This is a genomic window from Cryobacterium ruanii (assembly GCF_004404055.1).
Taxonomy (GTDB): Bacteria; Actinomycetota; Actinomycetes; order Actinomycetales; family Microbacteriaceae; genus Cryobacterium; species Cryobacterium ruanii.
In genome coordinates, this window is the sequence record NZ_SOHK01000023.1 from 57,672 (window position 1) to 113,933 (window position 56,262).

The 56,262-nt window shown below is 65.7% G+C and carries 53 protein-coding genes (2 of these 53 running past the window's edge); 22 read left to right on the top strand and 31 right to left on the bottom strand.

Features of this window, described 5'->3' with window-relative positions; translation table 11 throughout:
* A protein-coding gene (gene thyX, locus E3T47_RS14455; protein WP_241982295.1) for an FAD-dependent thymidylate synthase crosses the window boundary here: on the bottom strand, positions 1-324 show its start. Its footprint begins 387 nt before the window's first position; only the first 324 of its 711 coding nucleotides appear in the window; it begins with the start codon at positions 322-324; the stop codon falls past the left edge of the window.
* 128 nt (positions 325-452) lie between these two features.
* Here thyX and E3T47_RS14460 point away from each other — a divergent pair, with 128 nt between their 5' ends.
* The 4 genes from E3T47_RS14460 to E3T47_RS14475 all read left to right on the top strand — a co-directional run bounded on the left by E3T47_RS14460 (position 453) and on the right by E3T47_RS14475 (position 2,881).
* Positions 453-923, top strand: coding sequence for a TlpA family protein disulfide reductase (locus tag E3T47_RS14460; protein ID WP_134556753.1), 471 nt, complete (start codon positions 453-455; stop codon positions 921-923).
* A gap of 13 nt (positions 924-936) precedes the next feature.
* A complete protein-coding gene (locus E3T47_RS14465) occupies positions 937-1,395 on the top strand; it encodes a DUF4395 domain-containing protein (protein ID WP_241982289.1) in 459 nt (152 codons plus the stop codon).
* Between the two features lie 154 nt (positions 1,396-1,549).
* Positions 1,550-1,981 (top strand): OsmC family peroxiredoxin, encoded by a 432-nt coding sequence (locus tag E3T47_RS14470; RefSeq protein ID WP_134556755.1) that lies wholly within the window; start codon positions 1,550-1,552, stop codon positions 1,979-1,981.
* 9 nt (positions 1,982-1,990) lie between these two features.
* Positions 1,991-2,881 (top strand): TIGR01777 family oxidoreductase, encoded by an 891-nt coding sequence (locus E3T47_RS14475; RefSeq protein WP_134556756.1) that lies wholly within the window; start codon positions 1,991-1,993, stop codon positions 2,879-2,881.
* Positions 2,882-2,893: 12 nt separating this feature from the next.
* Here E3T47_RS14475 and E3T47_RS14480 read toward each other — a convergent pair whose 3' ends face one another.
* From E3T47_RS14480 to E3T47_RS14495, 4 genes are all read right to left on the bottom strand, one after another.
* A complete protein-coding gene (locus E3T47_RS14480; protein ID WP_134556757.1) occupies positions 2,894-3,337 on the bottom strand; it encodes a hypothetical protein in 444 nt (147 codons plus the stop codon).
* A complete protein-coding gene (dapB, locus tag E3T47_RS14485; RefSeq protein WP_134556758.1) occupies positions 3,334-4,101 on the bottom strand; it encodes a 4-hydroxy-tetrahydrodipicolinate reductase in 768 nt (255 codons plus the stop codon). Before dapB ends, E3T47_RS14480 begins: the two co-directional genes overlap by 4 nt.
* Before the next feature lie 65 nt (positions 4,102-4,166).
* Positions 4,167-4,769, bottom strand: a complete 603-nt coding sequence (locus E3T47_RS14490) for a histidine phosphatase family protein (protein WP_134556832.1) — start codon at positions 4,767-4,769, stop codon at positions 4,167-4,169.
* A gap of 65 nt (positions 4,770-4,834) precedes the next feature.
* Entirely contained in the window at positions 4,835-6,178 is a 1,344-nt protein-coding gene (locus E3T47_RS14495; protein WP_134556759.1) for a M16 family metallopeptidase, read from the bottom strand.
* A 211-nt stretch (positions 6,179-6,389) separates the two neighbouring features.
* Here E3T47_RS14495 and E3T47_RS14500 point away from each other — a divergent pair, with 211 nt between their 5' ends.
* Positions 6,390-6,980, top strand: a complete 591-nt coding sequence (locus tag E3T47_RS14500; RefSeq protein ID WP_134556760.1) for a TetR/AcrR family transcriptional regulator — start codon at positions 6,390-6,392, stop codon at positions 6,978-6,980.
* A gap of 21 nt (positions 6,981-7,001) precedes the next feature.
* On the opposite strand, the gene E3T47_RS14505 is transcribed toward E3T47_RS14500, so the two are convergent.
* Entirely contained in the window at positions 7,002-8,021 is a 1,020-nt protein-coding gene (locus E3T47_RS14505; protein WP_134556761.1) for an aldo/keto reductase, read from the bottom strand.
* Positions 8,022-8,341: 320 nt separating this feature from the next.
* On the opposite strand from E3T47_RS14505, the gene E3T47_RS14510 reads away from it, so the two are divergent.
* Positions 8,342-9,955 (top strand): peptide chain release factor 3, encoded by a 1,614-nt coding sequence (locus E3T47_RS14510; protein ID WP_134556762.1) that lies wholly within the window; start codon positions 8,342-8,344, stop codon positions 9,953-9,955.
* Between the two features lie 70 nt (positions 9,956-10,025).
* Here the strand turns inward: E3T47_RS14510 and E3T47_RS14515 are convergent, their stop codons facing one another.
* A complete protein-coding gene (locus tag E3T47_RS14515; RefSeq protein WP_134503157.1) occupies positions 10,026-11,711 on the bottom strand; it encodes a ribonuclease J in 1,686 nt (561 codons plus the stop codon).
* Between the two features lie 291 nt (positions 11,712-12,002).
* Positions 12,003-12,227 (bottom strand): hypothetical protein, encoded by a 225-nt coding sequence (locus E3T47_RS14520; protein WP_134556763.1) that lies wholly within the window; start codon positions 12,225-12,227, stop codon positions 12,003-12,005.
* 368 nt (positions 12,228-12,595) lie between these two features.
* On the opposite strand from E3T47_RS14520, the gene E3T47_RS14525 reads away from it, so the two are divergent.
* Positions 12,596-13,099 carry a glutathione peroxidase gene (locus E3T47_RS14525; RefSeq protein WP_134556764.1) on the top strand — a complete coding sequence of 168 codons (504 nt, stop codon included), beginning with the start codon at positions 12,596-12,598 and terminating at the stop codon, positions 13,097-13,099.
* A gap of 34 nt (positions 13,100-13,133) precedes the next feature.
* Here the strand turns inward: E3T47_RS14525 and E3T47_RS14530 are convergent, their stop codons facing one another.
* The 5 genes from E3T47_RS14530 to E3T47_RS14550 form a co-directional block, all read right to left on the bottom strand.
* Positions 13,134-13,916, bottom strand: coding sequence for an HpcH/HpaI aldolase/citrate lyase family protein (locus E3T47_RS14530; RefSeq protein WP_134556833.1), 783 nt, complete (start codon positions 13,914-13,916; stop codon positions 13,134-13,136).
* A 137-nt stretch (positions 13,917-14,053) separates the two neighbouring features.
* Complete coding sequence (locus E3T47_RS14535) at positions 14,054-14,563, bottom strand: MaoC family dehydratase (protein WP_134556765.1); 510 nt, start codon at positions 14,561-14,563, stop codon at positions 14,054-14,056.
* 32 nt (positions 14,564-14,595) lie between these two features.
* Positions 14,596-15,762, bottom strand: a complete 1,167-nt coding sequence (locus tag E3T47_RS14540) for an acyl-CoA dehydrogenase family protein (RefSeq protein ID WP_134556766.1) — start codon at positions 15,760-15,762, stop codon at positions 14,596-14,598.
* A complete protein-coding gene (locus E3T47_RS14545; RefSeq protein ID WP_134556767.1) occupies positions 15,762-17,852 on the bottom strand; it encodes an acetyl/propionyl/methylcrotonyl-CoA carboxylase subunit alpha in 2,091 nt (696 codons plus the stop codon). Before E3T47_RS14545 ends, E3T47_RS14540 begins: the two co-directional genes overlap by 1 nt.
* A complete protein-coding gene (locus tag E3T47_RS14550) occupies positions 17,797-19,404 on the bottom strand; it encodes a carboxyl transferase domain-containing protein (protein WP_134556768.1) in 1,608 nt (535 codons plus the stop codon). The genes E3T47_RS14545 and E3T47_RS14550 overlap by 56 nt, the downstream gene beginning before the upstream one ends.
* An 80-nt stretch (positions 19,405-19,484) precedes the next feature.
* On the opposite strand from E3T47_RS14550, the gene E3T47_RS14555 reads away from it, so the two are divergent.
* Positions 19,485-20,084, top strand: coding sequence for an SACE_7040 family transcriptional regulator (locus E3T47_RS14555; RefSeq protein ID WP_134556769.1), 600 nt, complete (start codon positions 19,485-19,487; stop codon positions 20,082-20,084).
* Position 20,085: 1 nt separating this feature from the next.
* Here the strand turns inward: E3T47_RS14555 and E3T47_RS14560 are convergent, their stop codons facing one another.
* The 5 genes from E3T47_RS14560 to pdhA all read right to left on the bottom strand — a co-directional run bounded on the left by E3T47_RS14560 (position 20,086) and on the right by pdhA (position 25,338).
* Positions 20,086-20,709, bottom strand: a complete 624-nt coding sequence (locus tag E3T47_RS14560) for a LysE/ArgO family amino acid transporter (protein WP_134556770.1) — start codon at positions 20,707-20,709, stop codon at positions 20,086-20,088.
* A 31-nt stretch (positions 20,710-20,740) separates the two neighbouring features.
* A complete protein-coding gene (locus tag E3T47_RS14565) occupies positions 20,741-21,403 on the bottom strand; it encodes a VOC family protein (protein ID WP_134556771.1) in 663 nt (220 codons plus the stop codon).
* Between the two features lie 211 nt (positions 21,404-21,614).
* Positions 21,615-23,153 carry a dihydrolipoamide acetyltransferase family protein gene (locus E3T47_RS14570; protein ID WP_134556772.1) on the bottom strand — a complete coding sequence of 513 codons (1,539 nt, stop codon included), beginning with the start codon at positions 23,151-23,153 and terminating at the stop codon, positions 21,615-21,617.
* Positions 23,150-24,109 carry an alpha-ketoacid dehydrogenase subunit beta gene (locus E3T47_RS14575; protein WP_241982297.1) on the bottom strand — a complete coding sequence of 320 codons (960 nt, stop codon included), beginning with the start codon at positions 24,107-24,109 and terminating at the stop codon, positions 23,150-23,152. The genes E3T47_RS14570 and E3T47_RS14575 overlap by 4 nt, the downstream gene beginning before the upstream one ends.
* 113 nt (positions 24,110-24,222) lie before the next feature.
* Positions 24,223-25,338 (bottom strand): pyruvate dehydrogenase (acetyl-transferring) E1 component subunit alpha, encoded by a 1,116-nt coding sequence (pdhA, locus tag E3T47_RS14580; protein ID WP_134556773.1) that lies wholly within the window; start codon positions 25,336-25,338, stop codon positions 24,223-24,225.
* Between the two features lie 131 nt (positions 25,339-25,469).
* Here pdhA and E3T47_RS14585 point away from each other — a divergent pair, with 131 nt between their 5' ends.
* From E3T47_RS14585 to E3T47_RS14615, 7 genes are all read left to right on the top strand, one after another.
* Positions 25,470-25,934, top strand: coding sequence for an Lrp/AsnC family transcriptional regulator (locus tag E3T47_RS14585; protein WP_134556774.1), 465 nt, complete (start codon positions 25,470-25,472; stop codon positions 25,932-25,934).
* 182 nt (positions 25,935-26,116) lie between these two features.
* On the top strand, positions 26,117-26,602 hold the full coding sequence (locus E3T47_RS14590; RefSeq protein WP_134556775.1) for an NADH-quinone oxidoreductase subunit B family protein: 486 nt from the start codon (positions 26,117-26,119) through the stop codon (positions 26,600-26,602).
* Complete coding sequence (locus E3T47_RS14595) at positions 26,599-28,737, top strand: proton-conducting transporter transmembrane domain-containing protein (RefSeq protein WP_134556776.1); 2,139 nt, start codon at positions 26,599-26,601, stop codon at positions 28,735-28,737. The genes E3T47_RS14590 and E3T47_RS14595 overlap by 4 nt, the downstream gene beginning before the upstream one ends.
* Positions 28,734-29,687, top strand: a complete 954-nt coding sequence (locus E3T47_RS14600; protein ID WP_134556777.1) for a respiratory chain complex I subunit 1 family protein — start codon at positions 28,734-28,736, stop codon at positions 29,685-29,687. Before E3T47_RS14595 ends, E3T47_RS14600 begins: the two co-directional genes overlap by 4 nt.
* Before the next feature lie 12 nt (positions 29,688-29,699).
* Positions 29,700-30,359 (top strand): hypothetical protein, encoded by a 660-nt coding sequence (locus E3T47_RS14605; RefSeq protein ID WP_134556778.1) that lies wholly within the window; start codon positions 29,700-29,702, stop codon positions 30,357-30,359.
* On the top strand, positions 30,359-31,807 hold the full coding sequence (locus E3T47_RS14610) for a proton-conducting transporter transmembrane domain-containing protein (protein WP_134556779.1): 1,449 nt from the start codon (positions 30,359-30,361) through the stop codon (positions 31,805-31,807). The genes E3T47_RS14605 and E3T47_RS14610 overlap by 1 nt, the downstream gene beginning before the upstream one ends.
* A complete protein-coding gene (locus tag E3T47_RS14615; RefSeq protein ID WP_134556780.1) occupies positions 31,807-33,285 on the top strand; it encodes a hydrogenase large subunit in 1,479 nt (492 codons plus the stop codon). Before E3T47_RS14610 ends, E3T47_RS14615 begins: the two co-directional genes overlap by 1 nt.
* Positions 33,286-33,312: 27 nt before the next feature.
* Here E3T47_RS14615 and E3T47_RS14620 read toward each other — a convergent pair whose 3' ends face one another.
* The 3 genes from E3T47_RS14620 to E3T47_RS14630 all read right to left on the bottom strand — a co-directional run bounded on the left by E3T47_RS14620 (position 33,313) and on the right by E3T47_RS14630 (position 37,047).
* Complete coding sequence (locus tag E3T47_RS14620; RefSeq protein WP_241982290.1) at positions 33,313-33,648, bottom strand: ArsR/SmtB family transcription factor; 336 nt, start codon at positions 33,646-33,648, stop codon at positions 33,313-33,315.
* A gap of 69 nt (positions 33,649-33,717) precedes the next feature.
* Positions 33,718-34,590 carry an SGNH/GDSL hydrolase family protein gene (locus E3T47_RS14625; protein ID WP_134556781.1) on the bottom strand — a complete coding sequence of 291 codons (873 nt, stop codon included), beginning with the start codon at positions 34,588-34,590 and terminating at the stop codon, positions 33,718-33,720.
* 168 nt (positions 34,591-34,758) lie between these two features.
* The gene (locus E3T47_RS14630) at positions 34,759-37,047 is read right to left on the bottom strand and encodes a polyribonucleotide nucleotidyltransferase (RefSeq protein WP_134556782.1); all 2,289 of its coding nucleotides are present in this window, start codon (positions 37,045-37,047) and stop codon (positions 34,759-34,761) included.
* A 651-nt stretch (positions 37,048-37,698) separates the two neighbouring features.
* On the opposite strand from E3T47_RS14630, the gene E3T47_RS14635 reads away from it, so the two are divergent.
* Positions 37,699-38,241, top strand: coding sequence for an SGNH/GDSL hydrolase family protein (locus E3T47_RS14635; RefSeq protein ID WP_134556783.1), 543 nt, complete (start codon positions 37,699-37,701; stop codon positions 38,239-38,241).
* Here E3T47_RS14635 and E3T47_RS14640 read toward each other — a convergent pair.
* Complete coding sequence (locus tag E3T47_RS14640; protein ID WP_134556784.1) at positions 38,238-39,776, bottom strand: amino acid permease; 1,539 nt, start codon at positions 39,774-39,776, stop codon at positions 38,238-38,240. The genes E3T47_RS14635 and E3T47_RS14640 overlap by 4 nt on opposite strands.
* 165 nt (positions 39,777-39,941) lie before the next feature.
* Entirely contained in the window at positions 39,942-40,211 is a 270-nt protein-coding gene (gene rpsO, locus E3T47_RS14645; protein WP_092112143.1) for a 30S ribosomal protein S15, read from the bottom strand.
* A 208-nt stretch (positions 40,212-40,419) separates the two neighbouring features.
* Here rpsO and E3T47_RS14650 point away from each other — a divergent pair, with 208 nt between their 5' ends.
* On the top strand, positions 40,420-40,752 hold the full coding sequence (locus tag E3T47_RS14650; RefSeq protein WP_134556785.1) for a DUF7882 family protein: 333 nt from the start codon (positions 40,420-40,422) through the stop codon (positions 40,750-40,752).
* A gap of 30 nt (positions 40,753-40,782) precedes the next feature.
* Here the strand turns inward: E3T47_RS14650 and E3T47_RS14655 are convergent, their stop codons facing one another.
* The 3 genes from E3T47_RS14655 to E3T47_RS14665 form a co-directional block, all read right to left on the bottom strand.
* Positions 40,783-43,701 (bottom strand): aminotransferase, encoded by a 2,919-nt coding sequence (locus E3T47_RS14655; RefSeq protein WP_174844688.1) that lies wholly within the window; start codon positions 43,699-43,701, stop codon positions 40,783-40,785.
* 37 nt (positions 43,702-43,738) lie between these two features.
* On the bottom strand, positions 43,739-44,854 hold the full coding sequence (locus tag E3T47_RS14660) for an AI-2E family transporter (protein WP_134556787.1): 1,116 nt from the start codon (positions 44,852-44,854) through the stop codon (positions 43,739-43,741).
* 142 nt (positions 44,855-44,996) lie between these two features.
* Complete coding sequence (locus tag E3T47_RS14665) at positions 44,997-45,902, bottom strand: LLM class flavin-dependent oxidoreductase (protein WP_134556788.1); 906 nt, start codon at positions 45,900-45,902, stop codon at positions 44,997-44,999.
* A gap of 69 nt (positions 45,903-45,971) precedes the next feature.
* Here E3T47_RS14665 and E3T47_RS14670 point away from each other — a divergent pair, with 69 nt between their 5' ends.
* Complete coding sequence (locus tag E3T47_RS14670) at positions 45,972-47,066, top strand: M4 family metallopeptidase (protein ID WP_134556789.1); 1,095 nt, start codon at positions 45,972-45,974, stop codon at positions 47,064-47,066.
* Between the two features lie 9 nt (positions 47,067-47,075).
* Positions 47,076-47,342, top strand: a complete 267-nt coding sequence (locus E3T47_RS14675; RefSeq protein WP_134556790.1) for a protealysin inhibitor emfourin — start codon at positions 47,076-47,078, stop codon at positions 47,340-47,342.
* Positions 47,343-47,395: 53 nt separating this feature from the next.
* Here E3T47_RS14675 and E3T47_RS14680 read toward each other — a convergent pair whose 3' ends face one another.
* Positions 47,396-49,063, bottom strand: coding sequence for a BCCT family transporter (locus E3T47_RS14680; RefSeq protein ID WP_198416644.1), 1,668 nt, complete (start codon positions 49,061-49,063; stop codon positions 47,396-47,398).
* A 306-nt stretch (positions 49,064-49,369) separates the two neighbouring features.
* On the opposite strand from E3T47_RS14680, the gene E3T47_RS14685 reads away from it, so the two are divergent.
* Positions 49,370-49,813 (top strand): pyridoxamine 5'-phosphate oxidase family protein, encoded by a 444-nt coding sequence (locus E3T47_RS14685; RefSeq protein ID WP_134556791.1) that lies wholly within the window; start codon positions 49,370-49,372, stop codon positions 49,811-49,813.
* A 96-nt stretch (positions 49,814-49,909) separates the two neighbouring features.
* Here the strand turns inward: E3T47_RS14685 and E3T47_RS14690 are convergent, their stop codons facing one another.
* The 3 genes from E3T47_RS14690 to E3T47_RS14700 form a co-directional block, all read right to left on the bottom strand.
* Positions 49,910-50,281 (bottom strand): FKBP-type peptidyl-prolyl cis-trans isomerase, encoded by a 372-nt coding sequence (locus E3T47_RS14690; protein ID WP_134556792.1) that lies wholly within the window; start codon positions 50,279-50,281, stop codon positions 49,910-49,912.
* A gap of 197 nt (positions 50,282-50,478) precedes the next feature.
* Positions 50,479-51,726, bottom strand: coding sequence for a PrsW family intramembrane metalloprotease (locus E3T47_RS14695; protein ID WP_134556793.1), 1,248 nt, complete (start codon positions 51,724-51,726; stop codon positions 50,479-50,481).
* Positions 51,727-51,755: 29 nt separating this feature from the next.
* On the bottom strand, positions 51,756-53,141 hold the full coding sequence (locus tag E3T47_RS14700; protein ID WP_134556794.1) for an FAD-binding oxidoreductase: 1,386 nt from the start codon (positions 53,139-53,141) through the stop codon (positions 51,756-51,758).
* 74 nt (positions 53,142-53,215) lie between these two features.
* On the opposite strand from E3T47_RS14700, the gene E3T47_RS14705 reads away from it, so the two are divergent.
* Both E3T47_RS14705 and E3T47_RS14710 read left to right on the top strand, forming a co-directional pair.
* Positions 53,216-54,712, top strand: coding sequence for an AlkA N-terminal domain-containing protein (locus E3T47_RS14705; protein ID WP_277871850.1), 1,497 nt, complete (start codon positions 53,216-53,218; stop codon positions 54,710-54,712).
* A gap of 77 nt (positions 54,713-54,789) precedes the next feature.
* Positions 54,790-55,665 carry a fumarylacetoacetate hydrolase family protein gene (locus tag E3T47_RS14710; RefSeq protein WP_134556795.1) on the top strand — a complete coding sequence of 292 codons (876 nt, stop codon included), beginning with the start codon at positions 54,790-54,792 and terminating at the stop codon, positions 55,663-55,665.
* A 10-nt stretch (positions 55,666-55,675) separates the two neighbouring features.
* On the opposite strand, the gene E3T47_RS14715 is transcribed toward E3T47_RS14710, so the two are convergent.
* Positions 55,676-56,262 carry the 3' end of an amino acid permease gene (locus tag E3T47_RS14715; protein WP_134556796.1) on the bottom strand. Its footprint extends 958 nt past the window's final position, so the window shows 587 of its 1,545 coding nt (coding positions 959-1,545); its start codon lies beyond the right edge, outside the window — the gene reads right to left on this strand; it ends in the stop codon at positions 55,676-55,678.

Consider the following 56,262-nt stretch of genomic DNA (forward strand, 5'->3'; position numbering starts at 1 on the left):
GGCGGACGGCACGTAGAACACCGGGCCCAGTTCCCGGTACCGACCGGACTCTTCGTTGTAGGAGGCGATGCGATGCCGCATGAACTCGCGGAACACAAAGATGGGCGCGCGCACGTAGAACGTCATTGAATTGTGTTCGAACGGTGAGCCGTGCCGGTCGCGCATCAGGTAGTTGATCAGCCCGCGGTCACGCTTCTCGTCGACCTCGCTCGCGGAGCCGTCGAGCTGGCTCTGCTTCAGGGTCTGCTCCCCCAGGGTAGACACCCGGGCGGCAAACAGTACATCGGAGTCGTGGGCGCTCGAACGCACCAACTCCACGGTCATCTCAGATCGAAACTCAATTTCAGACACCGCCTCAGGCTAGCCGGTCTGTCGGCCGGCCTGCCCTTGCGCGCCCGTAATCTCTCGTCATACTCCCCCGACGTGTTCCTCGCCCGCGTAACGTCAATACCATGAATTCACTCGAAGCGATCGGACTGCTGTTCGCCCTGTTGGCTGCGACGACCGTTCTTGGCTTGGTCTGGCGGGCTCGACAGGGGCGAGTGGCCTCGGTGAGCGGCGTCACAATCACGCCAGCGGATGTCGCCTCGCCGACCGCGTTCGGTCCAGCTGCCACCCTGCTCCAATTTTCGACCGAGTTGTGCGCCCGCTGCCCGGGTACGCGCCGGCTTCTGGCCGCTGTGGCCGAGCAGCGCCCCGGGGTTGTGCACGTTGACGTGGATCTCACCCATCGTGCCGATCTCGCCAATCGGTACGCCGTTTTGCAAACCCCGACGACCTTGATTCTGGACGGGTCGGGTCGGGTGCGGGCCCGCGTGGGCGGCGCGCCGAATCGGGTCGACATCAACGCGACGCTCGATGCGGTCACGCAGAACTCCAACATCCGCACTCCCACCGAAACGCCAGGGGCCTCTTATGTCTAGGACACCGCGCCCTATGCTCGATCCGCGCGGGCCCCGCTTTGGCGCAGGCCTCACGGGCGTGCTGTTGCTCGTGGTGGTGTTTCTCGCGCTCACCGGGGCATCCGCCGCCGCACTGGCCCTTCTGGCCGTGATCACCGCGCTCTTCGCGTGGGGTGCGTTGGCCGGCGCCGGTCGGCATCCGTACGGCGTTCTCTTCAAAAAGTTCGTGCGGCCGCGCCTCGCGCCGCCGACGGAGCTCGAAGACGCTGCCCCGCCCACCTTCGCGCAGGGCGTCGGCCTGGCCGTGACCCTCGTCGGCCTCGTTCTGGGACTGGTAGGAGTGCCCGGCGCTGTTGGAATCGCTGCGGCCGCCGCGTTCGCCGCTGCCTTTCTGAACGCGGTCTTCGACTACTGCCTCGGCTGCCAGATCTACCTGCTGCTCCTGCGCTTCGGCGTGCTCAACCGGGGTGGCAGAACGGTCGAGAACGTCTGAGCCGCTTGCCCCGACCCGAACGGGACACGCCCCGTACGTCGGATCTCGCGCTACCCTAACGTGTCGGCTGGCTCTCAGGTAATTCCCAGACGGTAGGCGTTCGCGGTGCAGGTCGGACGGTTAGGGTGGAGTTCAATCACCTGGAGGTAACAACATGCCCACGACGCTCACGAGTGAAGCAACCTCAGTATGGACCGGCGATCTTCCCACCGGCACCGGCACCGTCACCCTCGATTCCTCGCACGCCGCCGAGTTCTCGGTGAACTGGAAGGCACGCGCTGAGGGCGTGTCGAACACGACCAACCCAGAGGAACTGCTCGGCGCCGCCCACGCCGCCTGCTTCGCGATGGCACTCGCTAACGCACTCGGTTCGGCCGGCCACACTCCGGAGAGCATCCAGGCCACCGCCGCCGTGACTTTTGCGGCCGGCACCGGCGTTATCGGAAGCCACCTGCTGGTCAGTGCCAAGATCCCCGGCCTGACCGAAGCCGAGTTCGAGGTGTTCGCCCAGGATGCCAAGGAAAACTGCCCGATCTCTAAAGCACTCGCGGGCATCCCCATCACCATCGAAGCAGAGCTCGCTTAGGGCACCGGCGTGCGCGTTCTGATTGCCGGCGCGTCCGGCCTCATCGGCCGGGAACTCATCCGGCAGTTGGCCGCGGCCGGCCACACTCCCGTGCGACTGGTGCGGCGGGAAGCCCTGGGCAAGATCGAGTTTCGGTGGGACCCGGCCGCACACGCCCTGGATGCGCACGTACTCGATGACGTCGACGCTGTCGTAAACCTGTCGGGGGCCTCCCTCGCGCGGCTTCCGTGGACGGAGGGTTATCGCAAAGAAATCCTGAGTTCTCGCCTGGCGGCTACCCGCACGATTACCGGTGCACTGAGCAGGGCGGCTACACCGCCGACCGTTCTGCTCAACGGCTCCGCGGTGGGGGTCTACGGTGATCGCCCCGGGGAGATCCTGAGCGAGACATCCGCTGTGGGAACCGATTTTCTCGCCGACGTCGTCGTGCAGTGGGAGGCGGCGGCTGCGCTCGCGCCTCACCCGACCCGGGTGGTGATGCTACGCACCGGCCTCGTGCTCGCCAAGGGCGGGGCGCTGAAACCGGTACTGCCGCTCGCCAAACTCGGCCTGGCCGGACCGCTCGGCAGCGGGTCCCAGCACTGGGCCTGGGTGAGCCTGCACGACGAAGCCGCAGCCATAGTGCACTTGCTGACCTCAACGTTGTCCGGACCGGTCAACCTGGTCGGGCCGACTCCGGCAACGTCCAACGACATCATCCGTGGACTCGCCACCGCACTGCACCGGCCATTCGTTCTCCCGGTCCCGAAGGCGATCCTGACACTCGTGTTGCAGGATGCCGCCCGCCAGTTGCTGCTGGCCGACCAGCAGGTCAGCGCCCAAAAGCTGCTCGACGACGGCTTCGAGTTCTTTCATCGCACGCCGGCCACCGCGATCGCCTGGATGCTGCGCCAGCCGTAGCCGACCGTCCGACTACTTCGGGGTGCGCTCGAGGGCGATCGCGGTGCGAATGGCGCCACGGGCTCGCTTGCGGTCGCCGGAAGCATCGTAGGCGAGACCGAGACGCAGCCAGGCGTGCCAGTTCTCCGGTTCGGCTTCAACCCCGGCCTGCGCCGCCGGAAACTGCTCATCGGCGGCGTCCCGGTACGGACGACCACTCGGACGTAGGGGTAAATCAGCGCCGGAAAGCCCGCCGAGGTCGTCGAGTTGGCGCACCAACCGTTCCGAGCGGATTCCGAACGCAACCTCTCGCGCGAGCGCCCAGAAACCGATCAGCGGCAGGATGAGCAGTGCGAGCCCGATAGCGATACCGACCGGCTCACCGCTTTGAATGAAGAGTACGGCGCGCACACCAACCAGCACGAGGTAGAAGACGAGCAGGGCTGCCATGACGACGACGGCGATCTTGCCCTTCATTTAGAGGCTCCCTCGCTGGAAGTGGGGGCACCGAATCCTAGGTCAACGACCTGGTCGAGGCCGACCGTCACTCCCGTGGCCGTTCGCGCGGCAGCGAGACACAGCAAAATCCCGCTCTCGTAAGCGCTCGGCGACAGCGTGTTGTGGCTGATCGTGAGCGTCTCCCCGGTACCGCCCAAAAAAACGTCCTGACGGGCCAGCAGGCCGGACAGGCGCAGGCTGTGCACGGGCACGCTCGAGACCTGCTGGCCGCGGGCACGCTGGTCGGTGTGCGGTGCCGCAACGGGGCCCAGTTCGGCGCGCGCCCGGCCGATCATTTCGGCGGTGCGCACGGCCGTGCCCGACGGTGAATCGACCTTGGAGGGCTGATGCGCTTCGACGATTTCGATGGAGTCATAGAACCGTGCGGCGAGGGCCGCGAACGCCGTTGCGAGCACCGACCCGATCGAGAAGTTCGGAATGATGACGACGCCGGTATCGTCGCGCCCGTACAGGCGGCTGCTGAGCGAGTCGATGCCGTCCTGGCTCCAGCCGGAGGTACCGACCAGCACCCGCAAACCGTTCTCCGTCGCAAAGTCGACGACACCGCGGCTCACGTCGGGCCGGGTCAGGTCGACGGCGATCTCGGCCCCGAGCATCTCGCTCAGTTCGCTGTGGGAGTCGAGTCTGGCGACGACTTCATACCCGTCGGTTCGGTCGATCAAGTCGGAGACCAGGCGGCCCATCTTGCCCGTTGCGCCAATGATGGCCACCGTCGTTGTCATGAAACCAATCTACCAATTGATCGCCCCATCACCCGCCCACGCCCGAGCGCTGAGGACATGACCGCCTAGAACATCAACGGTTCGGGCAGCCCGGTGCGCAGCTCTACCGGCAGGTGGCCGAGATCGTTGTGGGTGACGAGCGTCCATGGTCGCCCCGGCTTTTGCTGCAGCACCGTCAACCCGCAATTGGCCTGGTTGATGCCGACCCACCGCCAGTCCGGGGCCCCAAGAACCTCGCGCACGAACCAGGCGATCACGAAATTGTGGGTGATCAGCAGGTCGTGCCGTTGGCTGCGACGAGGCTGCAGAAATTCGGCAACAGCGTCTTCCATCTGCGCACGTCCCGCAGCGATCTCATCGTCGGTGACCGAGCCGAAGAATGGGTCGTAGGCCGACGGTGTCTCGGCAGCCCGGCCGGAGGGTATGCAGTCGAATAGCAGAGCCGACGGCTCGCTCTGCACCGCCGGCAGCCGTCCCCCCATGATCTCGGCGGTTTCGGCGGCGCGCTGCAGCGGCGAATGCCAGGCACCCGTGAATGGAACTCCGCTGAGGCGATCGGCGATCAGCAGAGCCTGGCGCTTGCCGCGCGGCGACAGCGGGCCGTCATGCAAGCCGTGTTCGGCATCCTGCTGCTCGCCGTGGCGTATCAGATAGACGTACTGGGGCATCATTGTCCATTTCGAAGATCGGGAGCCCGGCTGGGCCGGTTAGTGCAGAAGCAGGTGGCAGCCGGTCAGCCAGGGAAGATCGCCGCGAACGCGTCGTCCTCGAGGGCTCCGACGGCGGCGATCGACACCGGACCGCTGACGAGCTCGCCGGCGAGCGCCTGCACGTCGGCCGCAGTGACGAGCGCGAGGCGCCGCAGGGCTTCGTCGAGGTCAGCGAACTCGCCGAGGGTAATTTCGGAGCGGCCCAGCCGGGACATACGGGTGTCCGAGTCTTCGAGTGCGAGAGCGGATGCCCCACTCAACTGTCCAGACGCCCGCTTCATCTCGTCGGCGGTCACCCCGCCATCGGCAAGCCGGCGCAGTTCGCTGAGCATGAGCTCGGCAACCTGGCCGGCCTTGGCCGGAGTGCACCCGGCATACATACCAAACAGGCCGGCGTCTGAGTAGCCGGGCGCGAACGAATACACGGAGTAGGCCAGGCCGCGCTTCTCCCGCACTTCCTGAAACAGGCGACTCGACATACCCCCGCCGAAGATGGAGGTGAGTACGCTCATCGCAACGCGGCGGTCATCAGTCGCCAACAGGCCGGGCATGCCGAGCAGCAGATTCGCCTGCTCCAGCGGGCGTTTGACGATGGTCAGGGCCTGGCCCTGGTGAATCTGGGCTGGCGCACCGCCACGACGACCGACCGGAGTCTGGGCGATGCTGAGGTCCCAGCCGGCGCGTTCGAGGGCCCGGGTAACGGCGGCGAGGAGCCCATCGTGGTCGACGGCACCGGCAACAGTGACGACGAGGTCCTGAGGTCGATAGTTGGCCTGGTAGTGCTCCCACACGGCCGTGCGGGTGGCGCCCCGAATGTCGTCTGCGCTGCCGCCGATCGGGCGGCCGAGCGGATGCCTACCGAGCACGGCTTCGAAGAACCGCTCATTGGCGACGTCGGACGGGTCGTCATCGGCCATGGCGAGTTCCTCGAGAATAACGCCGCGCTCGGTTTCGAACTCATCGGCATCCAGTTTTGAGGAGGTAAGCATGTCGGTGAGCACGTCGATCGCCATGCCAAGGTCGCGGTCCTGCACCTTGGCGTAGTAACAGGTGTATTCCTTGGCGGTCATGGCGTTGTGCTCGCCGCCGACCGCGTCGAACGAGATTGCTATGTCGAGGGCCGACCGCGTTGCCGTTCCCTTGAACAGCAGGTGCTCGAGAAAGTGTGTGGAGCCGAAATGGCCCGGCTGTTCGTCACGCGACCCGACGGCGACCCAATAGCCAATGGTGACGCTGCGTGCACCCGGAACCTGCTCGCTGAGAATGCGCACGCCGCTCGGTAGAACGGTGCGACGCACGAGGGCATCGCCGGCGGCCCGAAACGAAAGTTCGGCCTGGTCTAGGGGAAAGTCGACTGCACCGTTCATATCATTCATCAGCTTACAAGACCCGATCAGGACGACCATTGCGGGCGCGCCCACCGGTGAGTTACCCCCAGTTTGGCCGGAATGGCTCGTGCAGCCGGTTACGACAGACTGGTCTGTCTAGGGTGTGTTACAGTCTGGATGACGATCGGGGAAAACCCCGGATTGGTGCTCATCTGGGGTTGATTACTCGCCCTCAACTAAGGAGTGCCGCATGACCACGCTGACAGCTGAGGCCGTTCGCCCGGCGACGCACGCGAAAGTGCGCATCCTTGCCACGGCCGACCGCCTGTTCTACACCGAGGGTGTGCACACCGTGGGTGTGGATCGCATCATCAGCGAATCCAAGGTCACCAAAGCGACCTTCTACAAGTACTACCGCTCGAAAGATGCCCTCATCGTCGTGTACCTGCAGGGCCGGGACCGGCTCGCCCGTGATTTTCTCGCGAGCCTCGACACCCGCTTCGATACTCCCGAGCAGCGCCTGCGTGCCGTCGTCACCGAGATCTCAGCCCAGGTCATTCGGGAAGGGTTTCACGGCTGCCCATTCATCAACGCGGCCGCCCAGTTCACCGACCCTGCCCACCCCGTGCGTCAGGCGGTAGCCACCCACCGTGACTGGTACGGCCGGTCGATCGAGGACATGTTCCGGGGTATGGGCCACGCTCGGCCCGGCGACGCCGCCGACGATTTCTTTCTCGCCAGGGACGGCGCCTTCGCCGGTGCCAACCTCGGCGATCCGATCGGCGCCCACACCGCCCTGCTGCGCGCTATCCAGCGTGTGCTCGACGAGTCAGGCGATTAGCGCACTCGCCCAGGTGCCGAGTCAACTGGCCGACACCCGGTCGAGGTCGAGCAGGTCGTTACGGCCGAGACGGATTGCCGCCGCCGCGACCAGGGACTGCACCTGGTCCGCCCGGCCAGCACCGGCCACCGGCGCCACCACGTCGGGCCGGGCGAGCAGCCAGGCGAGGGCAATCGATGCTGGAGCCGCCTCCTGCGCGGCGGCGATGCGGTCGACCACAGCGAGCACCCGCAGCGAGCGACGGTTGAGGTAGACCGCGGCGAGCTGCCCGCGTGCGGTGCCGGCGGCGTCCGTTTTGGTGCGAAAAGCGCCGGCCAGAAAACCGTGCGCCAACGCGAAACCGGGCATCACGGCGAGGTGTTGGGCGCGGGCCACGACGGCGACGTCTTTTTCAAGCTCGGCACGGTGCACCAGATTGTAGGGGGTTTCGACGGCGACGAACTTGGGCAGGCCGAGGGCGGAGAGCACCCGTGCCTGCATGAGCCGTTCCGCTGAGAAATTGCTGGCACCGAGGTAACGCACCTTGCCAGCGCGAACGAGGGCGTCAACAGCAACCAGGCTCTCTTCGAGGGCGACGGTTTTGTCGTCGAAGTGAAAGTAGAGCAGGTCGATGTAGTCGGTTCCCAGCCGCACGAGGCTGGCTTCGACGGCGGCCACGATGCTTCGTTGAGTCAGCCCGGGATTGTCGAGATTGCGGCCGATCTTGGTGGCAATCACAGTCTCGGTGCGTGCATCGCGCGAACGCAGCCAAGACCCGATGATCACTTCACTGCGCCCCGCGGCAAAACTGTCGGCGGTGTCGAGAAAATTGCCCCCGAGGCTGTGGTGAGCGTCGAGAATAGCGTGGGAGGCTTCACCGGTCGCGGTCCAGCCGAAGGCATTGCATCCCAAGGCCAGCGGATGCACGCGCAGGTCGGTTCCCGGAATCTGGCGACGAAGCGCACCAGCACTGATCGTTGTGTCGGCCGGCGCTGTCTCGACCGAGTCGACACGGCCGATCGACAGCGCATCGAGTGAAGACGAGACAGCCTGTCGGGTCATAGTGTGCTCCTCCCGGCGGTTCTGCCGGGCAGTCGCGTCTGCCCGGTTTTTCATTCGTGAACTGCTCTTGGCCCGACCTTAGGCGAGGCCACCGACATTTCCGGGCGGCACGCTAAACCGTTACCAAAACGTATGTCGGTTGCGGCCAAACAGGGGTGGGATGACTGGCCGAATGTCGGTACGCGCCCGATTTGTTAGACTGGCTGTTGCGCGAAAAACGGGCCGAGTGTGCAGGTGCACATCCGCCCCGGGCCGCCGGCTGCCGAATCTCCTGATCGTTGGCTAGGTATCCTGCCCGAATCAGCCGCAGGAAAGCAGCCATGACCACCGTCGCCGACGTGCCCAACCCCCAGGTTCCCCGTGAGGCTCGCCGACGCCGCACCTTCGCCGTGATCTCCCACCCCGACGCGGGCAAGTCCACCCTGACCGAAGCCCTCCTGCTGCACGCGCGCGCGATCACCACGGCCGGCGCCACACATGGTAAGGCCGGTCGCAGCGGCACCGTCTCCGACTGGATGGAGATGGAGAAGGCCCGCGGCATCTCGGTGACGAGCGCCGCAATCCAGTTCGAGTACCACGACGCCGTGATCAACCTCGTCGACACTCCCGGCCACGCCGACTTCTCCGAGGACACCTTTCGAGTGCTCTCCGCAGTGGATGCCGCGGTGATGCTCGTCGACGCCGCCAAGGGGCTCGAGCCGCAGACCATGAAGCTGTTCGCGGTCTGTAAGCAGCGCGGGCTACCTGTCATTACCGTCATCAACAAGTGGGACCGCCCCGGCGACACTCCCCTCGCCCTGATGGATGAGATCCAGACCCGTACCGGCCTGCTGCCGACCCCGCTGAACTGGCCGGTCGGTGAGGCCGGCGACCTGCGCGGTGTGCTCGATCGCCGTTCCGGCGACTTTTTGCGCTACACCCGCACAGCCGGCGGTGCGACCGTGGCCGAATCGGTGCGGCTGGCTGCGGCCGACGCGGCACGCGAGGAGGGCCCGGCGTGGGCATCCGCTGTCGAAGAATCAGAGTTGCTCGACGCGGAATCGCAAAATCATGACTCCGAATTGTTCCTCGATGGGCAGACCACCCCGGTGCTGTTCTGTGCCGCCGTGGCCAACTTCGGGGTGCAGCAGCTACTCGACACCCTGGTCGAATTCGCGCCGCCGGCCGAAGCCCGCATGGATATCGACGGCAACCCGCGCAAGGTCACCTCGCCGTTTTCCGGTTTCGTATTCAAGGTTCAGTCCGGCATGAACTCGGCGCACCGCGACCACGTGGCCTTCGTGCGCGTATGCTCGGGCGAATTCCGCCGCGGCATGATCGTCACCCACGCCGCCACGGGCCGCCCCTTCGCCACCAAGTACGCCCAACAGCTGTTCGGCAAGGAACGCACCGTCACCGACCAGGCCTGGCCCGGCGACATCGTCGGGCTGGTGAACGCGTCGGCACTGCGCGTGGGCGACTCGATCTTCGAAGACGAACGGGTTGAGTTTCCGCCGCTGCCGTTGTTCTCCCCCGAACACTTTCGGGCCATTCGCCCGGTCGACAGCAGCAAGCACAAACAATTTCGCCGCGGCATCGACCAGCTTGACCACGAAGGCGTCATCCAGGTGATGCGCTCAGAGGTGCGTGGTGAGCAGGCTCCGGTGCTCGGCGCTGTCGGCCCGATGCAGTTCGAGGTTGTTGAGGACCGCATGGTGCACGACTTTCACGCGGACATTCGCATGGAGGCGCTCCCCTACCAGGTGGCCCGCAAGACCGACAAGGAGAGCGCGCTCGTGCTCACCGGGACCCGCCAGGTCGAGGTTTTCACCCGCTCCGACGGTACGCTGCTCGCACTGTTCAGCACCCCGTGGCGGTTACAGGCGATCGCCAAGGAGAACCCGAAGCTTGTGCTGATCGACATTGCGAACGCTACTGCCGACGACTTCATGTAGCTGGTGCGATGAACGTAAAAGGCCGCATCCTCGTGGAGGATGCGGCCTTTTACGTGGCTGTCGGTGCTGGTTAAGCGTCGACGACTACGGAGGTGATGACCGGGCTGCGACGGTACTTGCGATTCATCCAGCGGCTCACGGACTGCGTGAACAGGTCTTCGAGCTCAGCGCCGTCGACGATCTTGATGCGGTTCGCGGCCTTCATAGCCTCATCGATGACCTTGGTCGCCCCCTTGACCCATTCGTCGTCGTGCACGAATCCGCGGGCAAGGAACTCCACCGGCTCGGAGAGAGTGCCGGTCTTGGCGTTGAGAATTCCGAGGATGGTGATGGTGCCATCTTCGGCGAGCTTGCGACGGTCTTCCATCGCGGCAGTGGATGCGCCACCGACGGTCATCCCATCGACGAAGATGTAATCGGCGACGACACGGCCGGTGACCTTGGCGTGGCCGTCGACGAGGTCCACGACGACGCCGTCTTCGACGACGATGACGTTCTCTTCGGGAACACCGGTCGCGATGGCGAGATCGGCGTTGGCGGTGAGGTGGCGCCATTCACCGTGGATCGGCATGACGTTGACCGGCTTGACAATGTTGTAGCAGTAGACGAGCTCGCCGGCGCTCGCGTGACCGGAGACGTGCACCTTGGCGTTGCCCTTGTGCACGACGTTCGCGCCCCAACGGATCAGGCCGTTGATGACGCGGTAGATAGAGTTCTCGTTGCCGGGGATCAGCGAGCTCGCGAGCAGCACAGTGTCGCCCTCGCCGATTTTGATGACGTGCTCACGGTTGGCCATGCGCGAGAGAGCGGCCATCGGCTCACCCTGCGAGCCGGTGCAGATGAGAACGACCTTGTCGTCCTTCATACGCTCGAGCGCCTTCATGTCGACGAGCAGGCCCTTGGGAATATTGAGATAGCCGAGCTCGCTCGCGATGCCCATGTTTCGTACCATGGAGCGGCCGACGAAGGCCACCTTGCGGTTGTGCTTGACAGCAGCGTCGATGACCTGCTGGATGCGGTGCACGTGGCTGGCGAAGCTCGACACGATGATTCGGCGCGGGGAGGTACGGAACACGGTGTCGATCGCCGGTCCGATGTCCTTCTCGGCGGTGGTGAAGCCGGGAACCTCGGCGTTGGTCGAGTCCGTCATGAACAGGTCGACGCCCTCTTCGGCCAGGCGGGCGAAGGCGCCGAGGTCGGTGAGGCGCTTGTCGAGCGGGAACTGGTCCATCTTGAAGTCACCGGTGGCGAGCACGAGGCCGGCTTCGGTGCGGATCGCGATGGCGAGGCCATCCGGGATGGAGTGGTTCACGGCGATGAACTCGAGGTCGAACTGGCCGATGGTGCGGCGCTCACCCTCCTTCACCTCGATGAAGTTCTGGCTCAGACGGTGCTCCTGCAACTTGGCGGCGAGGAAGGCGAGGGTGAGCTTGGAGCCGACCACGGGAATATCACCGCGTTCCTTGAGCAGGTACGGGACGGCGCCGATGTGGTCTTCGTGGCCGTGGGTGAGCACGATGGCCTCGATGTCCTGCAGGCGGTCGCGGATGGCGGTGAAGTCGGGCAGGATCACGTTGATGCCGGGCTGGTTGTCCTCGGGGAAGAGAACGCCGCAGTCGATGATGAGCAGCTTTCCCTTGTGCTCGAAGACGGTCATGTTGCGGCCGATCTCGCCGAGACCTCCGAGCGGGATGATGCGCATGCCGCGCGCCGGCAATGCCGGCGGAGTGCTCAGGTCGAGGTAGTGGTTATTCATGAATCTCATTTCGTTGTCTGCGGTACTGCATGTCCAGGTGTGTGGGGACCGGGCACGGGCATGTCAAGCCTGCGAGGAAAACTCAGGGGGCTTCAGCGCGCATGCGCGTACGTCGTGTCGTACTTGGCGGGCAAGCAAAATACCGGCCAGATACCTCTTCAGTGTACCGGCGCGTCGGCGACCGTCGTTTCGGTGCCGCCGGTGCGACGCGCAGAAACAGCAAAAAAGGGACTCCGCTGGGCGGAGTCCCTCTCAGGTCTGTCGATTCCGGCGCGGCCGGAACGTGCTGGCTCAGGCTGCCGCGGCCAAGTGCCTGCTGTCGGCCACCTGTGACGGCGCGACGCGACGCGAGGTCACCGAGGTCACGGTGGCACGCGACACGTACTCACCGGCGTCGAGGTGCTGCGCGGTTCCGCTGACGTAGCCGCTGCCGGTGACCGCACGCCGTGCGGTGTTGGAGATGTATTCGTTGGGCAGGTTGATGCTCTGCGTGGTGTGCGATACGTAAGAATTCATGATGCTCCTGGTGCGATCTAGTGATGACGGATGCCGACCGGGGGCCAGAGCAATGACGAGACACAGACCATCCGAATGTCTGCAGGAAGCGACGTGCACTTCATGACTGACTGGTTCGAGTGAGCTGGGGTGTTGGCCCGTTCGGCGGGAAATGCGCTGCGCCGCGCGGGAAGAGAAACCCGGATCCTCTAATGGACCACCATGATTTCTGAACTGTTCTAATGGTAGGTGAAATTGTCACCGATTTGGGGGAAACGCACCTTCTACACAGGTAGTGTGCAGCTAGACATCGTGCAGCTGGACAGGCATCGTGCAGCTGGACAGGCATCGTGCAGCCAGCTCGGAGATTCGATCGATACGTTCTTCGAATGACTGCTTCCGCGCTGTACGACATTCCCCTCACTCTTATCGATGGAACCAAAACCACTGTCGGCGCTTTTGAGGGCAAAGCGATACTCGTCGTCAACGTGGCATCGAAGTGCGGCTTCACCCCGCAGTACGCAGGACTCGAAGCGCTTTACCAGCGTTACGCCGACAAGGGGCTGGTCGTGCTGGGACTACCGAGCAACCAGTTCATGGGTCAGGAGCCCGGTACCGAAGACGACATTGCGGCATTCTGCGGGATGACTTATGGGGTGACCTTTCCAATGACAGCCAAGGTCGATGTGCGGGGTAAGCACCAGCATCCGCTCTATGCAGAGCTGACGAAGTTCAAGCAGGGACTGTTCCCCGGTTTGATCAAGTGGAACTTCGAAAAGTTTCTGGTGACACCAGCCGGTGTGATCGTGGACCGCTTCTCCTCGTCGGTGGAGCCGGAGTCGCAGGAGATCGTTGACGCGATCGAGAAGGTTCTGGCCGACGAGGCCGCCTGACCCCCTGGCGCGATCGAGAGTTCACAAGGCTGGCTTAGCGGGCTGCTCGGCGCAATACAGCCTCGGCGTGACGCAGCACGGGGCCGTCGATCATGCGGCCGTCATGTTGGAAGACGCCGCGGGCACTCGCGGCGGCCTCGAGCAGTCCGAGGGCATAGTCCACTTCGGCGGCGGACGGTTGGTATGCGGCACGAATGACGGCGACTTGGTCGGGGTGGATGCAGGCGGTGGCGGTGAAGCCGCTCGCGACGGCATCAGCGGCCTCATTGTGCAAACCTGCCGTGTCGGTGATATCTAGGTGCACGGTGTCGATGGTGGCCTTATCGTGGGCACCGGCTGCGAGCAGCACCAGTGAGCGGGCCTGGCGCGCGACGTCACGATAGCGTCCGTCGGCGAATCGGCTGGAGGTGCCGCCGAGGGACGCGACGAGGTCTTCGGCGCCCCACATGAGCGCGACGACGTTGCGTGCCGCGGCAATCTCGGTCGCCGAGATCACGCCCGCGGCGGTCTCGCACAGCGCAATCACCCGATATTCCCCGAGTCGTTCGACCTGATTGGCGCTGACGGTTTTGGCGAGCATGACGTCGCGGTACTCCGTGCGCTCGAGCGCGGCCAGGTCGTGCGCGAAATCATCGCTGTCGGCCGGATTGATGCGCACGATCGTGCGGGCCGGGTCCAGCGGATTCTCGATCAGCGCCCGCCGCGCCGCCGCCCGGTCGGCGGGCGCGACGGCGTCTTCGAGGTCGAGGATGACCCCATCGGCGCGCTCTGTTGCCTTCGCGAAACGCTCCGGCCGGTCGGCCGGGCAGAACAACAGGGCCGGACCGAGGGTAAACGGTGCCGGTGTGAACGGGCTGAGCCCGGCAGGACTGTCATCGAAGGCATCGAGGCCGGCCGGATCACCAAATTCGTCAAAGTCGCCCTGCTCAAACGGGTCACCATCGAAGGGGCCGCTCACTGGGCAGCGCCAAGGCACCAGACCAGCACCGCGCGCACGGCCGTACCGACGACGACTCCGTGCTGGTTGCGCCCGGTGTGCTCGAGCGTGACGATGCCCTGACCCGAACGACTCGTCGACAGCCGTTTGTCGGTGACGATGGTCTCGGAGTAGAGGGTGTCACCGTGGTGAAGCGGATGCGGAAACGTCACGGCAGAAAACCCCAGGTTGGCTACGATCGTGCCCTGGGTCAGCTGCGCGACCGAGCTGCCGACCATGGTCGAGAGGGTGAACATGGAATTGACCAGGCGTTCGCCGAACGGCTGGGCGGCCGACCACGCCGCATCGAGGTGCAGGGCCTGGGTATTCATGGTCATCGTCGTGAAGAAAACGTTGTCGGCCTCGGTCACGGTGCGGCCTGGCCGGTGCTGGTACAGAGCCGAGAGGTCGAATTCCTCAAAGTAAAGTCCGCGCTGTAGGGCCGGGCGTCGCTTCCCCGCTGCGGGCGTGTCTGGGGTATCGGGCATCCGCTTCTCCTCGGTCTTGTCGTGCGGCCAGGTCAGGCCGCAAAACCGAGCGTCCGGGCAATGACCATGAGCTGGACCTCGGTCGTACCCTCGCCCAGTTCGAGCACTTTGGAATCACGATAGTGCCGAGCGACCGGATTTTCATTCAGAAAGCCGTATCCTCCGAAGATCTGGGTGGCGTCGCGGGCGTTGTCCATAGCCGCTTCGCTACCGATCATCTTGGCGATCGACGCTTCCATCTTGAACGACTTGCCGTTGATCATTTTGAGGGCCGCGTCGTAGTAGGCGAGGCGCGCACTGTGCACGCGCGCCTGCATGCGGGCGAGTTTGAAAGCGATGTGCTGGTTTGATCCGATGGCGCGACCGAACACGTTGCGGCTCTTCGCGTACCGCACCGACTCGTCGAGGCAACCCTGCGCCGCCCCGGTGCAGAGCGCGGCGAAGGCGATGCGGCCCTCGTCGAGGGTCTGCACGAAGTTGGCGAAGCCGCGCCCGCGCTCACCGAGCAGGTTCCCTTCCGGTACGCGCACGTTGTCGAAGAGCAGCGGATGCGTGTCGGAGGTATGCCAGCCGACCTTGTCGTAGGCGGGCAAGACGGTGAATCCAGGAGCCGGGGTCGGCACCAGGATGGCGGTAAGTTCCTTCTTGATCGAACCGTCGGGGCGGGCCGACTGACCGGTGACCGCGGTAACGGTGACCAGACGGGTGATGTCGGTTCCGGAGTTGGTGATGAACTGCTTGCTGCCGTTGATCACCCACTCGCCGCCCGTCAGTTCTGCGGTGGTCTTGGTACCGGCAGCGTCGGAGCCGGCATCCGCTTCGGTGAGGCCGAATGCGGAGAGTGCCTTGCCACTCGCGAGCAGCGGCACCCAGTGCTGCTTCTGTTGTTCGGTTCCGCGACGGTAGACCGGCATGATGCCCAGACCCACGCCGGCTTCGAGGGTGACGGCGATGCTCTGGTCGACGCGAGCAAGTTGTTCGACGGCGAGACAGAGCGAGAAGTAGTCGCTGCCCTGGCCGCCGTATTCTTTCGGGAACGGCAGGCCGAACAGTCCCATCTCGCCCATCTGGTCGATGATGTCGTAGGGCAGGCTGCGCTTGGTGTCGTACTCGTAGGCGGCCGGCGCGACGACGGCGTCGGCGAAGTCGCGAACCTGGTCACTGAGGGCCTGCTGGATGGGGCTGAGTTCGTAGCTCATTATGGATCTCCCTGATCTCGGGTGGTTTTGGTATCGGGGGTAACGGTCGCAACGATCTGGTCTAGGCGCACGAGATCGCCCGGGCCGACGCTGATCATGACCGTTCCCGCTTGGGGCGCGACGAGTTTGTGCTCCATTTTCATGGCCTCGATGGTGGCGAGCGTTTGCCCGGCAACCACGCGGTCTCCGCACGACACCGGCACCGCGACGACGGTGCCGGGCATCGGGGAGCGAACCTCGGGCTGCAGCGTGCCGGCCACCCGATCGCGTTCGGCTAGCAACTCGGCCAGTTGTTCGGCGCGGGTCGGCAGCAGCAGATCAAAAGCGACACCGTCATGGCCGAGGTGCAGGCGGCCGTGCGCTCGCGCCACGTCGTAGACCCGCGTCACACCCGCGAACTCGACCCGCACCCGGCCGACAGCCAGAGTGGCGAGGCTGCCGAGTCTGGGCGAAAGCTCGCCGACGCAAACGGATGCTGCGCCCGGCTCCCCCCAAACGCCCACGGTGCACACGCTGCCGCCGCCCACCCCGAGTTGGTACCGGGCTGGGCGGTGCTCACCGAGGCGCCAGCCGCTCGGCCGCTGCCAGACCGAGATCGCCGCATCGAAGCGGGCATTGTGAACGAGCAGGGCTGCGGCGGCAAGCACGTGGTCGTCGGCATGCCGAAATGCGAGGTGCGGCAGGGTGCGCTCGATCAGTGCGGTGTCGAGCTGGCCAGCCCGCACAGGCGGTTCCTGCAGCAGCAGGCGAAGATATTCCAGATTGGTATGCACCCCGAGCACGAGAAAGTCGGCGAGGGCACGATCAAGGCGCGCAATGGCGGCGGTCCGGTCGGGGGCCCACGCCACGACCTTGGCGAGCATCGGGTCGTAGGCGCCCCCAATTTGCAAGCCAGGCAGAAGGGCGCTGTCGACTCGGATGCCCTCGCCCACCGGCTCACGCAGCGCGAGCACCGTGCCGGTCATCGGCAGAAAATCGCGCTCGGGATTCTCCGCGTACACCCGAGCCTCGATCGCATGCCCATTGAGGCATATGTCGCTCTGCGCGAGGCCGAGCGGCTCACCCGCGGCGATTCGCAGCTGCCAGTCGACGAGGTCTACGCCGGTGACGAGTTCGGTGACCGGGTGTTCGACCTGCAGGCGAGTGTTCATCTCCATGAAAAAGAAATCGCCGGGGGCGTCGGCGGCGACCAGGAACTCGACCGTGCCGGCTCCGCGATAGTCGACGCTGCGGGCGGCAGCGCACGCGGCCTCGCCGATGCGCACACGCGTCGCCGGGTCGAGCAGTGGCGAGGGGGCTTCCTCGATGACTTTCTGATGGCGGCGTTGCAGGGAGCACTCACGTTCGCCGAGGTGGATGACGGCACCGTAATTGTCGGCGAGCACCTGAACCTCGATGTGGCGGGGGGTGGCGACGAGCCGTTCCAGAAAGAGGGTGTCGTCGCCGAACGCGCTCGCGGCCACGCGACGTGCGGTGACCAGGGCGTCGGCGAGCTGCTCGGCGGCCTCGACGACTTCCATGCCCTTGCCGCCGCCGCCGGCGGACGGTTTGATCAGCAACGGGTAGCCCACTTCAGCGGCAGCCTCGATGAGCTGTTCGTCGCTGAGTCCGGGGCGGGCGATTCCGGGAATGATCGGCACCCCGAAACCGGCGACGTGATTCTTGGAACGGATCTTATCGCCCATCACGGCCAACGCGTTGACGCTCGGTCCGATGAAGACGATGCCGGCGTCGGCGCAGGCCTGCGCGAACGCCTGGTTCTCGCTGAGGAACCCGTAACCCGGATGGATGGCCTCGGCGTCGGTCCGTGCGGCCGCGTCGAGGATAGCGTCGATATTGAGGTAGCTGCTGGCCGGGGCGGCGGGACCGATCCGCACCGCGGCATCCGCTAGCTGTACATGTCTGGCCCCACGGTCGGCGTCACTGTACACGGCAACCGAGCGGATGCCCCGCTCGCGCAGGGTGCGCATGATGCGGCAGGCGATCTCACCGCGATTAGCGACGAGCACGGTGGTGAAGTCAGTTGTCACCGGGTCACATCCGAAACAGGCCGAAGGCGGGGTCGGGTAGGGGAACGGCAGCGCAGACATCGAGGGCGAGTCCGAGCACGGTGCGGGTATCGGCCGGGTCGATGACGCCGTCGTCCCAGAGTCGGGCGGTGGAATAGTAAGGACTGCCCTGTTGCTCGTATTGGTCGGTGATCGGTTTCTTGAAGTCGGCTTCGGCCTCGGTCGACCACTGCTCGCCGCGGCCCTCGATCTGCTCGCGTTTGACGGTCGCGAGCACCGCGGAGGCCTGCGGGCCGCCCATCACCGAGATGCGGCTGCCCGGCCACATCCAGAGAAAGCGTGGCGAGTACGCGCGACCACACATGGAGTAGTTGCCGGCACCGAAAGAGCCGCCGATGACCACGGTGAGTTTGGGTACGCGGGTGGTGGCGACGGCGGTGACCATTTTGGCACCGTGCTTGGCGATACCGCCGGTCTCGGCGTCGGTGCCGACCATGAAGCCCGAGATGTTCTGCAGAAAGATCAGCGGGATGCCGCGTTGGTCGCACAGTTCGATGAAGTGGGCGCCTTTTTGCGCCGATTCGGCGAAGAGGATGCCGTTGTTGGCGACGATGCCCACCGGGTGGCCGTGCAGGTGGGCGAATCCGGTGACGAGGGTGGGGCCATATTCCTTCTTGAATTCGTGCAATTCGCTCGCGTCGACGAGTCGGGAAATGACCTCGCGCACGTCGTAGGGCTGTTGCACGTCGACGGGTACGGCCGCATAGAGTTCGTCGGCGCTAACGGCCGGCTCGCGCACGGGCAGCACCGGCCAGGCCGACGGCGCGGGCAGCGGCAGGGTCGATACGATGTCACGAACGATCTGCAGCGCGTGCTCGTCGTTCTCGGCGAGATGGTCGGTGACGCCGGACACCCGGGAATGCAGGTCGCCGCCGCCGAGTTCTTCGGCCGAAACGATCTCGCCGATCGCGGCCTTGACGAGCGGCGGGCCGCCGAGAAAGATGGTGCCCTGGTTTCGTACGATCACGGTTTCGTCGCTCATTGCCGGAACGTAGGCACCGCCGGCCGTGCAGGAGCCGAGCACCGCGGCGATCTGCGGGATGCGGAATGCGGACATCCGTGCCTGGTTGTAGAAGATGCGGCCGAAGTGGTCGCGGTCGGGGAAGACCTCGTCCTGCCGGGGCAGGAAGGCCCCACCGGAGTCGACGAGGTAGACGCAGGGAAGACGGTTCTCGAGGGCGATTTCCTGCGCGCGCAGGTGTTTTTTGACGGTCAGCGGATAGTAGGTGCCGCCCTTGACGGTGGCGTCGTTGCAGATTATGAGCACCGGGCGGCCGTGCACGAGGCCGATTCCGGCGATGAGCCCGGCTCCGGGACTGTCGTCGTTGTAGAGACCGGCGGCGGCGAGCGGGCCGATTTCAAGAAAGGGGCTGCCCTCATCGAGCAGCCGGTCGACGCGCTCCCTGGGCAGCAGCTTTCCGCGGGCGACGTGCCGCTGCCGGGAGCTCTGCGGGCCACCGAGCGCAGCCAACGCCAGACGCGAGCGAAGATCGGCGACGAGGGCGCGCTGCCCGGAGTCATTGGCACGAAAGGTGGGGTCGGTGTGGTCGAGCTCACTGGTGAGTACGTGCATCGACCGCTGTCTCCCTCGACTGGGTGCCAATCACAGTTAATGATTGGTAACTCAAATTAGGTTAGCTAGTATTAACTGAAATGTCTAGCATTCAGAGAACGGCACGCAGCCAGGCCAAGGCCCACCGGCGTGCCGAACTACTCCGCGCGGCGGCTACCCTGTTTGCCCGCTCGGGTTTCAACGGGGTCTCGATCGAAGACCTGGGCACGGCCGTCGGGGTGAGCGGACCGGCGGTCTACCGCCATTTCAGCGGCAAGCCGGCCGTGCTCGCCGCCCTGCTCATCGACGTGAGCGAGGATCTGGTCGCCGGGGGCAACTCGGTCGTCACGGCGACAGCGGATGCCGCGTCCGCCCTGCAGGGACTCGTGCGCTTTCACGTGACCTTCGCCCTGGCCAACCCCGACGTGATTCGGGTGCAGGACCGAGACCTCGACAGTCTGGCCGAGCCAGACCGCCACCGGGTGCGCGTGCTCCAGCGCGAGTACGTGGAACTGTGGGTGCAGGTTTTGCAGCGGGTGCACCCGGCGGTCGACATGGCGCAGCTGCGCATTCGCGCCCACGCGACCTTTGGGCTGCTGAACTCGACGCCGCACAGTGCGCGCGCCTCGGCGCAGCCCGCCGTGCGGGCCCTGCTCGAGGAGATGGCACTCGCTGCCCTCGGCCTGCCCGGTCAGGTATGACCTAGTGACCGAGGGCCAGGCGCACGCCGAGGGCGATCATCACCACGGCGATCACCGCGTCAAGCACTCGCCACGACGTGGGCCTGGCGAACACCGGGCGCAGTAGTCGTGCTCCGAAGCCGAGCGCCGAGAACCAGATGAAACTGGCCGCAATGGCGCCGCCAGCCCACCACCAGCGCTGCTCCATGCCCTGCTGGTTGGCGACGGCGCCGAGGAATAGCACGGTGTCCAGGTAGACGTGCGGATTCAGCCAGGTGAGGGCGAGCACGTTCGCGACGGCGACCCGCATCCCCGTTGCACCCATGGCTCCCGACACGACGAGTGTTCCGGGGCGAATTGCCCGGCGGGCAGCGACGAGTCCGTAACCAATCAGAAAGGCGGAGCCGAGCACGCGGATCACGATGATCGCCACCGGCGCCCCGGCCACGACCAGCCCGAGGCCGAGCACCCCAGCCAGAATGAGCACGGCATCGGACAGCGCGCAGATCAGGACGACAGGAACGATGACTTTATTGTGTCCCTCGATGCCGAGTCGCAGCACGAACGCGTTTTGGGACCCGATCGCGATGATGAGAGAGAGCCCGGTGGCGAGGCCCAGAAGAGCCGGGAGAAGAGTTGTGGTCACCTGTGCAACGCTAGATCCTCCTCATCGCCGTTCAGAACGCGGTGGTACAGATGCAGAGTTCGTTGCCTTCGACATCGGCGAGCACCCACCAGTCGGGAGCATGCTCGTCGGTGAGCAGCACTCCTCCGACCTCGAGCACGGCCGCGACCCGCTCTTCGGCATCATCGTTCGGCACGTGCACGTCGAGGTGAATTCGGTTTCGGTCGGTACGGGCGATCTCCATGTGCTGAAACCAGACTTTCGGGCCAAGGCCGCCCGGGTCGACCAGTTCCACGCCGTCGTCACCGGCAACCTCGGTGTAGCCGAGGGCGACCCGCCAGAACGGGCGCACGGCGTCCTCGTCGGTGCAGTCGATCGCGATGTCGTAACGGGTCGGCCGCACAGGGCCGGCAGTCGCACCGAGGGTGTCGGCGATCTGCTGCACCCGGGCAGCGAGATCAAGATCACGCGCGGTGACTCCCCCGGCGTCGTGCGAGGTGACCACGAGCGACACCGTGCCGTAGCCGAGGCGCACGTCAGGGTGGTGGTTCAGTTTTTCAGCGACTTCGCCGATCCGATTGACGAGTTCGAGAGCGGACGCGAAGTCTTTGGTGCGAAATGTGGCGTGCAGGCATCCGTCGAGATGCACGAAAGCGGTGCCCGCCAACTGATTCTTTGTCGAAAGGGAGGTGAGGAGTGCGCCGTGAGCGTTCATGCCCCCACTGTCCTCCGCCCCCGCACCCCGGTCAACCGCCGTCATTCGGCATAACTCCAGCAATCCGCGCCCGCGAAGCGTGGATGCCCCGGAATTCCACTGATTTTCACCGGCAGGCTTTCACATTGAAGGAGTTGTGTGCACCGAGGTGGGCAAAGAATACTGGTCTTGGAATTGGTGGGAGAAATATTGGTGGCGAGAATAGAAGGAGCTAAACCATGGTCAATACCCGGGCCGGGTCGGCGAGGATGGTTCCGACATCGGCGAGAAAGCGGGAACCCTGCTCGCCGTCGACCAGGCGGTGGTCGAACGACAGGCTGAGCGTGAGCACCTTGCGCAGGGCGACCTGCCCGCGGTACTCCCACGGCTGTGAGCGGATGCTGCCCAGCGCGAGGATCGCCGCCTCCCCCGGATTAAGGATGGGGGTACCCGCATCGATACCGAAGACCCCGATATTGGTGATGGTGATCGTGCTGCCGGCCAGCGCCGCCGGCGTGGTCGTTCCGGCCCTGGCCGCCGTGGTGAGTTCGGCGAGCGCGGCGGCGAGGCCGCGCAGGTCGAGCCGTTCGGCATCCGGAATGTTCGGCACGAGCAGGCCGCGGGGGGTGGCCGCGGCGATGCCGAGGTTCACGTGGTGGAATTGCACGATTTCGCCGGCCGGCTCATCCCATCGGGTGTTCACCGCTGGAGTGCGGCCGACCGCGAGGCAGAGCGCCTTGGCCACCACGGCGAGGATGCCGATGCCCGCGTCGGCAAACTGACGGTCGCCACTCAGGGACTCGAGCAGCTCGACGACGGGTGTGACGTCGATCGTGAGGAACTCGGTCACGTGCGGCGCCGTGAAAGCGCTCTGCACCATGGCGGCGGCCGTGAGCTTGCGCAGGCTCTTGATCGGCGTGCGGGTCTCGCGCTCGAACGCTCCGGCTCCGGCTCCGGCACCGGTACCGGCACCGGGCAGCGTGCCCGAGGGGTGGGGCGTCGTTGTGTGCAGGCCTGGCTCCGGCACGGAGTGGGTGAGGTGGGCGCGCACGTCGTCGCGGGTGATCAAGCCGTCGCGCCCGGTTCCGGTGACGGTGGTCAGGTCGACCCCGAGGTCACGTGCCAGCGCGCGCACCGGCGGCGTCGAGCGCGGTCGCTCCCCAGGCAATGCTGCGGCCGGTTGGTCTACAGCTGCCGCGGCGAGCGTCAACGGGTCTAGCGCGGCATCCGCTGCCGTGCGCGGTTGCGTGAATGGCGCGACCGGTGTTTTCCGATCAGCGAGAGCAGCCTGATCGGACGCAGGCCGGTCGACCACGACCGGCAGGCCGCCGCCCTGGCGGGCCCGGCGATGGGGATGACCGCCGCGCTCCACTGCGGGACCATAGCCGACCAGGTTGGCCTCGCGCTGCTCGACGGGTGCGAGTACTGGTGCGGGTACTGGTACTGGTGCGGGTAATGGTGCGGGTGCGGGTACTGGTGCGGGTGCGGGTGCGGGTGCGGCAGCATCCGCTGTCGGAGGCGTGTCAGGTTCGCCGCCGATATCGAAGCTGACGATAGGTTCGCCGACGTGCACGACCACACCGGCCGGCTGATGCAGTACGCGCACGACCCCGGCGAAGGGGCTCGGCAGTTCGACGACCGCTTTGGCCGTTTCAACGTCGGCGATGTGCTGGTTGAGGGTGACTTCGTCGCCCGGCGCCACGAGCCAGGCCACGATCTCGCTCTCGGTAAGCCCCTCACCGAGGTCGGGCAGTTTGAAGATCTTGATCATCGGCGCCCCATGACCCGGTCGACGCCGTCGAGAATACGGTCGAGGTCGGGCAGGTGGTGGCTTTCGAGTTTGGCCGGCGGGTACGGCACGTCGAAGCCGGTCACCCGCACCGGCGCGGCTTCCAGGTAGCTGAAGCAGCGTTCAGTGACGGTCGCGATGATCTCGCCGCCGAGCCCGCCCGACTGGGCCGCCTCGTGGGTCACGACGAGACGCCCGGTCTTCTGAACGGATGCCTCCACCACCGCGTAGTCCACCGGTGACAGTGAGCGCAGGTCGATGACTTCGATCGACACGCCCTCGTCAAGAGCGGCGAGCGCCGCGTCGCGCGCCGTAGACACGAGCGCGCCGTAGGCGAGGAGCGTGACATCCGTTCCTGGGCGCACGATGACGGCCTGGTCCATCGGGGTACCCAGTTCGGGAACGACCTCACCCTTGACGTGATAACGACGTTTGGGCTCGAAGTAGAGCACCGGGTCGTCACTCGCGATGGCCTGCCGAATGAGACTGTAGGCGTCCTGGGCGTTGGAGACGGCGATCACGCGCAGGCCGGAGGTGTGCGTGAAGTAGGCCTCGGGCGACTCGGAGTGGTGTTCGGCCGCTCCGATGCCACCGCCGAACGGCACCCGGATGGTGATCGGCATGCGCACGGCGCCCTGGGTACGGTAGTGGAACTTGGCGACCTGGCTGACGATCTGGTCGAAACCGGGAAAGATGAAGCCGTCGAACTGGATCTCACAGACCGGGCGGTAGCCGCGGTAGGCGAGGCCGACCGCGGTGCCGATGATCGCGGATTCGGCGAGCGGCGTGTCGATGACCCGGCGAGCGCCGAACTGGGCGAGCAGGTCGCTCGTTACACGGAAGACGCCGCCGAGGGCTCCGATGTCTTCGCCGAGCAGCACAACCCTGGGGTCGTCGAGCATGGCCTGGCGCAGGCCCTCGTTGATAGCCTTGCCCATGGTAAGCGTCTTGGTCTCCCTCAGGGGAGTGGGGGCCGGGTCCGTGTAGGCCGGCACAGCGAGGCCGGGGACGGTCGACACGGTGGCGGGGGTCATCAGGGTGGTCATGGTCATCACGCCTTTCCGTTCTGTTCTGCACCGCTCTGTTCTGCACCGCCGAAGCTCGTGAGGTACCCGGCGTAGTCGGTGCGCTGGCGCTCGAGGGTGGCGTTTGGGGTGACGTAGACGTGGTCGAACACGCTCAGCGGTTCGGGGTCCGGCATGCCGATGCAGCCGGCCCGCAGTTCGACTGCCGCGGCGTCGGCGAGGGCCGCAGTGGCTTCCTCGACCTCGGGGGTGATCTCACCGAGACTGGTCAACAGCCGGTGCAGGCGCAGCAGGGGGTCCCGCGTCTTCCACGCGGCGAGTTCGGCCGGGTCTCGGTAGCGGGTGGGGTCATCCGCTGTGGTGTGCGGCCCCATGCGGTAGGTGACGGCTTCGACGAAGGTGGGGCCGCCGCCGGTGCGGGCCCGGTCGAGGGCGATGCGGGTGGCCGCCAGCACCGCGATCACATCATTGCCGTCGACGCGAAGGCTCGGAATGCCGAAGCCCGGCGCGCGATCGGCGATGTTGCGGTGCGCCTGCACCCCGACCGGCTCGGAGATGGCCCAGTGGTTGTTTTGGCAGAAGAAGACCACCGGGGCCTGGAAACTCGCCGCGAAGACCATGGCCTCGTTGACGTCGCCCTCGCTCGTGGCACCGTCGCCGAAGTAGGCGATGGCGACGGAGTCGACTTCGTCGCGCTGCGCGCCGAGCGCCCACCCGGTGGCGTGCAGGGTCTGCGCGCCGATGATGATCGCCGGGGTGGCCAGATTGACGGTGTAGGGATCCCAGCCGGACTGGGCGTTACCGCGCCACACCTTGACGATGTCGGTCAGTTTGACTCCGCGGCAGTAGGCGACCGCGTTCTCGCGGTAGCTCGGAAAGGCGAAGTCGTCACTGCGCAGGGCGCGGGCCGAGCCGACCTGGGCAGCTTCCTGGCCGAGCAGCGGCGGCCACAGGCCGAGTTCGCCCTGGCGTTGCAGGGCGGTCGCCTCGGTATCGAGGCGGCGCACCACGACCATGTCACGGTACAGCGCGAGCAGGGCCGCCCCGTCGAGATCTTCGACCCACGAGTCGAAGTCCGGGCGGGGCATCCGCTCGCCGTCAAGCGAGAGGAGCTGCACCGGCTGGAGGGATGAATCAATCATGGGTAGCTCCGAGCGTCATTGCTAAAGTTGACGTGAGCCTATGTCGACGTAGCAGGGAGCACAACCACTATCAAAAATAGTGAGCAGAGTGCCCTATTCAAGCGCGCCGGTCCATGTTAATGTTTTGCACTATGTACAGCCTTGACAAGACCGACACGAAGCTTCTCCAGGCGCTCTCCGCCGACCCGCGCAGCACCTTTGTTGCACTCGCCGACACGCTGGGCCTGTCCCGCAATACCGTGCAGGCCCGAATGAAACGCCTGGAAGACTCTGGCGCCTTTCTCGGCTTCGATCGTCGCATCAATCCGGCCGCGCTCGGCTATCCGCTGACCGCGTTCATCGAGGTTCACGTGCAGCAGAAACGGCTCGCCCAGATCGTGATCGACCTCGCTCAGATCCCCGAGATCGTGCAGGCGCACGGAATGAGCGGGCAGACCGACCTGCTCGTGCGGGTGGTCTGTACGGATGCCGCAGACCTGTTCCGCATTGACGGAACCATCCTCGCCTGCGACGGGGTCGAACGCACCGAGACCTCGCTCGCGATGGGCGAGGTCATCCCGTATCGTCTCACCCCGCTGCTCGACCGTCGCGGGTAACGATATCTATTTGCGAAAGTCTTCATATACTTATATAAAGAAGTAATGGACTTATACGCGCCGGTAGTCTTGCACTCAACCAGACGTATCGCAGAATCCGTCGCCTGCCCTTCACCCTTCGACTTCGCGCTTCCCACAGAAGGCACCAGCTTCGTGAACATGCATGCACACCGGGGACTCGTATGAGTTTCCTGCGATTGGCCACCCTGATCCGTCACGGCGCAAGGATCGCCGAACCGGCACCGCCCGCTCCGCCGCTTTTTGCCGGAGCCGAGGCGCTCGGCGGCAGCGTGCAGGTGCGCTTCATCAATGCCGGCGGCTGCAATGACTGTGCACTCGAAGTCTCGGCCGCCTTCGGTCCGGTCTACGACGTCGAACGCTATGGCGCGCGCCTGGTTCCCTCGCCGCGGCACGCCGACGTGCTCCTCATCGTCGGCAGCGTCACCCGCAACATGGCGGAGCCGCTGCGCCGCACCATCGAGGCCACCCCCACCCCCCGGTTTGTGATTGCGGTCGGTGACTGCGCTCTGAACGGCGGTGCCTTTCGCGACGGTTACGGCATCGTGGGGCCCGTTTCTGACTTCGTGCACGTCGATATCGAGGTTCCGGGCAGCCCGCCGGAACCGGCCGATATCGTGCGGGCCCTGCGCCGGATAACCGGCCGATGACCGCCATCGGAGCCGAACTGCTCCTGCAGACCGAGATCGGTGCGGGACTGCTCCCACAAACCGCCATCGGAGCCGAACTGCTCCTGCAGACCGAGATCGGTGCGGGACTGCTCCCACAAACCGCCATCGGAGCCGGACTGCTCCTGCAACTCGGTCTCGGTGCGCTCGCCGTGGTGAGCGGTCTCATGGCCGCACCGTCCTTACGGTCGCGGGCGGGCGGCATCCTCTGCACCCTCCTTGCCGTGACCGGCTTGGCCACCGGCCTCGGGGCGCTGCTCGGCGCCACCGGCGGCCTGCTCATTCCGATCGCCCTTCCAATGGATCCGCTAGTGCTGGCCCCCGACCGCTTGGGTGGCCTGTTCATGCTCGTCGTCTCCGGCGTCGGCATTCTCGTGTCGCTCTACTCCATGAGTTCCACTCGGGGAGCCGACGCGAGCCGCACCGCCTGGGTGGCCATGCCGGTCTTCCTCGTGGGCATGCAGCTCGTACCGGCTGCGACCGACTCTGTCTCGTTCCTGCTGGCCTGGGAGATCATGACACTCGGCTCCACCGTGCTGCTGCTCGCCGACCATGCCAGCCGCGCCACGGTCGCCTCCGCCAGCATCTGGTATTCGGCTATGTCGCAGCTGAGTTTCTTCTTCATCCTGGCCGGATTCGCGGTGCTCGCCGCTGCATCGGGCGGCACGAGCTTCACCAGCCTGCAGGCCGTCGAACCCGGCTCCTGGCCGGCGAACCTGGCTTTCGTACTCCTTTTACTCGGATTTGGCGGCAAGGCCGAACTCGTGCCGCTGCACGTCTGGGTACCCCGGGTGCTGCCCGAAGCGCCCAGTCACGTCTCGGCCGCCATGAGCGGCGCCATGGTCAAGATCGGCGTCTATGGCGGCCTGCTGGTCTGCGTTCGCCTGCTGCCCGACGGCCCGCCCTGGTGGGGCATCGCGATCATGCTCGTGGGCGGCGTATCCGCTCTCTACGGCATTCTGCAGGCCTCCGTGTCGAGCGATCTCAAGGTTCTGCTCGCCTACTCGACCACCGAGAACATGGGCCTGGTCTTTCTCGGACTCGGGGCGAGCATGCTGCTGCGCGGCTTCGACGCCACAGCGGCAGCGGATGCCGCGCTCGTCGCCGCTCTGCTGCTCACCATCAGCCACGCCGCGTTCAAATCGACCCTGTTCCTCGGCGCCGGCGCGATCATCCACGCCACCGGAGAACGCAACCTCGACCGGCTCGGCGGGCTCGGTGCCCGCATGCCGGTGACCGCCGCCGCGTTCGGCATTGCAAGCCTCGGCGCGGCCGCCATCCCGATCACGAGCGGCTTCGTCGCCGAGTGGATGCTGCTGCAGTCGCTCATCCACGGTGGTCGCCTTGACGGGGCGGTCGTCTCGGTCGCGGCATCCGTTGCCATGCCGCTGGCCGTCGCCGTGATCGCACTGACCGCCGGCCTCGCCCTGCTCACTTTCGTGAAGGCCTACGGCATCGCTTTTCTCGCGCGGCCGCGCAGCGCAGCGGCAGCGGATGCCCGTGAGGTGCCGCGGCTCATGCAGCTCGCCCTCGCCCTCGGCGCGCTGTTCGTGCTCGCCCTCGGGCTGCTCCCCGGGCCGATCGCCGCGCTCGTTGCGCACACGGTCAGCTCGAACCCGACAACCGCCGTGCAGTCGGTCGGCCTCGGCGGCGTCTCGCTGCCGGGTATCGGGGCGGTGCTCGACCCGATCATGCTCGTCGTGCTGTCGGCACTGGTCGCCATCCCGGTGATCGTCTCGATCATCGTGTCGGCCCGCCGGCATCCGCATCGCACGGTCGACCTGCCATGGGGTGGTGGCGGCTCCCGCGCCAGGCCGCGCATGCAGTACACCGCAACCTCCTACGCCGAGCCGCTCGTGCGGGTGTTCGACGACGTGCTCAAGCCGTCCCGCGACGTGCAGGTCACCCACGTCGCCGAGTCGCGTTATCTGGTGGAACGCGTGCGGGTGGAACAACGCGTCTCGGACATTTTTGAAACCCGGCTGTACCGGCCGGTGCTCAACCTGCTCCAGCGCTACGGAATCGTCGTACGCCACCTGGCCAACGGCAGCATCCACCGATACCTGTCCTATTCCTTCGTTGCTCTACTGATCGTGCTGATCGTGGTCTCGCTATGAACACCGCGCTCAGTTCCATCATCATCGCCTCCGTGCAGGTCGTGCTGTTCGTCTTCCTCGCTCCGCTGCTGATGGGCCTGATCCGTCAGGTGCGGGCCACGATCGAGGGGCGCGCCGGAGCCGGAATCTGGCAGCCCTGGCGTGACGTGCGCAAGCTACTCGCCAAGAACCCCGTGCGTGCCGAAGGCAGCAGCTGGATGCTCAGGGCCGGGCCGGTCGCCCTTATGGTGTCGAGTCTGCTGCTCTGCGTGCTGCTGCCGCTCGTGGGTACCATCCCGTTCCCGTCCATTCCGAGCGACCTCTTCGTCATCGTCTCGGTCATGCTCATCGGCGTCGTCGCACTCGCCCTGGTCGGGCTCGACGGCGGAACCGCATTCGGAGGCATGGGGTCGAGCCGGCACATGACCGTTGCCGCTCTCGTCGAACCCACGCTGTTGCTCTCGGTCTACGCCCTGTCGATCCCCGCTGGGACCAGCACCATCTCGGCCATCGTCGAAACCCGGCTGCTCTCCCCCGAGGTCATCATCTCACCGGTCAGCGTGCTCGCCCTCGTGGCCCTGTCGATCGCAATCATGGCCGAAACGGCCCGTCTGCCGATCGACAATCCGGGCACCCACCTCGAACTAACCATGCTGCATGAGGCGATGACCCTCGAGGCAAGCGGCCGCGACCTGGCCTGGCTCGAAGTTGGCTCCTGGCTGAAGCTCGCCGCCCTGCTCGGTCTGGTCAGCAACCTGGTCGTGCCGTGGGGTATCGTGACCGATTTCAGCGCCCTGGGCCTGCTGATTGGCGTCGTCACCATCGCGGTGAAGGTGCTCGTGCTCGGCGTGCTGCTGAGCGTCGGCGAGATCTTTCTGGCCAAGGTGCGTCTGTTCCAGGTGCCCGAGCTGCTCGCGGGTTCCTTCGCCCTCGCCTTCCTAGCCGTCACCGCCTCCTACCTGGTCGCCTGAGGAGCATCCGTCGTGTTTGAAGCTTTCTATCCCCAGCTGATCGGCCTCTGCACCGGCTCCCTGCTGCTCACGAGCGCACTCATGGTCTGGCGTCATTCCCTGCTCGCCTCGATCCGGCTGCTCGCCCTGCAGGGTATGGCCCTCGCCGCGCTCGTCGCCGTGATCGGCATCGCCGAGGGCGAGCCCGAGCTCGTGCTCGTGTCGCTGCTGATTTTCTCGGTCAAGGGCGTCGGCCTGCCGTGGGTGCTCGCACACCAGTCCAAGGCCGCGGTCAAGCAGATTCAGGAATCACCCCGGCTCAACCCGACCGCCGCGCTGCTCGCCGTCACCCTGCTGACCATCCTCAGCTACGTCGTGGTCAGCCGCGTCTTCGGCCTCGGCGACAGTGTGACCGGCCACGCCGCACCGATCGGCCTCGCCATGGTGCTGATCGGTTTTCTGCTGCTGATCAGCCGGCGCCGCGCCCGCTCCCAGCTCATCGGCTTTCTGATGCTCGACAACGGCATCGCCACGCTCGCGTTCTTGACTAGCGGCGGTGTGCCGATTCTGCTCGAGTTCGCGGTCTCCCTCGACGTGCTGCTGGTCGTGCTCATTCTGCACGTGTTCGCCGGCCGCATGCGCACCAAGTTCGGCGGCACGGCCGTCGATCAGCTCAGAGAGTTGCACGACTGATGTCGTTCATACTGTGGATTCCCCTGGTCGGCCCGCTGGCCTTCGCCGTCCTCGGCCTGCTGCTGCGCGGCTCGGCGCTGTGCCGCTTCGTCGGCGTCGCCGCGTCGAGCGCCGTGCTCGTGTCGGGACTGCTTCTGGTCAGCGCAGCGCTGAGCGGCTACGTGCCCGACAGCGGCGGCGGCATGCTGCGCGCCGATGCTCTCTCCGCCTATATGCTCACGGTCGTCGGAGCGGTCGGCCTCATCTCCACCTGGGGCGGCCTCAGCAGCGCTACGTCGAGCCGAACCAGGGACGCCGCCGGCTACGAGGCGCTCATCGCCCTGTTCCTTGCCGCGATGTCCCTCGCCGTACTCGCCGACAGCATCGGCCTGATGTGGGCCGCCGTGGAAGCCACGACCATCGCCACCGCGTTCCTGGTCGGCCACCACCGCACCCGCCGGTCGCTTGAAGCGGCGTGGAAGTACGTCATCCTCGGCTCGGTCGGCGTCGCCATCGCGCTGCTCGGCATCGTGCTGATCTACGCGGCCTCGGTCGGCACCGACACCCCGACCCTGTCCTGGTTACTGCTGAGCCAGTCCGACCTCGGCCTCGACCCGGCGCTCATCACCGCCGGCGGCGCACTCGCCGTACTCGGTTTCGCCACCAAGTCGGGCCTCGCCCCAATGCACAGTTGGCTGCCGGACGCCCACAGCCAGGCCCCGGCACCGGTCTCCGGTCTCATGTCGGGTGTACTGCTCTCGGTCGCGCTCTACGCCATCCTGCGCATCCAGTCCATCACCGACCTCGTCATCGGCCCGGAGTTCCTGCGCACCATGCTCAGCATCGGCGGCCTGCTCTCGCTGCTCGTGGCCGCTTCCCTGCTGATTCGCCAACGCGACTACAAACGGATGCTCGCCTACTCCAGCATCGAACACATGGGCCTCATGGCGATCGGTGTCGCCATCGGCCCAGCCGCGCTCCCCTCGGTGCTGTTGTACATTTTCGGCCACGGCCTGATCAAAGCGACCCTGTTCGTGATCTCCGGGCGCATCCTCAAGATCGAGGGCACCCCGTCGATCTCCGACGTGCGCGCCCTGCTGGTGCGACGGCCCGGCCTGGCCGTGCCCTGGCTCATCGCCATGGCAGCCATCGTCGGCTTCCCGCCGTTCAGCATCTTCTTCTCCGAGGTCGGCATCATCATGGCCGGTTGGTCGGTGGGCCTCGGCGGCATCGTCGGGGCAGCCCTCGTGCTGCTACTCGTGATCTTCGCCGCGTTCACCCGCCTGACCGTGCAGATGACCATCGGAGTTCCCTCGGCGGGCACCGCCTTCACACCGGACTACTCGGCCCACGGCCCACGCCTGCCGATCATTTTGGCCCTGGCCACGACGGCAACGATCGCATTCGTGGCCGAACCGGTCGGCACCCTTCTGTTGCAGGCCACAGCCGTTCTGGGAGGTACTAACTGATGCATGACGAACTGCGCGAGCTGGACCGGGCCGACCTGGCCGCCGCCGCGAGTGCTCTGCTCGACGCCGGAAGCCGCCTGGCCCTGGTCGCGTGCCACGAGGACACCGACAGCTTTCGCATCGTCTATTCCTTCGTCGGCACGACCCCGGCGTTGCGGGCCGACCTGTCGGTCACCATGCCGCGGGACGACGCCTGGATTCCGAGCCTCGCCGAGATTTCCCTGTCAGCCGGCAACTTCGAGCGCGGAATACGCGATCTGTATGGGGTTGTGCCGCGCAACCATCCGCAGCCGCACCGTCTGGTGCGCCACGGCCACTGGCCGCGCGGCTGGTACCCGATGCTGCGCGCCAACGCCGTCGTGCCCGAGTTCGAACCCGACACGGAATCGTTCCCGTTCGTGCCGGTGGAGGGTCCCGGTGTGTACGAGATCGCCGTCGGCCCCATTCACGCCGGCATCATCGAGCCGGGTCACTTTCGGTTCTCGGTCGTCGGCGAAACCGTCGTACGGATGGAAGCCCGCCAGTGGTACCTGCATCGCGGTGTCGAGAAGGTCTTCGAGGGCAAGACCGCGGCCGAGGGAGTCCCCCTGGCTGAACAGATCAGCGGCGACACCGCCGTTGGGCACTCCCTCGCTTTCGTCATGGCCGTTGAACAGGCTGCCGGCATCGAGGTCTCCGAGCCCGATCGGCTGCTGCGCGCGCTGCTGCTCGAGTTGGAACGTCTCTACAACCACGTGACCGATCTCGGCTCCCTCGCCAACGACGTGGGGTTCGGCATCATCGACGCTCAGGCCCAGGGGTTGCGCGAGCAACTGTTGCGCATCAACAAAACGGTCACCGGCCACCGGCTGCTGCGCGGCGCCCTGAGCGTGGGCGGCACCCGGGTCGCGGCACTTCCCGACGCGGCCGACCTCGTTCGCATCGGTGCCGCCATGGCCGAACTGGTCGGCATCACCCTCGACCACGCCATCGTGCGCGGCCGTTTCACCGGCACCGCCCGGCTCTCCAACGCGCAGGCAACCACGATCGGAACGCTCGGCTACGTCGCCCGTGCATCCGGCATCGATACGGATGCCCGCAACGAGCATCCGTTCATCAATCTCGGCGAAGTCTTCCACGTCGTGACCGAGGAGGGCGGCGACGTACTCGCTCGGTACACCGTGCGTGCCCGCGAGGTGGAAGTGTCCATAGCGGTCGCCGTCGACCTGCTACGCCGATTGCAGGGACACACCGGGACCGCAGTCAGCGTTGATCCGGCGACGGCCGGCACCGGGCTCGCCCTGGTCGAAGCGTGGCGGGGAACCGCAACTCACCGGGTCGAACTCGCCGCCGACGGCACCCTCGCCCGGGTGAAGGTCGTCGACCCGTCATTCCTGAACTGGCCCGCAGTGCCGGGCGCCTTATCGGAGACCATCGTTCCCGACTTTCCGCTCGCCAACAAGAGCTTCAACCTCTCCTACGCGGGAAACGATCTGTAACGAACACCGGCGTCCTTGGAGAAGGACTTATTCCTGTTCGAGATGCTGGAGCAAGGCGTGCGAATCGGTGAGGTTGGCCAATACCATGCGCTTGGCTGCGGCGAGCAGCTCGACCGCGCTCGGGTCGCGCAGGGCATAGAAAATGGAGTTGCCCTCCCGGCGGGTCAGGACCACGCCGGCGCGGCGCAGCACGCCGAGTTGCTGCGAGAGGTTGGACAGCTCGCAGCCGAGGGCCTCGGCGAGAGAACCGACCGAACGCTCGCCGGCCACGAGCTGCTCCAGAACCTGCACCCGCAACGGATGCCCGAGCGATTTGAACAGGTCAGACTTCAATTGGGCAGCAGGCAAACCGGAAGACAGCACAGGTTTAGTGTATCCATACTTTATAAATCTTTCATTTAGATTCCGGCGCCCGCCGGTCGGCCGAACGGGCTATTGCCGACGCAACACCGCGTCGCTGACGAGGGCCCGCGTGTAGCCAAGGCTGTTGCCGAGCGCGTTCGGGTGAAAGTTCGCCGGTGCGAACGGGTTGAGCGGATCAAACGCGAAGTACGGCACCCGTGAACCGATACCGTGTCCGGCGAATTCCTGGGAGGCGTCGACAAAACGGATGCGCGGGCTCGCCATGGCCGCGACGGACCCGGCGATAACCGTGTTCAGGGCGTCGGTCGCCGAGTTCAGCACGTCTCCGAGCGGGGAAAAGCCGGTCTTGAACTGACGCGGGTAGCTCAGGACCGCGATCCTCGCCTGGGGCAGTGCCGTGGCCACCGCCGTGTAAGCGCCCACGAGCCTGGGGGCGAGGAAGCCCAGCTGTGCCACACTGAATCCGATGGCGTCGAGGCAGGCCGGGCTGGTCGCATCGGGAGCACACGCCGCCAGGACGATATTGGAGCCGGCGTCGATGCCGCCGACAGTGAGGGTGACCAGGGCGGTACCGGGGCTGACTCCTAGAAGTTGCGCCGGGACATCCGCTGTGCTGGCGCCGGAGCAGGCCCGATTGGACGTGAGGCGATACGGACTCACGAGCGCCGCGAAAGTCGGGTAGCTGGCCCTCTTGCTACGCAGGCAGGCGGCGCCGTCGGTGACGTAGGGCGGGGCGCCCTGGCCGGCGGTGAAGGAGTCGCCGAGAGCGACATAACCGAGAGCGGATGCGGCGGTGGGAGTCACCGTGGACTGCACCATGGACTGCACCGTGGACTGTGCGAGGGCCGGGGCGGTCGCCACGCCGGCCACGAGGCCGACCGTGAGCAGAGAAACGACGCTGAGGCGCGACAGGAAGAACACAACGTTCCGTTGATTAGTCATGCGCGTAACGGTAATCCCGGTCCACCGGGTCGACAAGGCGTAATAACCGTTCGGCCGTGCCGGGCGCGAGAAAAGGCCCGCACTGCAAGCAGTGCGGGCCTTCCATCTACCCGACCGACCTGGCGAGAGGTGATCGGGAGATCTTTGGGGGCAGGTCAGGCCTGAGCGTTAGACCTCGGTCGAAGCGTCGGCGCTGTCGGAAGCCGCGGCGCGACCCTCAGTGTCAGCAGCTTCGTCAATGACCGGGGCGAGCGACAGCTTGCCACGGTCATCGATCTTCGTGATTTCCACGAGAACCTTCTGGCCCACGCCGAGCACGTCTTCGACGTTTTCAACGCGCTTGCCACCCGCAAGTTTACGCACCTCGGAGATGTGCAACAGACCATCCTTGCCAGGAAGCAGCGAAACGAAGGCGCCGAACGCGGCGATCTTTACGACGGTGCCGAGGAACTGCTCGCCAACCTCGGGGTTGGTCGGGTTGGCGATGGCGTTCACCTGGGCGCGAGCGGCTTCAGCCGACGGTCCGTCAACGGCGCCAATGTACACGGTCCCGTCTTCCTCGATCGAGATGTCGGCACCGGTGGTGTCCTGGATCGAGTTGATCGTCTTGCCCTTCGGGCCGATCAGCTCGCCGATCTTGTCGACGGGGATCTGCACGCTGATGACGCGGGGCGCGGTGGGCGCCATCTCGTCGGGAGCGTCGATCGCCGCGTTGAGCACGGACAGGATCGTGGTGCGGGCATCCTTCGCCTGCATCAGCGCGCCGGCCAGGACCGAGGCGGGGATGCCATCGAGCTTGGTATCGAGCTGGATCGCGGTGATGAACTCGCTCGTACCGGCGACCTTGAAGTCCATGTCGCCGAGGGCGTCTTCAGCGCCGAGGATGTCGGTCAGGGCCGCGTAGCGGGTCTGACCGTCGACGGTGTCGCTGATCAGGCCCATGGCGATACCGGCGACCGGGGCGCGCAGCGGCACTCCGGCGTTCAGCAGCGACAGGGTGGAAGCGCAGACGGAACCCATCGAGGTGGATCCGTTGGAGCTGAGCGCCTCGGAGACCTGGCGGATGGCGTAGGGGAACTCCTCACGCGTCGGCAGCACGGGAACCAGAGCGCGCTCAGCGAGCGCTCCATGGCCGATCTCGCGGCGCTTCGGCGTTCCGACACGACCGGTTTCACCGGTGGAGTAGGGCGGGAAGTTGTAGTTGTGCATGTAGCGCTTCTTGGTGACCGGGTTCAACGAGTCGATCGACTGCTCGAGCTTGAGCATGTTCAGGGTGGTGACGCCCAGAATCTGGGTTTCGCCGCGCTGGAAGATGGCCGAGCCGTGCACACGCGGGATGACCGCGACCTCGGCGTCGAGCGGACGGATGTCTGCAAGCCCACGACCGTCGATGCGGATGCCCTCATTGAGAACGCGCGAACGTACTACGAGCTTGGTGACCGACTTGTAGGCTGCGTTCACCTGGTTGTTGGCGTTCGCGTCGAGTTCGCCGGCGTCGACCTTGGCCGCGATGGCGGTCTTGACGGATGCCTTCAGCGCGTCGTCGGCGATCTGACGTTCGACCTTGTCGGCGATCGTGTAGACCGTCTTGAGCTGGTCATAGGACAGCGCAGCGACGGCGTCGTAGGTGGCCGGCTGGTAGGGCGGGAACAGCGCGAAGTCAGCGGTCGGCTTGGCGGCAGCGTCGGCTACCTGCTGCTGCGCGAACACGAGCTGCTTGATGAAGGGCTTGGAGGCCTCGATGCCCTGAGCAACGACGGCTTCGTTCGGCGCGACGGCGCCACCCTTGATCAGGTTCCAGGCGGCGTCGGTCGCTTCGGCCTCGATCATCATGATCGCGACGTCCTGGGTTCCGTTGGCGTCCGTGACAACGCGGCCGGCAACGACCATGCTGAACACGGCATCGTCGAGCTGCGAGTGCTTCGGGAAGGCGACCCATTGTCCGCCACCGTTCTCGTCGGGTATCAGGGCGACGCGAACGCCACCGATCGGTCCGGAGAACGGCAGGCCGGCGAGCTGGGTCGACATGGAGGCCGCGTTGATCGCGAGCACGTCGTAGAGTTCGTCGGGCTCGATGGCCAGAACGGTGATGACAACCTGGATCTCGTTGCGGAGGCCGTCAACGAAAGACGGGCGCAGTGGCCGGTCGATCAGGCGGCAGGTAAGGATCGCGTCGGTCGAGGGACGACCTTCGCGGCGAAAAAAGCTGCCCGGGATGCGGCCAGCAGCGTACATCCGCTCTTCGACGTCGATGGTGAGCGGGAAGAAGTCGAAGTTATCCTTCGGCTGCTTGCTGACGCTCGTGGCGGAGAGCAGCATCGTCTCTTCGTCGATGTACGCGGCGGCAGAACCCTGCGCCTGCTGGGCGAGACGCCCGGTTTCAAAACGGATGGTGCGCTTGCCGTACTTGCCGTTATCGATAACGGTTTCGGCGAACGTGATTTCTGGACCCTCCATGTGGGGGTGTTCTCCTTTAAGTTTGCTTCTCGCCATTCTGGCGACGAAGGCTCGCGTGCCCAAGTGGCGCACGAGTGGGACGAGGAGCCCGAACAGGCAGGACTGACCTGCGTGTCAACTGTCTCTTTTCCGACACTGTCGCTTTGCTGGCCACCAGTAGAAATTCACCAGAGGCTGCGCGTCTGGGAAACCACCACCGAGGACCAGCTTCCTGCCAGCTGCGCTCCGGTTGCATGGCCACTTCTGAAGAAGGACCAGTACAACCGTACCAGACCGGGCGTTGTTACCGAGTGGGGCCGCTGTTGTCGACAGGCTTCGAATAGCCCCGAACTGGTGTCATAAAGACTGCAGGCCAGACCTGTTACTCAGGCAAAGTAGTTGTGAGTGAAATGAGGCGTGCACGTGCAGGGACTCGGACGGCTGCTGGTTGTCGGGGTCATGCGCGCCTGGATGGGTTTTATTCGGCAGGGAAGCGCGAGCATACCCCGCCCGACCGGTCCTCCACGGGCACACTCACCGGGGATTGAAAGAGATCGTGTGCTTATTCTTGGCGGCGGCCCCGCTTCGGGCTGGGGGGTCAGCAGCCATGACCTCGCCTTGCCCGGGTCCTTGGCCCGTGCTCTTTCAGCTCAAACCGGCCGCGGGGCCGACGTGACCCTGGCTACCGACCCCTTTGGATTTCTGAAGGATCTTCCGAACCTGATCGAGGGACAAGACCTGGGCCGGTTCCATGCGATCGTCGTATTTGTCGGCGTCAATGACGCGGTTAATCTCACATCAGAAAAATCCTGGGAGCGGAACATGGGCCGCCTGCTCCGCTCTCTCGAGCAGGAAACGCTGGACAGCACGTTTGTGTACGTCATGGATATCCAGCCGATTCGAACAGTTCCCGTATTTGACAGCTTGCTGGGTTCCGTCGCCAACGCTCACGCACGGCGTCTGACCGTTCGTACCGAGAGGGTTTGCCGAGCCGTGCCGCAGTCGGTCTATCTTCCGCTGACCGAAAACGCCTTCCTAGTCTTCGGTCGGTACCGAAATTCAACGGACTACCGATTGTGGGGAGAGTTCCTCGCCGGCAAAATAGCTGAGCGACTGATTCTGGCCCGCAGGCACCCCGGTACGAGCGGGGCCAAGCCGGCATCGAGCAAGGACGAGCATCACGCAAGCGTTGCGTTCACCGCCACCACAACCTAGTCGACGGGCTTGGCCTCTAGCGGCTTGGCCTCTGCGGGCGCCCTGTGACTGGCCTCGGCTGCGGCACGCTGCTTGATGCCGAGCACGGAATGGCGACGGCCATAAGCGAAGTACACGATGAATCCGATCGCCAGCCAAACCGCGAACCGCACCCAGGTGAGGGTTGTGAGGTTCAGCATCAGCCAGGTACAGAGCACGGCCGACAGAATCGGCAGCACCGGCGAGAACGGCACTTTGAAAGCGCGCGGCAGATCCGGGCGTTTCCTGCGCAGCACGACGACAGCGATACTGACCAGTACGAAGGCCGACAGGGTACCGATATTGATCATCTCTTCAAGCACGCCGACGTCGGTGAGGCCGGCGATCAGCGCAACGGCGGTACCGGAGATGATCTGGATTCGGGCCGGAGTGCGGCGCTTCTCGCTCGTGACGCTGAGCCAGCGCGGCAGCAGTCCGTCCCGGCTCATCGCGAACAGCACGCGCGACAGGCCGAGCAGCAGCACCATGATCACCGTCGTGAGGCCGACGAGAATTCCGATCGAGATGACCTGCGCGGCCCAGCCGGCGCCGACGGCAACGAAGGCGGTTGCGAGGGAGGCGTTGGGGTCGTCGGCCAGCACCGTGTACGGCACCATGCCGGTCAGCACCAGACTCACGCCGAGGTAGAGCACGGTGACGATCGCGAGACCGGCGAAGATGCCCCGTGGCAGGGTCTTCTGCGGGTTTTTGACCTCTTCGGCGCTCGTGGCGACGACGTCGAACCCGATGAAGGCGAAGAACACCAGGGAAGCGCCGGCGAGCAGGCCGAACAGGCCGTACTGGGCCGGGGCGGCACCCGTCATGAAGGAGAACAAGGACTGCATCCAGACGTCACCGTCACCGCCGCTCGTGGGCACTTCGGCGGGGATGAACGGGACGTAGTTCTTCGGGTTGATGAAGAACGCACCGACGACGATCACGAAGACTACGATAGCGACCTTGATGATCGTGAAGACGCTTGCGACCCGGGCGGAGAGCTGGGTGCCGAGCACGAGCAGGGCGGTGAAGATGGCGACGATGACGAAAGCACCCCAGCTCACATCAAGGCCGAGCACATTGATCGTGGCGGGAACGTTCCAGCCGGCCAGATCAAAGACGGTGCTGAGGTAGATACCCCAGTACTTTGCGATCACGGCGGCCGCGGTGAGCATCTCCAGGATGAGGTCCCAGCCGATGATCCAGGCGAGCAGTTCGCCGAGGGTGGCGTAGGTGAAGGTGTAGGCGGAGCCCGCGACGGGAACGGCGGAGGCGAACTCGGCGTAGCACATGATCGCGAGGGCGCAGGTGAACGCCGCCAGCAGAAAGGCGAGGGTGACCGACGGTCCGGCGTAGCTGCCGGCGGCCTTGGCACCGACCGAGAAGATTCCCGCGCCGACGGCCACGGCAACGCCCATGATCATGAGGTCCCAGGTGCCGAGGGTCCGTTTGAGGCTGTGCCCTTTCTCCAGCGAGTCCGCTATCGAATCTTCAATACTTTTAGTGCGCCAGAGACTCATGCGTGGGGGTGTCCGTTCCTTATTGCCAACCCCATATTGTAGCGCCCGTTCTACCCCCCTTCGCAGGGGACACAAAACGGGCCGCCACCCGAAAGTGACGACCCGTTGTGAAGAAGTTCGCGTTGTCAACGCTGCGCTGCTCCCTGCAAATCAAACGCAGAGATTTTAGCGACGCAGGCCGAGGCTGCCGATCAGTGTGCGGTATCGAGTGATGTCGATGTCCGACAGGTAACCGAGCAGACGGCGACGCTGACCAACCATGAGAAGCAGGCCACGACGTGAGTGGTGGTCGTGCTTGTGCTCTTTCAGGTGCTCCGTGAGGTCGAGGATGCGCTGCGTGAGCATTGCAATCTGAACTTCCGGGGACCCGGTGTCGCCTGGGTGGGTAGCGTACTTTTCGATGATCGCCTTCTTAGCATCTGGTTCGAGTGCCATAAAGTGGGATCCCCTTTCTCTCACTGCGCGGTGCCCTTGGCTGAATGCCTGAGCTCTCTTTATCCGCGGCCGTTGAACGGCAACCTACATACTTTAGCAGAGCGGGCGACCGGCGCGGTCCCGCAGGACGGATTCGGCGACAACAGGCCCCGGTCTGTCCCTCTCGCGCGTACCGCTACAGTGGGGGAACCATCGAGGAGGCGCACGTATGGGTACGTTGCTATACGGCAATCCGGGCATCGTGATCTCCTTCGACGATCGTGCCCTCATGCACCTGCAGATTGTGATCAGCACCAAGCTGCGCCGACGGGAAAGCTTCGTCTTCACCTGGACCGATTCCGCCGACGAGGGCAGCGGCCGCAGCGCCATCTGGCTCGACCCGACGAGCACGCTCTACTACCGGTATTTCGGTTGTCACACCCCGTCGATTAACCGAGACTGGATCGAAACGCTCATGCTCTCGGCCAACAGCACCGGCGGCCTAGTCTTAATCGCCGAACCCGAGCCGGCGCCGCCCGCCCTGTCTAAAACGCGTCGGTAGCGCGGGCGTCCCCCGGTTGCGAGACCCGTCTCAGGATGCGATCTCGCCGAGCACGGCGGCGAGCGCACACAGAAAGTGGTCGGCGCTGGCGATCGTGAGGCACAGTGGCGGCTTGATCTTCAGCACGTTTTTGAAGTCACCGGTGGGCTGCACGATGCAGCCGCGCAGCAGCAGTTCGTCGCAGACGGCGACGGCAACGGCGGTGGCGGGCGTGAACTCAGCCCGATCACTCACCAGTTCGACGCCGAGGTAGAGCCCCATGCCGTAGACGGCACCGACCAGGTCGAATCGTTCGCCGAGACGTTCGAGGCCCCGCTTGAGGTGCTCCCCCACGACCTCGGCGTTCTGCTGCAGGCCCTCGTCACGCATGATGTCGAGCACGGTGAGCCCGATGCGGCAGCTGAGCGGGCTTCCGCCGGCAGAAGAGAAGAACGGTCCGTCGTCGGCGAAACGTTCGGCCACGTCGCGACGCGTGATGACGGCTCCGAGCGGATGCCCGTTACCCATCGCCTTGGCGATGGTGATGATGTCGGGAACCACATTCTGCTGTTCGGTGCCCCAGAAGTGTTGACCGAGGCGCGCGTAGCTCACCTGCACCTCGTCGGCGATGCAGAGCGCGCCGCGGGCGCGCATCCGCTCGTAAACGCCGCTCAGGTAGCCGTCGGGCAGCAGCACGCCGCCGGCATTGCCGAACACCGGTTCGGCAATGAAGGCGGCGATCGTACGCCCGTCGGCGGCGAGGGCCTGCAGGTCACCGTCGAGGTCATTCAGGTACTGCGGCGCCGACTGCATTCCCCGATACTTGCCGCGCACGGCGTTCGGCGCCTCAACGAGGTGCACCCATTCCGGCCGGGTCTCAAGCGCCCGCGGGTTGTCGGCGACCGACGATGAGACGGCATCCGCTGCCATCGACCAGCCGTGATACGCCTCCCGTACCGACACGACGGTGTCGTGGCCGGTGTAGCTGAGGGCCAGGCGCAGGGCCAGGTCGACCGCCTCGGTACCGCTGTTGACCAGGAAGACCGTGTCGAGCGGGTCGGGGGCGAGTTCGGCGAGGCGCTCGGTGAACCGTATGAGTTCTTCATAGTGGAAGCGGGAGTTGGTGTTGAGCAGCGACCATTGGCTGCGGGCGGCCTCGGCTATGCGCGGGTGCCCGTGCCCGACGGTCGTGACGTTGTTGACCATGTCGACGTAGCTCTGTCCGTGCGTGTCGATGAGGTGGTGTTTCCAGCCGCGTTCGATCTGCGGCGGTGCCGCGTAATAGTGTTCCTGCACGCGCGCGAACGTCGCGTCGCGGCGCTGCAACAGGGCGGCAGGGTCGGCGAGCGGTCCCAGGGGCGTGAGCCCGAGCAGGGCGGAAGGGTCTGGGCAGACGCGCTGCCACAGCGCAGCCCCCGACGGCGCCACGAAGAATGGCGGACGGATGCCGCGCAGCCGGCTGGTCTGCACCGTCACGCGGTCGATGGCCGTGCCGTGTCGTGCGTGTCGGGGGCTGGCAGCGACGCTGCCGAGAGCGCTGCCGGCCCGAACGATCTGCCCGTCGGCGGCCGCGTCGACCCCGGTCAGCCACAGGTCGAAGTCGATACCCTCGAGTCGCACTGTTTTGGTATCGACCACGATGACGGTTCCGTCGATGGGTGCCGTGACCGGCATGTCGGCGGGCAGGTACACCTCGATGCCGAGGGCGAGGGTGATCGATTCGTCGGCCGTGTCGATACGGGTCTGTGAGAGGCGGAATTCGCCGTAGCCGGTGACGGCGTGGCCGAGGCAAGCTGCGGAATCCAGTGCCACTCGCTCGTCGATCCCGGGTTCGAGCCACCTGCCGGCGTCGTACGCGGCGCTCGTCACTGAGAGGTCGATCCGGGCCGCTGGGTCGAGCGGTCCGAGCACCGGATGCCCGGTTGCCGCGATCGCCTCGTGTGGGTCGGCTACGGCGAAGCGGATAAGGGCTTCGATTTCGGCGCCCTCTTGAGCGGAGGCCGTCTGGAAGGCAAGCCACTCGCGGGAGCGGTTGGCGTCGGCGTACTGGTTGCCGTCATCGAGGTGCACCTGCGCTTCACCGCTCACGACGAGTACCGCGGTTCGCAGGACGATCAACGGCCAGAGGGCCGAGAGTTCGGCATCGGTGAGTGGAACCTGCGCGGCGAAGGCCTCGATGGTGTCGAGAATGGCAAGCGGACGCTGCGGGCTGCGGTAGAGCACGCAGGCGCAGGTCGCGGCGAGCTCGGCGACGAGCCAGCCCTGGGCCACATCACCGAAGTCGATGACCCCGCTGATGGCGCCGGCGGCACCGTCCCCACTCACGACGTTGTCGTCGGTCAGGTCACCATGAATCGCCTGCACGCGCAGGTCTGCCGACACCCGGGTGAGCTGCCGCCGGGCGGCGTCGGTGACCGTGCGCAGCCGATCGCGGCGTGCCTCATCGTCGACCTGAACCAGGAGCGCATCGATCACTTCACCGCCGCGCCGCAGGTCCCACTGCAGAAATCGGTCCGTTCCGGGGTGCTCGAAGTCGGCGAGGCCACGAACGATGCGGGCGGCCACGTCGCCGAGCGAGCGAATCTGCTCGAGCGACAGGTGCAACGTGTCGGTCAGCGGATGCCCGTCGACGTAGGTCAGCAGCCGCAGGTCCAGGTTCTGCCCGTCGATAATGACGCGCACGATCTGGCTGCCGACGACGTCGGCGACGGCAGCGGGCAGATCGAGGTCCAGCCCGATGAGGTGCTCCAGCGCCGCATTTTGGGCCTCGAGTTCGATCGTAGCGACGGCGGGGTTGGAGACCTTGAGAACGACCGTGCCGGCATCCGCTTCAATGCGAAAGTTGCGGTCTTGATGGCTGCCGAGTTCGGTGACGGTGCCCGTGACGCCGAACCGGTCGCGGGCGAGCTCGGTCGCCTGCTCGATCGTCAGGCGCGGGCGCGGCAGGTGGAAGGGGCTGTGCTCGGTCATCGTTCTCCAGTTACGTGGGTGGCAGCGGCGGCAGGACTCAGCGCTTGCGCACGCGCCGCTTGGGCGGGATGGCGCGTGGACGCGGGGCATCCGGTGTGTTCCAGGCCTTGGCGATGGCCCACGCGACGGCCGCGATCGGCACTGAGAGCACGGCGCCGACGATGCCGCCGAGAATGGTTCCGGCGGTCAACCCCACCAGGATGACGAGCGGGTGCAGCTTGAGCGACTGCGCCATGACGACCGGCTGCAGAAAATTACCCTCGAGCTGGTTGACGGCGATCACGATGATGATGACGATGAGCGCGACGCCCGGCCCGCTCGCGACGAGGGCGACTAGGGCGGCGAGCACACCGGCCGCGGTCGCGCCGATCAGCGGGATGAAGGCACCCAGAAACACGATGACGGCGAGCGGCAGGGCCAGCGGCACCTGCAGGATGACCAGGCCGATGCCGATCGCGGTGGCATCGACGGCCGCGACGATCGCCGTGCCGCGCACGTAACCGCCGAGCACGCGCAGCGAGGTGTGGCCGATGCGGCGTCCGCGGGCGAGGCGTTCGCCCTTGAACGGGGTGAGGAAGAAATTCCAGATCTGGCCGCCGTCCTTGAGAAAGAAGAACAGGATGACGATGAGCAGCACGGCTCCGGTGATCAGTTCGAAGACAGCGGATGCCCCGGCAAGTGCTCCGGTGCCGAACTGGCTGCTCGTGAGAAAACCCACGACACTGTCGCGGGCGTCGTTGATCTGTTTCTCGTCGATCTCGATCGGTCCGTCGATGAGAAATTGCTGAAGGCGGTCGATGCCCTTGGAGGCCGAGGAGAACAGCTCGTCCCACTGGTCACGCACCGCTAAGACGATGAGGGTGATGATGCCGCCGAAGACGGCGATCCCACCGAGCAGGGTGATCCAGGTGGCCAGGATGGCCGCGACTCCGCGCCCCCGCAGGCCGTTGATGACCGGGCTCAGTGCCGAGGCGAGGATGATGGCGATCAGCACCGGGATGACGACGAGCTTGAGCTGGACCAGACCGAAGATGATTGCGGAGGCCAGAATGATGACGAGCAGAATCTGTCCGCTGCGTAATCCGAGCCAGCCGAGCCGATCGGTCAGCGGGGTGCGAGGAACGAGGGGCGTGGGGTCGTCGTGTGCGCGCATGCACCCAGCCTAGACATCCGCCGCGCAGAAACAGCGATCGATCGGCCTCTTCGCCACCGTGGGCAGTATCGAAGTGCGGAGAATTCGACGATTCCGTCGAATCCACGGCAGACAGGACGGCCGGCTGGAGGAATGTCCGCCGTTAGGCACCCGTGTGAGCGTTCAGGGATGCGGCGACCGTGTCGAGGATGGCTTCGTCGCCGGCATAGATTCCCTGGTCGCGCGGCCAGTGACTGATCAGATCCGTGAAGCCGAGCTCGGCGGCTCGGCCGACGGCATCCTCGAACGCTTGCATGCTCTGCAGGGAATAGGTTCCGCCGCTGTCGAGCGATAGGTAGCGGTCGATCGTGGCAGGGTCGCGGCCGGCCGCGCTGGCGACGTCGTCGAGCCGCCCGGTGAGACCGCGCACGCTCGCCCACCAGTCCTCCCCCACCGCGCCGTCCTGCCCGGTCGTCACCCAGCCCTGCCCGAAACGGCTCACCAGCCCGAGGCCTTTCGGTCCGTTGGCAGCGATCAGGAACGGGACCCGTTGGTGTGCCGGAGTGCCGACTTCGGACGAAACCATGCGCGCTCCCGCTGCGGTGTACCACCCGCCGGTGAAACTGATTCCCTCGGTGGCACCGGGTTCTTCACCACGCAGTAGCAGGTCGAGGTCGGTGACGAATTCGGCGAACCGCTCGTGCCGTTGCCGGGGCGTGTACTCCGGCTGGCCTAGAACGGTGGCATCAAAACCGGTGCCGCCCGACCCGACGCCGAGCAGAAACCGCCCACTAGACACATCGTCGACCGTCGCGACTTCTTTGGCAAACGGCACCGGATGCCGAAAATTCGGAGACGAGACAAAAGTGCCGAGCGTGATGCGCTCGGTCACGGCGGCCGCCGCGGCGAGGGTGGGGACGGTCGCGTTCCAGGGTTCGTCGGCGAGCGATCGCCACGACAAGTGGTCGTAGGTGAAGGCGTGGTCGAAACCGAACTGCTCGGCGGCGAGCCATTTTCTGCGCGCAATCGGCCACGGGTCCTGCGGAAGAATCACGATTCCAAAGCGCATGGGTCGAGTCTATTCAGCACAGGGAAGACTCTTGGTTGCAATGTCGGCGGCCAGTGCCAGACTCTGCACATGGACACTCCGCACCCAGGCCCCGATCTCCACCCGCACTGCACGATCGTGCCGCCGTACCTGCTGGTGCGGCTGGCGAAACTCGACGATCCGCGCTTCGCACAGGCCGCGGCGGCCGCACGCGAGTCTCTGCTGCGGGACTCGCAGATCCGCCAGTTGCGGGGCGGGGAGCATCCGTTTACCTATTCCGGGGCTCGCACCCTGCCAGCTCGCACTCCCGGCGAGTCCGACCGCACCATTTCGGATGCCGGCGGCCAGGAGCGCCTGCCCGGCCGGCGGGTGCGTGCCGAGGGTCAGCCTGCCGGTAGCGACCCGGCCGTGAATGAGGCATACGACAGTCTCGGTGCCACCCAGGCCCTGTTCTGGACGCAGTTCGGGCGGGACAGCATCGACGGGCTGGGGCTGCCGATGGACGCGACCGTGCATTACGGCAAGCAGTACGACAACGCCTTTTGGGACGGCGAGCGCATGGTGTTCGGCGACGGTGACGGGCAGGTCTTCAACCGCTTCACCATTTCGCCCAGTGTGATCGGACATGAGCTGACGCACGGAGTCACCCAGTTCACCGCCAACCTTCAATACGAGGGACAGTCGGGGGCGCTCAACGAGTCCATCTCCGACGTGTTCGGTGCGCTGGTCGAGCAGCACACCCGGGGTCAGTCGAGTGCAGAGGCGAGCTGGCTGATCGGTGACGGCCTGTTCACCGACCAGGTCGAGGGCGTTGCCCTGCGATCGATGAAGGCGCCCGGCACCGCGTACAACGACGACGTGCTCGGCAAAGACCCGCAGCCGGGCAGCATGGCCGATTACATCGAAACCGACGACGACAACGGCGGTGTCCACCTCAATTCGGGCATCCCGAACCGCGCGTTCTACTTGGTCGCCGACGCCCTCGGTGGCAACGCCTGGGAAAGGCCGGGCCGCATTTGGTACAACACGCTCACCGGCACGGGGCTCGGCCGCGAGAGTGATTTCGCTGCCTTCGCCGCGGCCACCGCCGCAACGGCCGCGCAACTCCACGGCATCGGTGGGGCCGCCCACAATGCGGTCCTGCAAGCCTGGGTTACGGTCGGGGTGATGACGGGACGGGAGTAACATCGCCCTATGAAAGTCATCGTCTCGCGCAGCGGCGGGATGGCGGGAATCCGCCTCACCTGGGAAGTCCGAGTCGAAGAGCAACCCGACCCGGCGACCTGGGCAGATTTTCTCAATTCACTGCCCTGGGACGACGTCACCGACAGTGAGGCCGCCCCCGATCGATTCGCTTACCGCATCCGGTGCGCCCCGCACGAGGTTGTGCTCGGCGAAACCCAAGTGAACGGTCCCTGGCGCGACCTGGTCAACCGGGTCAGGGCCGCCAACGGCATGTAGCGGCCCGACCCGTTAGCCACCCGACCCGTTAGCGGCCCAAGCCGAGTGAAGGTTTAAGCCTGCGGACGACGGCCCCAACGGGTCCGGCGAGCCGGTTCGTCGGTCAGTGCCGCCTCGATGTGTCCGTCGACCTGGTCGCCGAAGTGGTCGTCGAAGTTCTCCTCGAGGTGTGCCGTGACGGTCTTTCCGATACGGCGAGCCATCTCCTCACGACGCTGGCGGCGTTCGGCAGCGACCAAAACCTCGTGTTCGATGCGGAACGCCCGGTAGATGGCAATACACATACCGATCATCACGACGCTCACCGGAATCGCGGTCAGAATGGCGCCGGTCTGCAGAGCCGCGAGTCCACCGGCCAGGAGCAGGGAAATGGCCACGAGGCCGCCCAGACCGGCCCACATGATGCGACTCCACTTGGGCGGATTGGTATCACCACCGGAAGCGAGCATGTCGATCACGAGTGAACCAGAGTCGGCTGATGTGATGAAGAAGATCGCGATGACGATCACCGCAATCACCGAGAGAATCACACCGAACGGCAGGGTACCCAGAAAGTTGAACAGAACATTCTCGGGGATGATACCGACTTCGGGGTCGAAGAGTCCCCCTCCGTCACCGTCCCAGGCCTGCCGAATCGCGCTGCCACCCATGACCGCGAACCAGACGAAGGTGACCAGGGTCGGTACCAGCAGCACGCCGGCGATGAACTGACGAACCGTACGTCCGCGTGAGATACGCGCGATGAACACGCCCACAAACGGGGCCCACGAGATCCACCATCCCCAGTAAAAGACGGTCCAGGAACCTTGGAAGTCGAGTCCGGCCTGGCCGGTGAACGCACCGGTGTCAAAGGTGAGTCCGACCACGTTCTGGAAATACCCACCGATCGACTGCACGAGAAGGCGCAGCAGGTACATCGTGGGGCCGAGCAGAAGCACAGCCACGAGCAGCAGACCAGCCATACCGAGATTGATGTTGGAGAGCCACTTGATGCCCTTCCCTACGCCGCTTACAACTGAGGCAGTGGCGATGATGGTGATGACGACGATCAGGATCACGAGCAGGGTATTGGTGACCTGGCCTACCACGCCGAGGTAGCTCAATCCCGCGGCGATCTGCTTGACCCCGAGGCCGAGGGAGGTGGCGACTCCGAACAGCGTTCCGACGATAGCAATAACGTCGATCACGTCACCGAGGCGACCCTTGACGCGACGTGTGCCGAGGAGCGGCTCGAGGGCCCAACGGATGGAGACCGGTCGACCCTTCCGGTGGATCGAGTACGCGAGGGCCAGGCCGACAACGGCGTAGATTGCCCAGGCGTGGAAGCCCCAGTGCAGGAAGGTCTGCGACATCGCGGCGGCGGCGAGATCCGCGGAATCCCCGGTCACTCCCGGCTTCGGAGTCGTGAAGAAAGTGAGGGGTTCTGAGGCCCCCCAGAAGACCAGGCCGATGCCCATGCCGGCAGCAAAGAGCATCGAGAACCAGCTCATCAGGCCGAATTCCGGTTCGTCGTCGTCTTTACCAAGTTTGATGTCACCGAAACGGCTGAGTCCCATCCAAATCGCGAACACGACGAAAGCCGCGACGATGACGACATAGTAGGGGCCGAGTCCGGCTACCACCCAGCCCTGCAGCAGGGCGAGCACGCTGCCGGTGCGTACCGGGAAGGCGATGGCGATCACAACGACGGCCAGGATGATGCCGAGTGCCGGATAAAACACCCGAGGTGCCGGAACGACGAAACGACGGGACTTAGGAAGACTGCTACTCGGCGTTTTCGCCGGTACTTCGGGTAGTGCACTCACTGTAAAACCTTTTTGAAGAATTGATTGCGGCGCCCGGAGAAACCACCGGTGGTGGAAATCGCGGGCGCACCGCCAGGTGCCTGCCGCGCTGGGCAACGAATCAGCTTACAGGTATCGCACCCCTATTGTGGGGCCAATTCTCTCTGCACCTGTTCGACCGGCGCAGCACAGATTTCATACCGCCCCGCTCGCCCTCAAGCTCGGGGCATGTGACTATGGATCATGACTTACGACGACGTGAACGCGGCAGCAGTCCCCGTGCAGATTCTCAGCGAAGAAGACTGTTGGAATGTCCTGCTCTCGGCCAGTCTCGGCCGCCTCGCCGTGGCAGTCGGCGGCATCCCCGACATTTTTCCGGTCAACTTCGTGGCCGCCGACCGGCGCCTGCTGTTTCGCACCGCGTCGGGCACCAAATTGATCGAGCTCACGGTGAACAACCGGGTCGCTTTCGAAACGGATGGTGTGGGACGCGACGAGGCGTGGAGCGTCGTCGTGCACGGAACGGCCCGAAAGCTGGATACTCAGCGTGAGCTCGATGACGCCGCGGCGTTGCCGTTGCACCCGCTCATTCCCACGGTCAAGCCCGTCTTCGTCGAGATCGTGCCGGAGTCGATCACCGGACGGCGGTTCACGCTCGGCCCGGAACCAACGTCGAACCTGATTTGAGCACTTACGCGACACCGTTGAAGTGTGCCCGTCACCTCAAACCGGGACGCGACTGCAGCAGCCGCATCCCGTTCATGGTGATTCTCGGTCGTGGGCTTAGCTCACGCCGAGCAGGTCGATGACGAAGATCAGGGTCTGGCCGGAGAGGCGGTGGCCAGAGCCGGCCGGTCCGTAGGCAAGGTGCGGGGGCACGACGAGCTTGCGACGCCCGCCCACCTTCATGCCGGGAATGCCTTCCTGCCAACCCGCGATGAGCGAGCGCAGCGGAAAGTTGATCGACTGGCCGCGGTTCCAGGACGAGTCGAACTCGTCGCCGGAGTCGAACTCGACGCCGAGGTAGTGCACGTCGACGGTGGCTCCGGCGGTCGCCTCGGAGCCCTCACCGACGACGATATCGGTGATCTCGAGTTGTTCGGGCGCAGCGCCCTCCGGAAAGTCAAGTTCGGGTTTGGAATTCAAATCAGTCATAAACCCATCCAACCGGATTCCACGCCGGATTGCACACCGGGCGGGACCTCAAAAAAAAAATAGTGCTTGCGTCCGGCCGCCAGGGGGTGCACTCTTGTGATACACCAACTCGTCGCATCGGGAGAGTCGTCGGCATTGCCACACCACCGAGGCGGCGAGTTTCTGTTGCCGCTGCCTGGTAGTGCAGCCAGGCCCTCCTACTGAGCCGCTGGCGCCGAACCTGGCAGCGTCTGTCCGAGCACGTCGGCCCGATGTCGCATCAGCAGTTCGAGCAGTCGCGCCTCGGTGGCGTGCAGGGCCGGGGTATTCTGCCCGCGAACGAGGCGGTCGCGCACGAAGGCGAGGCGCGTCGCATCCGCTATGAAGTGGCGCATGGCGACCTTCTTCGATCGGTCCTGACGGTTGCCCCAAAGCAGCGCCTGACGTCGACCGGCACCGGTGCCGAGCATCGAGACCTCGGCCGCGGTGAACCATCCGGCCTGCGAGTATTCGTGCAGCCGACGCAGGGTGATGCGGGCTTCCTGTCGGCGCAGGAACACCACGACGAGTATGGCGGCGATGAATAACGGCACCTGCACCACCACGTAGTAAAGGAGCACCGAGGCATCGCCGGCGAGCACGAAGGTCGCCCCGTTCCAGAGCGCGTGCAGAGCGATCGCGGGCGCCAGGCCGATTAGAAAGCAGCCGACTGCACCGCCCTTGCTGGCGCCGCGCCGCGCGGCCAGGCCGAGGGCGAGCCCGATGCAGATGGTGAACGTGACGTGCGCGAACGGAGAGAACACGCCGCGCAACAGAAACGTGACGCCGAGGGTCTGCGCGGTGCCCTCGGTCAGGGCCAGCCCGAAGTACTGGATATTCTCCGAGAAAGCAAAGCCCGCGGCGATCGTCGAGGCGTAGACGACACCGTCGTTAGGGCCGTCGAAGTGGCGACGCACCGCCCAGAACAGCACCAGTACGCCGAAACCCTTGGCAACTTCTTCCACGATCGGCGCCTGAATGACAGCGGATGCGAAATCACTCCCGGCGAGCGCCCCCGCGCTGGCCGCGATCGTGACCTGCACGCCGAGGTCGACGACGAGCGCGCTGACGATGGAGATGCCGGCACCCCAGAGCAAGGCAAAGACGAGGGCGGACCGTGGCTCCGGGTCCCAGCTGTCGATCCACCGCACGGCGAACAGCACGAGTGCGAGCGGCAGCAGCGCCAGGAGCAGCCCGAACAACAGCGCGCCGCTGCCGAGGAACGTCATGAGGTACGCGAATACGGCAAGGAGGGCCAGCCCGGCGAGCACGATGCCGACGACGGCCACGACGATGCGGCCAATGCGACGAGGGGGAACCGGCTCGTTCCAGACGGGGTGCACCGGGCCGGGGCTCGCCTGCACGGGCTGGTGGCCTGGCGGATGCTGTGCGGCGGGCTGGTGGCCTGGCGGCCGGTCGAGGCTCATTACTCGAGATTACCGGCCCGACCGGTGGCTCAGGCCTTGAACATGGTGCCGGGGTTTAGCAGGCCAAGCGGATCGAAGACCGTTTTGAGCTGGCGTTGCAGGACCAGGCTCGTGTCGCCGATCTCGTCCTGCAACCAGCGCCGCTTCAGCACGCCGACGCCGTGTTCGCCGGTGAGCGTGCCGCCGAGGGCGAGCGCTGCCTGGAACATCTCGTCGGCGGCGGCCCAGATCTCATCGGGTACCGCCGCATCCGCTGCTCCGTCGCGAGGAATGACGAAGTTCGGGTGCAGGTTGCCGTCGCCAGCGTGAGCAACCGTGGGAATGGAAATACCGGTGCGGGCGCTGATCTCGGCGATCGCGCCGAACATCTCGGCCATGCGCGAGCGGGGTACCGACACGTCTTCGATCAGGACTTGGCCCAACTGCTCGAGGGCCGGGTGCATGGCGCGGCGGACGGCCAGCAGACGATCGCCGGAGGCAGCATCCATTGACAGGGTCGCTTCGCCGCCGGCTTCGCGCAACACGATAAGCGCGGCCTCGGCCTCGGCGAGCGCGGCGGGGCCGTCGGTCTGCACGAGCAGGAACGCGCCGCGGCCGAGGGGTAACCCGGCCGAGCCCTCCGGACCGAGGTAGTTTGCGACGTGGCCGAGCGCAACCGGGTCGATCAGTTCCATGACGGCGGGCCGGATGCGTGCGGCCGTGATCGCCGCGCTGGCCGCGGCCGCCGCCGTGACCGTGCCGAAAACCGCGCCGATCGTGGCGACCGTACCCGCGGTGAGTGCGCGCACCCGCACGGTCGCCTCGACGATGACGCCGAGCGTACCCTCCGAACCGGTGAGCAGCGCGGTCAGATCGTAACCGGTGACGCCCTTGACGGTGCGATGCCCGGTACGCAGCAGGCTGCCGTCGGCGAGCACGACGGTCAGGCCGAGAACCGCCTCCCGGGTGACCCCGTACTTCGCGCAGAGCAACCCGCCGGCGTTCGTGGCAATGTTGCCGCCGACGGTGGAAATGGCTTTACTGGCCGGATCGGGGGCGAACCAAAGGTTGTGCCTGGCGAGCGCATCGTTCAGGTGCTGGTTGATCACTCCGGCTTCGACCACGGCGAGTTCGTCATCGGGGTTGATCTCGAGGATGCGGGTCAATCCGGCCACGCTCAGCACGATGGATCCGTCGGTGCCGCAGGCTCCGCCCGACAGGCCGGTTCCGGCGCCGCGCGTCACTACGGGCACCCGGAATTCCGTCGCTGTGCGCAGCACTGCCTGCACATGGTCGACCGTCGTGGCCCGCACGACGGCGAGCGGCGTGCCGTCAGCCACCCAGCCGGACTTGTCGGTGCGGTGGGCGTCGAGGTCGAGGGGATCGATGCTGACGATGTCGCCGAGCTCGGACTGGAGGCGCAGCAGTGCGTTCATCGCCCCAGCCTATCGACCCGCCTAATGTCTGATTTCCGCTACCCGCACTCGGCCGGGCGTGGCAGGCTCGAGGGGTGACCACTTCCAGCGCCGCCGCACTGCGACTCACCGACCCGGATTTCGCCGAGCGCTACCGCATCATGTGTTCGAGGGACACCCGGTTCGATGGCCAGTTCATCACCGGCGTGCACACGACCGGCATCTACTGCCGGCCGAGCTGCCCGGCGACCACACCCAAACCCCGCAACGTGACCTTCTACCTCACCGCGGCAGCCGCCCACGAAGCGGGGCTGCGGGCCTGCAAACGCTGCCTGCCCGACGCTGTGCCCGGCTCACCGGCCTGGAACACGCGGGACGACCTCGCCGCCCGCTCGATGCGTCTCATCGCTGACGGCGTCGTGGAGCGTGATGGCGTGCCGGGCCTCGCCGCCCGTCTCGGCTACACGCCCCGGCACCTGGCCCGGGTGCTCGTGGCCGAGCTCGGTGCCGGTCCGCTCGCCCTAGCCAGAGCGCACCGGGCGCAGACCGCACGCTTGCTTCTGCTGGGCACCGACCTTTTGATCACCGACGTGGCCTTCGCCGCCGGCTTCGGCAGTGTGCGCCAATTCAACGACACCGTTGCCACTGTGTACGAACGCACCCCGTCCGAGGTGCGCTCTGCCCGGCGTTCCGCGCCCGGGCCGGAGTCCCCCGGCGTCGATCCCGCCGACACGAGACTCACCCTGCAGCTTCCGGCGCGGGCACCGTTCGATGGCGCCGGTATGCTGCATTTTCTCGGCACGCGGGCACTACCCGGCGTCGAAACGGCCACCGATACGAGTTATTCCCGATCCGTGCGATTACCGCGCGGCACCGCCACGATGGAGGTGACGCTGTCGGGAACGGATGCTGCCCCCGCGCTGGCCTGCAGCATCCGTCTGGCGCACCTCACCGACCTGGCACCGCTGGTCAGCCGGATGCGACGGTTGTTCGACCTCGATGCCGACGCCGAGTCGATCGACCGTCACCTGGCCGCAGACCCGGCGCTGGCCGCGTCGGTCGCGCGGACCCCCGGCATCCGCCTGCCGGGCAGCATGGAACCCGAGGAAACCTTGTTCCGAGCGCTGATCGGGCAGCAGGTGTCGGTCGCCGCGGCCCGCACGACTCTGACCAGGCTGGCCGACGCCCTCGGCGACCGCCTGCCCGGCCCCGAGCTGCGGCTGCTGTTTCCTACCGCGGCGCAGATCGCAGCGGGCGGTCGCGCGGTGTTGCGGGGACCAGGCGCTCGCATCGAGACCATTCTTCGGGTTGCGCAGTCGCTGGTTGCGGGCGATCTGACGCTGTCGTTCGGTCAGACGCGCGCCGAGCTGGAAGCGAGCCTGGTGGCCCTGCCCGGAATCGGACCGTGGACCGCCGGTTACGTAGCCATGCGGGTGCTTGGCAGTCCCGACATTCTGCTGACGAGCGACCTGGCGCTGCGGCAGGGTGCCGGCCGGCTCGGACTCGCCGTTGAACCACGCTCGCTCGCTGCCCGCGGAGCCGATTGGGCTCCCTGGCGCAGTTACGCCGGAATGCACCTGTGGCGGGCATAGAACTCCTCCAAGCAGACCGACCGAGGGTTGGAGCACCCCACAGGGCGACCCGGGGCAAGGCAAGTTAGCCTAGAAGAGTGAAATTTGCGCACTTGAGAGTTGACGGCTCCTCCGTTCCCCGATTAGCCGTGATCTTTGACGATGCGGCACTGTTCCTCGACGACGTCATCGCTGACGCACCCCAGGACCTGCAAGACTTGCTCGAACAGGGCGACTCCGCGTACGAACGTATCCGTGCGATCAGCCTCGACGCCGTCTCCAACGGCGCCGCACTGACCCCGGTCGACGACCTCCGGCATTCCTCCGCGGTACTGCGCCCACCGCAGATCATCGCGATCGGCGCCAACTACGCCGCGCACTCCTCCGAGCTGAGTCTGCGTCTGGAGACGGCGGCGACCGTCTTCTCGCTCTGGCCCAACTCACTCACCGGGCACGGCTCGACCATCACTTGGCCGCGTGACCTCACCACCCAGGTCGACTACGAGGCTGAACTCGGTGTGATCATCGGGCGTCCGGCCCGCAACGTATCGGTCGCCGACGCCCTCGACTATGTTTTCGGGTACACCGCCGTGAATGACATCACCGCCCGTGACCTGCAGTTCTCCGAGGCACAGTGGTCGCGCTGCAAGTCTTTCGACGGTTTCACCCCCACCGGCCCGCTCGTCGTCACCGCCGATGAGATCGGCGACCCGCAGAACTTGTGGCTGACCACCCACGTCGACGGTCGCATTCTGCAGGACGCCTCGAGCGGCGACATGGTGCGCACCGTCGCGGAGATCATCTCCTACCTCTCGAAAACCTCCACGCTGATGCCGGGAACCCTCATCTCTACCGGCAGCCCGGGCGGCGCCGGCTACAGCCGTAAGCCCCCGATCTTTCTGCGTGAAGGATCGACCGTGACCATCTCGATCGACAAGATCGGCATGCTCACGACGCACTGCCGCGAGATCTGACCGCGCCAGGTCAGAGTCGGAGGTCATCCTTCCCGTCGCGCGCGAGCAACTCGTCCTCGACACTGCCACCGTAGCCATCCGCTTGCGGGTCACGGTGCAAGCCGCCCGATACCGCGTATTCCTCCTCCGGCGAGAGGACCAGCCGTTTGCGCCCCCACAGTGCGAAGCCCAGCAGCATGACGACGTAGACCACGGCTATGGCCGCAATCGCCGGCCGAGCCGGTTCGTTGATGAAGAATCCGAAGAAGATCGCCAACGAGAGGATGCCCGCGATGACGGCACCGGGAACTCCCCAGGGGCTGCGATACGGGCGGCTGGCGTTTGGAAATTTTTTACGCAGCAGCACAAACGACACCATCTGCAGGACGTAAGCGATCACGGCACCCCAGACGGCGATATTGAGCACGATAGCGCCAGCGACACCGCCGGACCCGCCGAGCGAATCAACCAGCACGAGCGCCACAAATCCGATGATCGCGCCCACGAGCAGGGCGATGGCCGGAGTCTGGCGTTTTCCGGTGAGCGACAGAAATTTCGGATAGTAGCCGGCACGGGAGAGCGAATACATATTACGTCCGTAGGCGAACATGATCCCCT

Excerpts from the sequence above, each read along its gene's own strand:
- E3T47_RS14650 (WP_134556785.1), top strand. The coding sequence starts at position 40,420 with ATGGGTACGTTGCTATACGGCAATCCGGGCATCGTGATCTCCTTCGAC.
- E3T47_RS14630 (WP_134556782.1), bottom strand. The coding sequence starts at position 37,047 with ATGGAGGGTCCAGAAATCACGTTCGCCGAAACCGTTATCGATAACGGC.
- E3T47_RS14575 (WP_241982297.1), bottom strand. The coding sequence starts at position 24,109 with ATGGGCAAGGCTATCAACGAGGGCCTGCGCCAGGCCATGCTCGACGAC.
- E3T47_RS14690 (WP_134556792.1), bottom strand. The coding sequence starts at position 50,281 with ATGACTGATTTGAATTCCAAACCCGAACTTGACTTTCCGGAGGGCGCT.
- dapB (WP_134556758.1), bottom strand. The coding sequence starts at position 4,101 with ATGACAACGACGGTGGCCATCATTGGCGCAACGGGCAAGATGGGCCGC.
- E3T47_RS14600 (WP_134556777.1), top strand. The coding sequence starts at position 28,734 with ATGAACACCGCGCTCAGTTCCATCATCATCGCCTCCGTGCAGGTCGTG.
- rpsO (WP_092112143.1), bottom strand. The coding sequence starts at position 40,211 with ATGGCACTCGAACCAGATGCTAAGAAGGCGATCATCGAAAAGTACGCT.
- E3T47_RS14505 (WP_134556761.1), bottom strand. The coding sequence starts at position 8,021 with ATGACCCGACAGGCTGTCTCGTCTTCACTCGATGCGCTGTCGATCGGC.
- E3T47_RS14640 (WP_134556784.1), bottom strand. The coding sequence starts at position 39,776 with ATGAGTCTCTGGCGCACTAAAAGTATTGAAGATTCGATAGCGGACTCG.
- E3T47_RS14685 (WP_134556791.1), top strand. The coding sequence starts at position 49,370 with ATGACTTACGACGACGTGAACGCGGCAGCAGTCCCCGTGCAGATTCTC.
- E3T47_RS14510 (WP_134556762.1), top strand. The coding sequence starts at position 8,342 with ATGACCACCGTCGCCGACGTGCCCAACCCCCAGGTTCCCCGTGAGGCT.
- E3T47_RS14460 (WP_134556753.1), top strand. The coding sequence starts at position 453 with ATGAATTCACTCGAAGCGATCGGACTGCTGTTCGCCCTGTTGGCTGCG.
- E3T47_RS14500 (WP_134556760.1), top strand. The coding sequence starts at position 6,390 with ATGACCACGCTGACAGCTGAGGCCGTTCGCCCGGCGACGCACGCGAAA.
- E3T47_RS14675 (WP_134556790.1), top strand. The coding sequence starts at position 47,076 with ATGAAAGTCATCGTCTCGCGCAGCGGCGGGATGGCGGGAATCCGCCTC.
- E3T47_RS14470 (WP_134556755.1), top strand. The coding sequence starts at position 1,550 with ATGCCCACGACGCTCACGAGTGAAGCAACCTCAGTATGGACCGGCGAT.
- E3T47_RS14535 (WP_134556765.1), bottom strand. The coding sequence starts at position 14,563 with ATGCCCGATACCCCAGACACGCCCGCAGCGGGGAAGCGACGCCCGGCC.
- E3T47_RS14555 (WP_134556769.1), top strand. The coding sequence starts at position 19,485 with ATGTCTAGCATTCAGAGAACGGCACGCAGCCAGGCCAAGGCCCACCGG.
- E3T47_RS14480 (WP_134556757.1), bottom strand. The coding sequence starts at position 3,337 with ATGAAGGGCAAGATCGCCGTCGTCGTCATGGCAGCCCTGCTCGTCTTC.
- E3T47_RS14490 (WP_134556832.1), bottom strand. The coding sequence starts at position 4,769 with ATGCCCCAGTACGTCTATCTGATACGCCACGGCGAGCAGCAGGATGCC.
- E3T47_RS14515 (WP_134503157.1), bottom strand. The coding sequence starts at position 11,711 with ATGAATAACCACTACCTCGACCTGAGCACTCCGCCGGCATTGCCGGCG.
- E3T47_RS14465 (WP_241982289.1), top strand. The coding sequence starts at position 937 with ATGCTCGATCCGCGCGGGCCCCGCTTTGGCGCAGGCCTCACGGGCGTG.
- pdhA (WP_134556773.1), bottom strand. The coding sequence starts at position 25,338 with ATGATTGATTCATCCCTCCAGCCGGTGCAGCTCCTCTCGCTTGACGGC.
- E3T47_RS14665 (WP_134556788.1), bottom strand. The coding sequence starts at position 45,902 with ATGCGCTTTGGAATCGTGATTCTTCCGCAGGACCCGTGGCCGATTGCG.
- E3T47_RS14595 (WP_134556776.1), top strand. The coding sequence starts at position 26,599 with ATGACCGCCATCGGAGCCGAACTGCTCCTGCAGACCGAGATCGGTGCG.
- E3T47_RS14695 (WP_134556793.1), bottom strand. The coding sequence starts at position 51,726 with ATGAGCCTCGACCGGCCGCCAGGCCACCAGCCCGCCGCACAGCATCCG.
- E3T47_RS14615 (WP_134556780.1), top strand. The coding sequence starts at position 31,807 with ATGCATGACGAACTGCGCGAGCTGGACCGGGCCGACCTGGCCGCCGCC.
- E3T47_RS14585 (WP_134556774.1), top strand. The coding sequence starts at position 25,470 with ATGTACAGCCTTGACAAGACCGACACGAAGCTTCTCCAGGCGCTCTCC.
- E3T47_RS14570 (WP_134556772.1), bottom strand. The coding sequence starts at position 23,153 with ATGATCAAGATCTTCAAACTGCCCGACCTCGGTGAGGGGCTTACCGAG.
- E3T47_RS14610 (WP_134556779.1), top strand. The coding sequence starts at position 30,359 with ATGTCGTTCATACTGTGGATTCCCCTGGTCGGCCCGCTGGCCTTCGCC.
- E3T47_RS14525 (WP_134556764.1), top strand. The coding sequence starts at position 12,596 with ATGACTGCTTCCGCGCTGTACGACATTCCCCTCACTCTTATCGATGGA.
- E3T47_RS14495 (WP_134556759.1), bottom strand. The coding sequence starts at position 6,178 with ATGAACGGTGCAGTCGACTTTCCCCTAGACCAGGCCGAACTTTCGTTT.
- E3T47_RS14670 (WP_134556789.1), top strand. The coding sequence starts at position 45,972 with ATGGACACTCCGCACCCAGGCCCCGATCTCCACCCGCACTGCACGATC.
- E3T47_RS14590 (WP_134556775.1), top strand. The coding sequence starts at position 26,117 with ATGAGTTTCCTGCGATTGGCCACCCTGATCCGTCACGGCGCAAGGATC.
- E3T47_RS14550 (WP_134556768.1), bottom strand. The coding sequence starts at position 19,404 with ATGCACGTACTCACCAGTGAGCTCGACCACACCGACCCCACCTTTCGT.
- E3T47_RS14700 (WP_134556794.1), bottom strand. The coding sequence starts at position 53,141 with ATGAACGCACTGCTGCGCCTCCAGTCCGAGCTCGGCGACATCGTCAGC.
- E3T47_RS14540 (WP_134556766.1), bottom strand. The coding sequence starts at position 15,762 with ATGAGCTACGAACTCAGCCCCATCCAGCAGGCCCTCAGTGACCAGGTT.
- E3T47_RS14520 (WP_134556763.1), bottom strand. The coding sequence starts at position 12,227 with ATGAATTCTTACGTATCGCACACCACGCAGAGCATCAACCTGCCCAAC.
- E3T47_RS14565 (WP_134556771.1), bottom strand. The coding sequence starts at position 21,403 with ATGAACGCTCACGGCGCACTCCTCACCTCCCTTTCGACAAAGAATCAG.
- E3T47_RS14625 (WP_134556781.1), bottom strand. The coding sequence starts at position 34,590 with ATGACTAATCAACGGAACGTTGTGTTCTTCCTGTCGCGCCTCAGCGTC.
- E3T47_RS14655 (WP_174844688.1), bottom strand. The coding sequence starts at position 43,701 with ATGACCGAGCACAGCCCCTTCCACCTGCCGCGCCCGCGCCTGACGATC.
- E3T47_RS14545 (WP_134556767.1), bottom strand. The coding sequence starts at position 17,852 with ATGTCTGCGCTGCCGTTCCCCTACCCGACCCCGCCTTCGGCCTGTTTC.
- E3T47_RS14660 (WP_134556787.1), bottom strand. The coding sequence starts at position 44,854 with ATGCGCGCACACGACGACCCCACGCCCCTCGTTCCTCGCACCCCGCTG.